The organism is Streptomyces alboniger (genome assembly GCF_008704395.1).
Lineage (GTDB): Bacteria > Actinomycetota > Actinomycetes > Streptomycetales > Streptomycetaceae > Streptomyces > Streptomyces alboniger.
The window spans coordinates 687336-745006 of sequence record NZ_CP023695.1; the positions used below are offsets into that span (position 1 = coordinate 687336).

18 protein-coding genes (2 of these 18 cut by a window edge) are annotated in these 57671 nt (G+C 73.9%); 5 read left to right on the top strand and 13 right to left on the bottom strand.

All coding sequences use genetic code 11. The features are described 5' to 3' along the window. The 12 genes from CP975_RS02970 to CP975_RS03025 form a co-directional block, all read right to left on the bottom strand. Nucleotides 1-323, bottom strand: partial view of a MarR family winged helix-turn-helix transcriptional regulator gene (locus tag CP975_RS02970; protein WP_055530420.1) — the 5' portion only. 139 nt of this gene lie to the left of the window's left edge; 323 of the gene's 462 nt are visible here — the first part of the coding sequence; the start codon lies at nt 321-323; the stop codon falls past the left edge of the window. 192 nt (nt 324-515) lie between these two features. Then, the gene (locus CP975_RS02975) at nt 516-938 is read right to left on the bottom strand and encodes a hypothetical protein (RefSeq protein ID WP_070321195.1); all 423 of its coding nucleotides are present in this window, start codon (nt 936-938) and stop codon (nt 516-518) included. An 86-nt stretch (nt 939-1024) separates the two neighbouring features. After that, nucleotides 1025-3175 (bottom strand): hypothetical protein, encoded by a 2151-nt coding sequence (locus CP975_RS02980; protein ID WP_150476547.1) that lies wholly within the window; start codon nt 3173-3175, stop codon nt 1025-1027. A gap of 159 nt (nt 3176-3334) precedes the next feature. Beyond that, nucleotides 3335-4582, bottom strand: coding sequence for an MFS transporter (locus CP975_RS02985; RefSeq protein WP_070321196.1), 1248 nt, complete (start codon nt 4580-4582; stop codon nt 3335-3337). Beyond that, on the bottom strand, nt 4579-5166 hold the full coding sequence (locus tag CP975_RS02990) for a GNAT family N-acetyltransferase (protein WP_150476548.1): 588 nt from the start codon (nt 5164-5166) through the stop codon (nt 4579-4581). Before CP975_RS02990 ends, CP975_RS02985 begins: the two co-directional genes overlap by 4 nt. Before the next feature lie 131 nt (nt 5167-5297). Next, nucleotides 5298-5504, bottom strand: a complete 207-nt coding sequence (locus CP975_RS02995; protein ID WP_055530426.1) for an MbtH family protein — start codon at nt 5502-5504, stop codon at nt 5298-5300. 140 nt (nt 5505-5644) lie between these two features. After that, nucleotides 5645-25666 (bottom strand): non-ribosomal peptide synthase/polyketide synthase, encoded by a 20022-nt coding sequence (locus CP975_RS03000; protein WP_150476549.1) that lies wholly within the window; start codon nt 25664-25666, stop codon nt 5645-5647. 13 nt (nt 25667-25679) lie between these two features. Then, nucleotides 25680-44537, bottom strand: coding sequence for a non-ribosomal peptide synthetase (locus CP975_RS03005; RefSeq protein ID WP_150476550.1), 18858 nt, complete (start codon nt 44535-44537; stop codon nt 25680-25682). Nucleotides 44538-45510: 973 nt separating this feature from the next. After that, nucleotides 45511-46863, bottom strand: a complete 1353-nt coding sequence (locus tag CP975_RS03010) for a serine hydrolase domain-containing protein (protein ID WP_055528952.1) — start codon at nt 46861-46863, stop codon at nt 45511-45513. A 101-nt stretch (nt 46864-46964) separates the two neighbouring features. After that, nucleotides 46965-48173 (bottom strand): cytochrome P450, encoded by a 1209-nt coding sequence (locus CP975_RS03015; protein WP_055528954.1) that lies wholly within the window; start codon nt 48171-48173, stop codon nt 46965-46967. 1006 nt (nt 48174-49179) lie between these two features. Next, nucleotides 49180-49524: a GNAT family N-acetyltransferase gene (locus CP975_RS03020; protein WP_055528956.1), complete on the bottom strand. Its 345-nt coding sequence runs from the start codon at nt 49522-49524 to the stop codon at nt 49180-49182. Nucleotides 49525-49691: 167 nt separating this feature from the next. Further along, the gene (locus CP975_RS03025; RefSeq protein ID WP_055528958.1) at nt 49692-50975 is read right to left on the bottom strand and encodes a cation:proton antiporter; all 1284 of its coding nucleotides are present in this window, start codon (nt 50973-50975) and stop codon (nt 49692-49694) included. 150 nt (nt 50976-51125) lie between these two features. Between CP975_RS03025 and CP975_RS03030 the strand changes: the two genes are divergently transcribed. From CP975_RS03030 to CP975_RS03050, 5 genes are all read left to right on the top strand, one after another. Then, a complete protein-coding gene (locus tag CP975_RS03030; protein WP_055528960.1) occupies nt 51126-51563 on the top strand; it encodes an NfeD family protein in 438 nt (145 codons plus the stop codon). Between the two features lie 29 nt (nt 51564-51592). Next, on the top strand, nt 51593-52648 hold the full coding sequence (locus CP975_RS03035; protein ID WP_055528962.1) for an SPFH domain-containing protein: 1056 nt from the start codon (nt 51593-51595) through the stop codon (nt 52646-52648). Between the two features lie 105 nt (nt 52649-52753). Further along, nucleotides 52754-53596: an SAM-dependent methyltransferase gene (locus CP975_RS03040; RefSeq protein ID WP_055528963.1), complete on the top strand. Its 843-nt coding sequence runs from the start codon at nt 52754-52756 to the stop codon at nt 53594-53596. A 144-nt stretch (nt 53597-53740) separates the two neighbouring features. After that, entirely contained in the window at nt 53741-54478 is a 738-nt protein-coding gene (locus CP975_RS03045) for a formylglycine-generating enzyme family protein (protein WP_055528965.1), read from the top strand. A gap of 323 nt (nt 54479-54801) precedes the next feature. Further along, nucleotides 54802-56880 carry a SpoIIE family protein phosphatase gene (locus tag CP975_RS03050; protein WP_055528967.1) on the top strand — a complete coding sequence of 693 codons (2079 nt, stop codon included), beginning with the start codon at nt 54802-54804 and terminating at the stop codon, nt 56878-56880. 66 nt (nt 56881-56946) lie between these two features. Here the strand turns inward: CP975_RS03050 and htpG are convergent, their stop codons facing one another. Then, nucleotides 56947-57671, bottom strand: the end of a protein-coding gene (gene htpG, locus CP975_RS03055) for a molecular chaperone HtpG (RefSeq protein ID WP_055528969.1). The gene runs 1105 nt beyond the window's last position; 725 of the gene's 1830 nt are visible here — the last part of the coding sequence; its start codon lies beyond the right edge, outside the window; it ends in the stop codon at nt 56947-56949.

Genomic DNA, 57671 nt, shown 5'->3' on the forward strand with positions numbered 1-57671 from the left:
CCGACCTGCCGCCCGGCGTCGGTGATGTGGACCAGGACGGCGCGCCCGTCCGTCGGGTCGGGGCGGCGTTCCACGAGGCCGTCGTGCTCCAGGCGCGTAATGAGCTGGGTGACTCCTGGCTGGCTGATCTGCTCGGTCTCGGCGAGCTTCGTGAGCCGGGTGGGCCCCCGGGAGGTCAGGGTGTCCAGCACGGACAGAGTGGTGAACGACAGTGTCTGCAAGGCGGGCAGGCGAATGTAGAAGCGGTTGAAGTTCTCGATCGCCGAGATCAGGGAGCTCACGTCCAGGTGGTCCCGTGGACTGTTGGTCTGCGAAGTGGTCACCCCAGAAAAATAGCGCACACACTTATATAGTCTCGTGATGCATTGATGGGGCACCTCGCCGGGGGCGTGCGCGGTCTGCGTCAGCTTTCCATGGCCCCATGGCGGTTCGGTCAGCGGGCGGGAAGCGAAGCTCGCCATCGATGGACACCCGCATCCAACCCACCTCCTCGCACCGCCGGTTCAACTCCGCCCTCAGCCATTCACCAGGTCGTGGTATCCAGCCGCCAGTCCGCCGCCCGCCGCCTCGGCCAGCTGGGCCACGACCGGGTGGACCAGCAGTGCGGCCACGCTGCCTGCCAGCGCCGGGAGGTTGGTGGCGAACCAGCGCCGGACATAGGCCATCGTCGTCAGGTCCGTCTGGGGGGTGGTGACGGCCTCCTCCAACTCGTCCAGAAGCTCCGCCGCGCGGTCGGTGGCCGGGTCCTCCGGGGGAATCTCCGCTCGCACGGAGGTGAAGGCGTCGTGCAGAGCGGCCAGTTGGGCCTCGGTCACGGTGGCCGTCGCCTTGGCGGCGCCGTCTCCGGCGCCGACGACGTGGTTGCCGTCCCCGACCACTGCTTGACCGGAGATGTCGCGGGCTCGAAGGGAGCGGGCCTCTGTTGGCTTGTCGGACATGGTGTCTCCTTGGTGTCGTGCGGAAGCCGGTCAGGCGGTCAGCCGGTCCGGGGGGCAAGCTGGTCCGGGGGCAGAGCGGCAGGGAGTCAGGCGGTGGGATTCACTGTTGTTTCCGACGGTGACTCTTGCGTGTAGGCGTGAATGTCCATGCCGATCGAGTCGCCATCATGGGTCACGTCCAGTTGAGCCGTGTAGGAGCCTGGGGCCTGCGGGCGGAACGTGACGATCATGGTGCAGCGGAACTGTCGGTCGCCGGTGGGTGAACACCCTCGGTGCTCCAAGGTGAAGGAGGCCGGCTGGGTTTCCGGTGTGACGGAGAAGGTGACGCTTTCGTCGCTGTCGCAGTCGTAGCCGTCGTACAAGAGTGTGCGACTGTCCTCGCTCCCCACGGGCATGGGTTGGAAGTTCGTCGAGCTGACTCCCACCAGAACGCAATTGGGCGGCTGTCGGCTCTCGGGTTTCGAGGGGGCGGGGCGGGACGGCTTGTCCGGCTGGTCGTCGCCGGGCGGCCGGGGATCGTCGCGCCGCTCGTCCTCCCGCTGGGTCGGCTTCCCGGAAGTCCTGCCCGCTCCCGGGCGCGAGGGTTCGAACGTACCGGGACGCTCCGGTGTGACGGTGGCGCCGGGAGCGGAATGAGGCGTGGCTGCGGGGCGCGCGGCGGGCGTGCTGTCGCCGCCCGACATGAGCAATCCCGCCAGCAGGCCCCCGGCTCCCAGAACCAGTACCCCGATCCCGGCCGCCAGCGGACCGCTCAGCCCTCCGTCGGAGCCGACAAACGGGCCTGTCCCGTCCTGCTGGGCGCCCTCTGCCGACGATCGGTCCGTACCGCTGATGCCCTGACCGGCTCCCACTCCGACAGCCGCCGAAGCCACCGACGCGGCCGCACTCACCAGGCCGAGCGCCTTGCGCCGTACGTCCTCCTCCCGCGCGAAGTACGTGACGTCCTCGGTGGCATCGAGCCTGACAGCGGCCGCTCCGCCGAGCGCCAGCACCTCTTTCCACGCACCCCAGCACAGGCTGCGGGCCAGTACAGGAGCGGCAGCCCGCGCCAAGTCCCGTACGGCCGTGTCATCGCCCTGTCGTGCGGCCTCCACGAGAGCGCGCCGGAGCAGTCCCGATCCGGCGGCGACCTCGCCCCGGCCGGGGCGTTGACCGATCCAGGTGGCGAGGTCGGGGGTGGCGTCGGCCGCCGCCCGCAGGGTGCCGGCCCTTTCGGTGGTCAGGACGGCGAGTCGTCCCCGGGCTCGGTAGCCGCCGCTCTCATGGGTGACCAGGCGCAAGTGTTGAAGTTCCGCTAACGCCCCCGGCACCGGAGTACCCGCACCCACTGCTCCGAGAAGGGCCACGGGGACGGGAAGAGGCTGGAAGGCGCACAGAGCACCGAGCAGCTGGGCTGCTCCCTGCCCGAGCCGTCCGGCGAGCCCCGAGGCCACCGCGGTCTCGTCCGCGGTGAAGGCCTCAGCGGTGCTGCCTCCGGTCTCCAGCAGAGCCGCTGACGCGACCAGGGCGCGCGGATGACCGTGCACCTCGGCGGCGAAGCGGGCTGCCTCTCGTGACTCCGCGTCGCTGAGGGGCCGGCCCAGTTCCCGTTCGAGCAGGGCGAGCGACGCGCTCGCCGACAGTCCGCCGAGCTGACAGGTGCGGGTGGCGGAGCCCGTTTCCGTCGGGCCGTGCTCGGCGGAGGCGACCAGTACGTCGCAGCCGGGCAGTGTGTCCCGCAGCACGGCGAGCCCGTCGGAGGCGGGGTCCGCGAAGTCGTCGATGACCACCAGTGCCTCCATGGGGGCCATGAGCCGCTTCAGCCGTGCCGAGCCCGGTTTGTAGTCCTCGGTGTCGTAACAGGCCTGGAAGATCTGCTGGAGGATGTCCTCCGTGTCCAGGCCGCCGGCCTGGATGAAGATCACCGAGCCGTCCGGTCCGCGGTCCGCGGCGACGCGGCTCAGCAGGGCCGTCCTGCCGCTGCCCGGCGGGCCGTGCAGCCGGACGGCGTATCCCTCGGCGAGCCGGTCGTCGACGCGGGCGAGTTCCTCGTCGCGCCCGAGCAGCACGGGGGCCCGCGGGGGCCGGACCCAGTCCGCCGGCCGTGGGCGGCGCTGGACGCGTGGTGGCCCCTCGGCGCTCGGCGCCACGGATGAGCCGTGGTCGAACACCACGATGTGGTTCACGACGTTGACGTCGTTGTGGTCGCCGACGACCAACTGCCCGCTGATGTCCCGCGCTTGGACGCTCGTACCCAACTGCCGCCCCGTCCCCCCGAATCAGCCCCTGGGACAGCAGTACAACAGGCCGTGATGCCCGTAAACCCCGTGGCATGACTTGGAGGTCTATTGCTTGCTTTACTACTTCTTCTAGCTGAAGTTGACCGCTTTGTGCGGGCGGGATCGTGAGCGAAGCCCTTAGCCGGACATGCCGCGGATGCCCTTGCTGCGCGTGGCCGTCACCGCCGCGACGGTCACCAGGGCGGGGAAGACCAGCATGGCCGGTGTCGGGCTGAAACGGGCCAGGAGGGCGCCGGCCAGGGCGGGGGCGAGCGCGGCGGCGGACCCCGCCGCGAGCAGCACGCAACTCACCACGCGGCCTTGCAGGCGGTCCGGTGTGACTGCGGCCTGGTGGGCGAAGAGCGCCGCGTTCGCCGTGGGCCCGAGGAAGACTGCGGCGGCGAGCGGTATGGCGGCCAGCACACTGCCCGCCAGCAGCGTGCTCACCGCCATCAGTACGGCCGTCGTCCAGCACAGCAACCGCATCAGGAGGGGCAGCCGCAACCGCCGCTGGAGCGCGGGGGCCACGAGTGCGCCGAGGAAGCCGCCCAACGCGAAGATCGTGCCGGCGAGACCCACCAGGGCCGGGGGGACGCCCGCGTCGAGCAGGGCGAGCGTCATGGCGAAGATCATGCCGGTGAAGGCCATGTTCAAGGGTGCGGCGATCACCAGCAGGGCGCGCAGAAAGGGATGTCCCAGGAGGAAGCGCAGGCCCTGCGCCGCGGAGGCGGCGGCGGTCTTGGCCGCTTCCCGCCGGACCTCCTGGAGTGGCCGCCGGATACAGGCGACGGCCACGAGGGAGAGCAGGTGGCTCAGCGCGTTGCCGAGGAAGGGCAGGGCGCGACCGAGCCCGAACAGCAGGCCGCCCAACGGCGGACCGGTCAGCGAGACGGCGTACGCGCGGGCCTCGTTGCGGGCGACGGCCGCGGTGAGCTGGTCGGGGCGGACCAGGTTGCGCACCGAGGCGTGCTCGGCGGTGCTGAAGACGGCCGTGGCGGCGGCACCGGCGATCACCACCGCGACGATCACCGGCAGGCTCGCGACGCCCGCCGCCACCGCCCAGCCGAGCAGCGCGTACCCGGCGAGCCGCAGCACATCGCAGATGATCATCAGGCGGCGCCGGTCGAGGCGGTCGGCGAGGACACCGGCCGGCAGCCGGCACACCAGGGTGGTGACGAGTCCGGCGGTGCCGACGAGCCCGGCCTGTGCGGGGGACCCGGTCTGCTGGAGCACGAGCAGCGGCAGTGCCAGTTCCAGCATGGCGCCGCCGAGATCGGACAGGCACTGCCCGCTCCACAGCAGGTTGAAGTCGCGGTTGCGCCACAGCCCCGGCGACCGGTCGCCGTCCGTCTCGGCACTGCCCTCGCCGACGGACGGCCGGTTCACAGCGGGTCCCCTGCCGACCCGGTCCCGGCCCCGCCTTCCGCGCCGGCCATGTCCGCACCTGCCGCACTCTCAGGGCCCGGGTCGGTAACGGGGATGACCAGCATTTTCGTGACGGAGCCGTCGTCGGCGACGACATCGCGGACGTGGCGGAACCCCAGTCGGCGGCACAGGGCGAGACTGGCGGTGTTCTCCGCGCCGACCATGCCGTACGCCTCGCTGAGCCCGAGGTTGTCGGCGGCGTGCCGGAGCAGGCCCCGTACGGCCTCCCCGCCCAGTCCGTGCCCCCAGTACGCGGGGGCGAGCGCGGTGATGAGTTCATGGCCGTCGACGTTGCCGGTGGGCTTCACCTCGGCGTGCCCGACGTAGTCGCCGGCCAGCCACAGGCCCCACACGTCGAACCGGCACGTGGGGTAGACATCGGTGAGGATGGCGCGGAACACCTCACGCAGTTGCGGTTCGGGCACGAGGTCCTGGCCCATCCAGCGGCACACCTCCGCGTCCCGCAGCAGTGCGACGAAGTGGTCCTCGTGTTCGGGTCGGTACGGGAGGAAGTCCAGGCGTTCGGTGTGCAGTTCGGGGGTCATGGCGGGCTCCTCGGGATTGATGCCGTGCGGTTGGTGGGCCGAGGGCGGTGGGGCGCCGGTACGGCGACGCGTGGGGGTGCCGGGCCGGCGCGGATGCGGCCGGCCCGGCGTATGGGTGCGGACGGGGTCGGTCAGGCCCGGGGGGCGTTCTCCATGCGCTCGCGCAGGCTCTTGGGCCGCATGTCGGTCCAGACCTCGTCGACGTAGGCGGAGCACTCGGCCTCGGTGCCCTCCTTCCCGACGGGCTGCCAGCCCGCGGGCACCTCGATGTCGGCGGGCCAGAGGGAGTACTGCTCCTCGTCGTTGCGCAGCACCTGGTAGCGGGTGTTCTCGTCCATGTCGCCTTCTTTCGTCATTCGGTTCAAAGGGTCATCAGGTTCACGCGGTCGATGGGCTCGGGTAGTTGTCGGGGCGCGGGGCGCGCGAGGGCCGTGCCGGGCGCTCCGCCGGGACGGTGCCTCGCGGGGCCGGAGTGGTGTCATCGGCCTCCCCGGGCGTGCCGGGCGAGGTGGCGCAGGGCCTCGGCGAAGTCCTCGGCCGCCCGGCGCACGGTCGCCGTGTCGTGCAGGCCCGGCCGGTGGTGCCAGGTGAAGGCGAGGCGGCCGTGCTGCACCGCGCCCACCACCTCCACCGGGTGCGAGCCGGGGTCGCGCGGGTCGTGGTCCTGTCCGAAGGAGCCGTGTTCGGCGCGGACGAGGCCGCTGTCCGCCGTCTCGGGGCGTGCGTCCCACTGGCCGAGGTAGTTGAACACCACCTGGCTGTGGGCCTGGGCGCCGAGGCGTTCGCGGACCTCGGGCGGTCCGAAGGTGCGCAGGGCGCCGTAGCCGATGCCGTTGGCGGGCACGGCGCGCAGCTGGCGGCGGACCGACTTCACCAGGGAGCGCCAGTCGCGGTCCGGGCCGAGGTCGCCGGGGTCGGACACCTGGAGGGCGACGGGGTAGACGGTGGTGAACCACCCGACGGTGCGCGAGAGGTCGACGCCGTCCAGCAGGTCCTCCCGGCCGTGGCCCTCCAGGTCCAGACGGACGCGGTCGTGGCCGGTCCAGCGGGCCAGTGCCAGGGCGAGCGCGGTGAGCAGGACGTCGTTGACCCGGGTGCGGTAGGCGGTGGGCGCGGAGCGCAGCAGGGCCGTGGTGTCGTCCTCGTCGAGTTCCACGCTCACCGTGGCGGTCGGCCCCTCGTGGGTTGCCGTGGCCGGGCCCGCCGGGGCGGGTTCGGCGCCCACCGTCCGCTCCCAGTGCGGCAGTTCGTGGTCGAGGCCGCCCTCGGCGACGTGCGCGGCCAGACGCAGGGACCATGCGCGGAAGCTGGTGCCGCGCTCGCCCAGCCCGACCGGGTCACCCTGGAGGGCCTGCCGGTAGGCCGTCTCCAGGTCGTCGCGCAGGACGCGCCAGGAGACGGCGTCCACCACCAGGTGGTGGACGACGAGGAGGAGGTACGCGGGCCGGTCCGGGTCCCCCGTGAACAGGGCCGCCCGCAGGTGCGGGCCGCGGGCCAGGTCGAAGCTCGCGTGGAGTTCGTCGGCGGCTTTCGCCATCGCGGCGTCGGCCTCCTCGGCGGACAGACCCGTCAGGTCGTGGCGTACGAGGATGCCGTCGCCTGCGGCGGGCGGCGGGTTGAACTGCCGCCAGCCGTGCTCGTCCTGGGTGAAGCACATGCGCAGGGCGTCGTGGTGCTCCAGCAGGGCGTCGAGCGCGGTGCTCAGTGCCCGCGGGTCGGGGCGGCCGTCGAGTTCGAGGAGCGCCGACTGGTTGAAGTGGTGGTGGGCCGCGCGGGGCGTGGCCAGGAACCACTCCTGGATCGGGGTGAGCGGTACCTCGCCGGTCACCGGGCCTTCGGCGGAGCTCCGGGGCGCGGCGCGGACCGCGGTGGCGAGTTCGGCGACGGTCTGGTGGGTGAACAGGTCCCGGGTCGCCACGTGCAGTCCGTCGCGGCGCATCCGGGAGACGACCTGCATACTCAGGATGGAGTCGCCGCCGAGCGCGAAGAAGTTGTCGTCGGCGCCGACCTCCTTGATGCCGAGCACGTCGGCCCATATACGGGCGATACGGCGTTCGGTGTCGGTGCGCGGCGCGGTCCGCGGGCCGTCCGCGGCCTGGGCGGCCCCGGGCGCGGGCAGTGCGCGCCGGTCGGTCTTGCCGTTCGGGGTGAGCGGCAGCCGGTCGAGGGGGACGAAGACCGACGGCACCATGTGCGGGGGCAGCGACCCGGCCAGGTGCAGCCGCAGTTCCCCGACGGGCAGCGCGGTTCCGGACGCCTCCGTGCCCGGGGTGCCGGCTTTGGACGGCTTTACCGGTACGACGTACGCGACGAGCCTGGTCGGTGCGCCGGGCCCCTCCCCCGCGCGGACGACCACGGCCGCGTCCCGCACCAGCGGGCTGCGGCGCAGCGCGCTCTCGATCTCCCCGGGCTCGATCCGGAAGCCGCGCAGCTTGACCTGGTCGTCGGTGCGGCCGGCGAACCGCAGTTGGCCGTCGGCGGTCCAGCGGACCAGGTCTCCGGTGCGGTACATCCGCTCCCCCGGCGTGCCGAACGGGTCGGGCAGGAACCGTTGCGCGGTGAGTCGCGGCCTGCCCAGGTAGCCGCGGGCCAGGCCGGGCCCGGCGATGTACAGCTCGCCGGTCACGCCGGGCGGTACGGGGCGCAGGGCGGCGTCGAGCACGTACACGCGCGTGGCGCCGGACGGGCGGCCGATGGTCGGGGTGCCTGTGCCCGGGGTGAGCGGGCCGGTCCAGGTGGCGACCACGGTGGCCTCGGTGGGGCCGTAGGAGTTGACCATGCGGCGGCCGGGGGCCCAGGTGTCGGCCAGGTCCGCCGGACAGGCCTCGGCGCCGACGATCAGGGTGCGCAGGCCGGGCAGGGCGGCGGCGGTCTCCGGCGGGAGCGTGGCCAGCGCCGCCGGTGGAATCAGCGTGTGGCTGACCCGCCGCTCGGCGAGGACCTCGGCGAGCCGCTCGCCGACCAGCGGCCCTTCCTCGCCCGTCACCAGCGCGGCGCCGCTGAGCAGGGAGACGCACAGTTCGAGGACGGAGGCGTCGAAGCTCGGGGAGGCGAACTGGAGGACCCGGTCGCCAGGACCCGCCGCGTACTGCTCGGCGGCCGCCGCGGCGAAGGAGGCGAGGCCCCGGTGGGTGACCACGACGCCCTTGGGCGTGCCGGTGGAACCGGAGGTGTAGATGACGTAGGCGGGGTGGGCGGGAGTGAGCGCCGTGGTGCGGTCGGCGTCCGTGAGTGCCGTGTCCGGTCCCTCGGTGGACCACACCTCGGCCGGGTCGTCGAGGACCAGGTGGGCGCCCGCGTCCCGGATCATGAACTCCCTCCGCTGCGGCGGGTAGTCGGGGTCCACGGGCAGGAAGGCCCCGCCGGCCTTGGTGACGGCGAGCTGCGCCACCACGGCCGCCGCCGAGCGCGGCAGGGCGAGGGCCACCACACGCTCCGGTCCGACGCCGTCCCCGACGAGCCGGCGGGCCAGCCGGTTGGCGGCCCGGTCCACGTCCGCGTACGTCAGCTCCCGGTCGCCCTCGAACAGTGCCACGGCGTCCGGGGTGCGGGCCACCTGCCGTTCGAACAGGGCGGGCAGGGTGGATTCGGGAACCGGGCGGAAGGTGCCCCGGCCCTGCTCCAGCAGGTTCTCCCGCTCGTCGTCGGAGGCCAGCGGCAGCGCGCCGAGCGGGCGGGAGGGGTCCTCCGCGACGGCGTGCAGCAGGGTGCCGAACTGTCCCGCCATCCGTTCGGCCGTGGCCGCGTCGAACAGGTCGGTGTTGTAGGTGAGCAGGGCGTGCAGCTCACCGGAGCCGGTCTCGGCGAACTCCAGGGTGAGGTCGAACGCGGCCTGCTCCGACTCCGGTTCGACGTCGGCGGCGTCGAGGCCGGGCAGGTCGAGGGCGACGGCCGGGGTGTTCTGGAGGACGACCATGACCTGGAAGAGCGGGCTGCGGCTGGTGTCGCGGACGGGCTGCACCTCGTCCACGACCCGTTCGAACGGCACGTCCTGATGGGCGAAGGCGTCCTGCACGGTCTGCCGTACGTCGCCGAGGAACCCGGTGAACGGCCGGTCGGCCTCGGCGCGGGAGCGCAGCACCAGGGTGTTGACGAAGAAGCCGACGAGGGCCTGTGTCTCGGGCCGGTCGCGGCCCGCGGTGACGGTGCCGACGGCTATGTCCTCGGTGCCGGAGAGCCGGGCGAGGTAGCTCTGGGCGGCGGCCACGAGCGTGGTGAACAGGGTGGTGCCGTGGTCCCGGGCGAGCCGGGTGAGGCGGCGGGCGGTCGCGGCGGGCACCACGAGCCGGGCGGTCGCGCCGGCGCTGGTGCGCACCGCGGGCCGTGGCCGGTCGGTGGGCAGCTCCAGCGGTGCGGTGTCGGCCAGTTGCTCCTTCCAGTAGGCGAGGTGTTCGTCGGCCTCGGCGGCGCCGGCCGTGCGCTGCCAGTGGGCGTAGTCGGCGTACTGCACCGGCAACGGAGCCAACTCGACTGTCCGCACGCCGAGTTCGGAGCGGTAGAAATGCGCGAGGTCGCCGACCAGGACGGAGGTGGACCAGCCGTCGGTGACGATGTGGTGCAGGGCGAGGGTGAGTACGTGGTCGTGCTCGGCCAGCCGGATCAGGCCGGCGCGCAGCAGCGGGCCCTCGCGCAGGTCGAAGGGGCGGACGCGCTCCTCGGCGAGCAGGCGGCGCACGGCCGGTTCCTGCTCCGCCGCGCCGAGTCGGCACAGGTCGTGTACGGGCAGTGGCACGTCGCGGGGCGGGTGGACGCGCTGGATGCCGTGCCCGTCGACGCTGTCGAAGGTGGTGCGCAGCGACTCGTGCCGCGCTACCACGGCGCCGAGGGCGGCGCGCAGCGCGTCGGTGTCCAGGGTGCCGCGCAGCCGCAGGGCGAGCGCGGTGACGTACTCGGCGCCGCCGGGCTCGAACTCGTGCAGGAACCACAGGCGTTGCTGGGCGTGTGACATCGGAGCGACCGCGTCGCGGGTGACCGGGACGAGCGGCGCGCGGCCGGATCCCCGCCGTTCGCCGAGCAGGCGGGCCAGGGCGGCCGGTGTCGGGTGGGTGAAGACCGCGCGCGGTGTGAGGTCGGTGTCGAAGGTCTCGGCGAGGCGGGAGGCGAGCCGGATGCTGAGGATCGAGTCGCCGCCGAGCTGGAAGAAGTCGTCCTCCACGCCGGGCGGTTCGCTGGCGAGGACCTCGCCGAAGACGTCCGCCGTGCGGCGCTCGGCCTCGGTGCGGGGCTCGACCCGCTCGGGGCCCGGCAGGGCGTCCGGCGCGGGCAGGGCGGCCCGGTCGACCTTGCCGTTGCGGCTGAGCGGCAGCGCGGTGAGCGGGACCACGGTGGTGGGTACGAGGTAGTCGGGCAGGGTGCGGGCGGCGAAGGTCCGCAGCTCCTCGGCGTCCCGGCCGGCCGGTCCGACGACGTAGGCGACGAGCCGTTTGGCGCCGGGGCGGTCCTCGCGGGCCAGGACGGCCACGTCGACGACGTCCGGGTGGGCGGCGAGGGCGGCCTCGACCTCGCCCGGCTCCACCCGGAAGCCGCGGATCTTCACCTGGTCGTCGGCGCGGCCGAGGAAGTCGACGGTGCCGTCCGGGCGCCGCCGGGCCAGGTCGCCCGTGCGGTACATGCGGGCGCCGGGAGGGCCGAGCGGGTCGGCGAGGAAGCGGCCGGCCGTGTCGCCGGGACGGCCCAGGTAGCCCCGGGCGACGCCCTCGCCGGCCAGGTACAACTCGCCCGGGCAGCCCGGCGGAACGGGCCGCAGCCGGGGGTCGAGAACCAGTGCCCGCATGTCGTCCAGCGGGCGTCCGATGGGGATCGTGCCGGGTACCGCCGCCGGGTCGGTGAGGGCGAAGGCGGTCGCGAAGGTGGTGGTCTCGGTGGGGCCGTAGCCGTCCACGACGGTCAGGCCGGGGCAGGCGTCGAGGACCCGGCGCACGGCCTGCGCCGGTACGACGTCACCGCCGGTCCACACCTGCGCGAGGCCGCGGAAGCAGTCGGGCGCGTCCTGGGCGAGGAGCCGGAACAGTCCGGCGGTCAGCCACAGCGCGGTGAGTCCGCCGTCGGCGGCGAGTCGGCGCAGCGAGGCCGCGTCGACGCCGCCCGGGGCCACGACCACGCAGCCGCCGTTGAGGAGCGGTGCCCACACCTCGAAGGTGGCGGCGTCGAACGCCACCGGCGAGTGCAGCAGCACGCGGTCGCAGACCCCGTCGGCGAACCGGCTGTCGGTGGCGAGCGCCGCCACGTCCCGGTGCCGCACGGCGACCGCCTTGGGCAGCCCGGTGGAGCCGGAGGTGAACATCACGTACGCCAGTTGGTCGGGATCGACGGACGGGGCGGGCCGACCGCCTCGCCGCGGTGTCCCGGGCCGGGCCGCCGCCACCTCCGTGGCGGTCAGTTGAAGGGTCGCGCCCGCCTGGGCGAGCATGGTGCGGCGGCGCTCCTCGGGGGCGCGGGTATCGACGGGGACGTAGGCGCCGCCGGCCAGGAGCACCGCGAGCTGGGCGACGACCAGTTCGGCGGAGCGGTCGAGGAGCAGCGCCACCCGGTCCTCGGGTGCCAGTCCGTCGGTGCGGAGCCGGTCGGCCAGTGAGCGTGCCCAGTCATGGAGTTGACGGTACGTCACCTCGCGTTCGCCGTCGTGGATCGCGGGTGCGTCCGGGGTGCGGCGCACCTGTTCGGCGAACAGGTCGACGGGGCTGCGCGGCGCGGCCCGGCGGGCGGTGGTGTTCCAGGCGGCCAGCAGTTCGCGGTCGGCTGGAGCGAGCACGTCCAGGTCGGTCAGGTCGGTGTCGAAGCCGTCGGCGAGGGCGGTGAGCAGTCCGGCAAGGCGGGCCGCGGCGCGCTGGACGGTGGCAGGGTCGAACAGGTCGGGGTCGTAGGCCAGGTCGAAGCCGAGTCGTTCACCCAGGTGAGCGCGGAGGCACCAGGGGAAGGTGGTGGCGTCGTCGGCGCGCACCTCCTCGACCCGGACCCCGGTGCGGGCCGTCGCCGACTCGTCCACGGGGTAGTTCTCGAACACCACCATGCTGTCGAACAGGGCCTCGCCGGACGGGACCTCGCTCACGGCCTGGATGCGGGGCAGGGCGAGGAAGTCGAAGCGGCGGGCGTCACTCTGCCTTTCCTGGAGGTCGCGCAGCCACGGCAGCACCGGCCCCGCGGGTATGCGGACCCGGGTCGGCACCGTGTTGATGAACATGCCGATCATGCCTTCGACGCCGGGCAGTTCGGCCGGGCGGCCGGAGACGGTGGTGCCGAAGACCACGTCGTCCCGTCCGCCGGAGCGGGCCAGGAGCAGCGCCCAGGCGCCCTCCACCACCGTGTTCACGGTGACTCCGGCACGGGCGGCACTCTCCCGCAGGCGCCGCGAGGCCCCGGCGTCCAGCTCGTGGTGGACGGCCGCGGCGGAACGGGCGCGGTGGGCCTCGGCGGGTGTGCGGTCGTACGGCAGCGGGGTCCGGGCGGTGAAGTCGGCGAGGGTTTCGGCCCAGTGCCGCTCCGCCGCCGTCTCGTCCTGCTCCCGCAGCCAGTGCAGGAAGTCCGCGAAGGGCCGCCGTACGGGAGGCGCCTGGTCGGGGCCGCCGGTGAGCGCGGCGTAGCGCTCGCAGACCTCGGTGAGCAACTGCCCGGTGCTCCAGCCGTCGAGGACGATGTGGTGGGTGGACCACACGAGGAGCACCTCGTCGCCGGGCAGGGCGGCCAGGGTGAGCCGGGTGAGCGGGGCCGTGCCGAGGTCCATGCCGGCGGCGCGGTCCTCGGCGAGCAGCCGCTCGGTCGCGTCGGCGCGCTCGGCGGGTGTGAGCGTGCGCCAGTCGAGGTGGCTGACGGGCAGTTCCGCGTGGCGGTGGACGATCTGGACCGGGTGCGGCAGGCCGTGCCAGTGGACGCTGGTGCGCAGCGCCGGGGTGCGGTCGGTGACGTGCTGCCAGGCGGCGGCGAAGGCCCCCGGGTCGGCGACGCCGGACAGCCGTACGGCCGTGCGGTCGAAGTAGGCGTGCTCGGTGTCCACGAGGCCGTGGAAGAGCATGCCGGACTGGAGCGGGGTGAGCGGCAGGACGTCCTCGACGTGGCGGCCTGTTCCGAGGAGCCGGTCGATGTGCTCCTGGTCGAGGCCGGCGAGCGGGAAGTCGGAGGGGGTGCGGCCGCCCGCCTCGGGGTCGGCGCAGTGGGCCACGATCTCCCGCAGGGCCGCGAGCATGTCATCGGCGAGCCGGTGGACGGTGCTCTGGTCGTAGACGGCGGCGGGGTAGGTCCAGCCGAGTTCGAGCCTGCCCTCCTGGACCACGCCGGTGATGTCCAGGAGGTAGGGCCGGGGTTCGTCCGGGTCGGTGTCCCGGCCGGCCGGGGGCAGGGCGCCGCCCAGCAGGCCGTCGGAGCCGCCGTCCGTGTCCCATTGGCCGTGGTAGTTGAAGCCGACCTGCGGGGCGGGGGCCCCGGCGAGCGGGCTGCCGGGCACGAGGTGGCGCAGGGCGCCGTGGCTCAGGCCGTGCAGCGGCACCGCGCGCAGTTGCTCCTTCACCGAGCGGAGCGTGTCGTGCCAGTCGGCGTCCGGGGCGACGCGCAGGGCGAGCGGGAACTCGGCGGTGAACCAGCCGACGGTCCGCGACAGGTCGACGTCCGCGAACAGTTCCTCCCTGCCGTGGCCCTCGACGCCGAGCAGGACGGTGTCGCGTCCGCACCAGCGGGCCAGGGTGCGGCCGAGGGCGCTGAGCAGGACGTCGTTGACCTGGGTGCGGTAGGTCTGCGGAACCGCGCGCAGCAGGGCTTCGGTAGTCCGCTCGTCGAGGGTGACGGAGAGGGTGGTGGCGGTTCCGTGGGTGTTGGGGCCGGGTCGGCCCGCGGGCAGGGCGGCCGGTGCCGTGCCGGTGCGTGTCCAGTACGGCAGGTCGGCGTCGAGTGCGCCGGATCGGGTGTGCCGGTCGAGCCGGGCGGCCCAGTGGCCGTAGGACGTGCCGGTGGGGGGCAGTTCCACGGGCCGGCCGAGCGCCGCCGCCCGCTGGGCGGTCTCCAGGTCCGCGAGCAGGATGCGCCAGGAGACGCCGTCGATGACCAAGTGGTGTGCGGTGATGACGAGTTGTCCGGGCCGTCCCGGGCCGCGGTCGAAGAACAGTACGCGCACGACCCGCCCGGTGGTGGGGTCGAGGGCGGATTGCGCCTCGTCCGTCAGCCGCTGGACCTCGGCCTCCAGTGCCGTGTCGTCCAGGCCTGCCGCGTCGTGCCGGGTGAAGACGCCGTCCGGTGCCTCGGGCAGGACGTTCTGGCGCCAGCCGTCGGCGGTGTGGCGGAACCGGGTGCGCAGGGCGGCGTGGTGGCGTACGAGGGCGTCGGTGGCGGCCTGGAGCGCGGGCCCGGTGGTGTCCGGGGCGAGTTCGAGGCGCTGGGTCATGGTGAACCGGAGGCGCTGCCCGGGTGTGCGGCCGTCCAGATACCAGCGCTGGATCGGGGTGAGGGGCGCCTCGGCCGGTTCCTCGGCGGTGTCCTGCTTCGGCGCCGACTCCTGTACGCACAGGGCGAGTTCGGCGACGGTCTGGTGGCGGAAGACGTCCTTGGTGGCGAGGGCGAGTCCGGCCTGTCGGGCGCGGGAGACGATCTGGATGCTCAGGATGGAGTCGCCGCCGAGCGCGAAGAAGTTGTCGCGGGCGCCGACGCGTTCGACACCGAGCACCTCCGCCCAGATCGCGGCCAGGCGTTCCTCTGTGCCGGCCCGGGGGGCGACGTAGGGCGTGCCGCTGTCGGGCTGTGCGGGCGGGGCGGGCAGGGCGCGCCGGTCCGTCTTTCCGCTGGTGGTGCGGGGGATGCGGGTCAGCGGGACGAACGCGGCGGGCACCATGTGGTCGGGCAGGGTGCGGCGCAGCGCGAGGCGCAGGGCGTCCGCGGACGGGACGCGGTCGGTGGCGGGCACGACATAGCCGACGAGCATGAGGCGGCCCGCGTTGTCGCGGGCGGCGACGGCGGCATCGGTGATGTCCGGTTGGTCCAGGAGGGTGGCCTCCACCTCACCGGGCTCGATCCGGAACCCGCGGATCTTGATCTGCTCGTCCGCCCGCCCCAGGAATTCGAGGAGCCCTTCCCGGTCCCAGCGGGCCCGGTCGCCGGTGCGGTACATCCGCTCGCCGGGCGGGCCGAACGGGTCGGCGAGGAAGCGGGCGGCGGTGAGGCCGGGCCGGTTCAGATAGCCGCGGGCCACCTGCGCCCCGGCCAGGTACAGCTCGCCGGGCGTGCCGGGCGGCACCGGGCGCAGGGCGGCGTCGAGGACGTAGGCGCGCAGATTGCCGCCGGGGCGGCCGATGACCGGGCGGTGCGGCTGGGCGGCGCAGCGGGCGTAGACGGCGTCGACGGTGGTCTCGGTCGGCCCGTACATGTTGTACACGGCGACGCCCAGGTCCTGTTCGGCGCGCACGAGGTCGCGCCAGACGGCCGGGGTGACGGCCTCGCCGCCGACGAGCAGAAGGCGCGGGTGGTGGCGGCCGGTGGCGAGTAGTCCTGCGGCGGTGAGTTCGCGCAGGTAGGACGGCGTGACGTTGACCAGGTCGAGGCGGTGTGCGGCGATGTGGGCGCAGAACGCCTGCGGGTCGAGGCGTACGTCCTCGTCGATCAGGTGGACCTCGTGGCCGAGAGCGAGGAGCAGCGGTCCTTCCCAGGAGGTGTCGAAGGAGAAGGAGGCGCTGAGTGCGGCCCGCAGCCGCCGTCCGTCGGCGGTGTGCGGGGCGAGCAGGCCCGTGCGGTGGTCGTGGCAGAGGTTGACCAGGTGCCGGTGTTCGACGGCGACGCCCTTGGGGCGGCCGGTGGAGCCGGAGGTGTAGATGAGGTAGGCGGCGTTGGCGGGCAGCAGGGGCCGGACGCGGTCGGCGTCGGTCGGGTCGTGGGCGGGCAGCCGGTCCCAGGGCACCGCGTCGAGGCCGGTCAGCAGGGTGTGCGGGCGGGCGTCGGCGAGGAGGAAGTCCTGCCGTTCGGCGGGGAGCGCGGGGTCCAGGCAGAGCAGGGTGGCGCCCGCCTTGAGGACGGCGAGCAGCGCCACCATCGACTCGGAGGTGCGCGGCAGCCGGACGGCGACCACGTCTTCGGGGCCTGCGCCCTGGGCGATGAGGTGGTGGGCGAGCCGGTTGGCGCGCTGGTTCAGCGCGGCGAAGTCCAGCGTGGTGTCGCGGGCGGCCAGGGCGGTGTGCCGCGGGATGCGGGCTGCCTGGGCCTCGAACAGGGCGGGGAAGGTGGTGTCCGGCTCGGGCAGGCGGGTGCCCTCCCCGTGGCGCAGTACGCGCTGCCGCTCGTCGTCGGTCATCAGCGGCAGCCGGTCCACGTTCCGGCCCGGGTCCTCGGCGGCGGCCTCCAGCAGGACGCGCAGCCGGGCGGCCAGGCGTTCGGCGGTGTCGGCGTCGAACAGACCGGTGTTGTACTCCAGGTGCCCGGTGAGTCCGTCCTCGCCCTCCACGAAGTCGAAGGCGAGGTCGTAGGTGGCGACGCGCACCGGCGGGGTGACCGGCTCCGCCGTCAGGCCGGGCAGTCGGAGCGGCTCGGCGCCGAGGTTGTGCAGGGCGACCATGACCTGGAACAGGGGGGTGCGGCTGGTGTCCCGCTCGGGCTGGAGGGCGTCCACCACGCGCTCGAAGGGCACCTCTTGGTGGGCGAACGCCTCCAGGGCGGTGTCGCGCACCTCGGCGAGCAGGTCCCGGAAGGGCACACCGGGGCGGACCTTGGCGCGGAGCACCAGAGTGTTGACGAACATGCCGACCAGGTCGTGCAGTTCGGACCGCTCGCGTCCCGCGGTGACGGTGCCGACGGTGACGTCCTCCTGTCCCGCCCACCGGGCGAGCAGGATCTGGCAGGCGGTCACCAGCGTCATGTAGAGGGTGGCGTCGGCCTCCCGTGACCGTTCGCGCAGCCGCTCGGTGAGTGCGGCGGGCAGGGTGAAGGTCAGCAGGGCGCCGTCGCGGGTGCGGACGGCCGGGCGCGGCCGGTCGGTGGGCAGATCCAGCGGGATCACGCCGTCCAAAGCCCGGCGCCAGTAGGCGAGTTCGTTCTCCGCGCGGTCGGCGCGGGAACGCTGCCAGGCCGCGTAGTCGCTGTAGCGGACGGGCAGCGCGGGCAGCTCGGGGCGGCGGTCCGCTAGGGCGGCCGCGTACAGCTCGCCGAGGTCCCTGGCCAGTACGCCGACGGACCAGCCGTCGGTGACGATGTGGTGGACGGCCAGGACGAGGACGTGCTCGTCGGCGGCGAAGCGCGCCAGGTGGGCCCGCAGCAGGGGGCCGGCGGCCAGGTCGAAGGGAGCGGCGGCGATCCGGTCCACGAGTGCGTCCAGGGCGGCGTCGTCCGGGAGGTCGAGCACCGGCAGGTCCACGGGCCGGGGCGGGTGGACGATCTGACGTGCCTGGCCGTCGTGTTCGGCGAACGTGGTGCGCAGGGCCTCGTGCCGGGCGACCACACCGTCCAGGGCGGTACGCAGGGCCGCGCTGTCCAGCGGGCCGCGCAGCCGCAGCACGGACAGGGTGGTGAACTCCGTGCTGCCCGGCTCGAACCGGTCGAGGAACCACAGGCGTTGCTGGGCGTACGACAGGGGCGCCGGGGCGCCGGGGGCGGTGGCCGGGATGACGTCGGCGGTGTCCGCGCCGCCCGGCTCGCCCAGGGCGACGGCGAGGGCGAGGAGCGTGGGGTGGGTGAACAGCAGCCGGGGCGAGACGTCCGTGCCGAAGGCGGCGCGCAGTCGGGAGGTGACACGGACGGCGAGGATGGAGTCGCCGCCCAGGGCGAAGAAGTCGTCGTCGACGCCGATCTCGTCGGTGTCCAGTACGTCCGTCCAGGCGGCGGCGACGAGCCGCTCGGCGGGGGTGCGCGGCGCGGTCCGCGTGCCGTCGGCGGCGAAGCCGTCGGGGCCGGGCGCGGGCAGGGCGCGCCGGTCGAGCTTGCCGTTGGCGGTGAGCGGCAGCGCGGCCATCGGCACATAGGCGGCGGGCACCATGTGCGCGGGCAGCAGGCCTTCGAGGTGGGCGCGGAGTTCGGCGGCGGGCGGGGGCGTGGCGCACTCCCCGAGGCGGGCGCCGCCGGTGCCGGTGCCGGTGCTGGTGCTGGTGCCGCCCGTGCCGGTGCCGACGACGTGGGCGACGAGGCGGCGGGTCCCGGCGGTGTCCTCGTACACGCCGACGGCGGCCGCGCCGACGCCGGGGTGGGTGTGCAGGGCGGCCTCGATCTCGCCGGGCTCGATGCGGTAGCCGCGGATCTTGACCTGCTGGTCGGCGCGGCCCAGGTACTCCAGGGTGCCGTCGGCCCGCCAGCGCGCCCGGTCCCCGGTGCGGTACATACGGGTGCCCGGACGGCCGAAGGGGTCGGCGAGAAAGCGGGTCGCGGTCAGTCCGGGCCGGTTCAGGTAACCGCGCGCCACCCCCTCACCGGCCACGAACAGTTCGCCCACGGCGCCCGGCGGTACCGGCTGGAGCGTGTCGTCGAGGACGTAGAGCCGCAGGTCGGGGATGCCGGTGCCGATGGGGCTCAGGGCACCGGAGTGGGCGGCCCGCCGGTCGAGACCGGCGTACGTCACGTGCACGGTGGTCTCGGTGATGCCGTACATGTTCACCAGGCGGGGCGCGGTGTCCGCGTGGCGGGCGTACCAGTCGGCGAGTCTGCCCACGTCCAGGGCCTCGCCGCCGAAGACGACCGTGCGCAGCGCCAACCGGGCGCCGACATCCGGGTGTTCGGCGTCCGCTCGGATCAACGGGTAGAACGCGGACGGCGTCTGGTTGAGCACGGTGACCTGCTCGTCGGCGAGCAGGCGCAGGAAGTCCTCCGGGGAGCGGGCGGTGTCCTCGGGGACGACCACGAGCCGGCCGCCGTGCAGCAGCGGGCCCCACAGCTCCCACACCGAGAAGTCGAAGGCGTAGGAGTGGAAGAGCGTCCACACGTCGTCGGCTCCGAAGCCGAACCAGTGCCGGGTGCGGGTGAAGAGCCTGACCACGTTGGCGTGCGGGACGATCACGCCCTTGGGCGTACCGGTGGAGCCGGAGGTGTAGATGGCGTAGGCGGGGCTCTCGGGCAGCGCGCGCCCCGTCGGTCCCGCGGCCGGGCGGCGGGCGAGGTCGGCGCGCACCCGCGGGTCGTCGAGCAGCAGGCGGGGCACGTCCGGGCCGGCCGTCGCGGTCTGCTCGGTGGTGACCGGGGCGACGGTCTGCCGCGTGGTGACCAGGGCGACGGGACCGGCGTCGGCGAGCATCCGCCGGACGCGCTCCCCGGGCAGCCGGGGGTCGAGGGGCAGGTAGGCGGCGCCGGTCTTGAGGACGGCGAGGACCGCGACGACGAGGTCGGCGGAGCGGGGCAGCGCGAGGGCGACGAACGTCTCGGGCCCGGCGCCGAGTTCGGCGAGCCGGTGGGCGAGACGGCTTGCCCGTGCGTCCAGGGTGGCGTAGTCGAGGCGTTCGTCGCCGCAGGTGACGGCCTCGGCGTCGGGGGTGCGGGCGGCCTGGGCGGCGAACAGCGCGTCCAGCGTGTCGGTGGGCCGGCCCTCCTCGGTGCCGTTCCAGTCGGTGAGCATCCGCCGCCGTTCCTCGGCGGTGGTCCAGGCCAGGGAGCGCACGGGCCGCTCGGGGTCGTCGGCCAGTTCCGTGAGCAGCAGGCAGAGCCGGTCGCCGAGGGCGCGTACGGTCCTCGCGTCGAACAGTTCGGGGTCGTAGGCGAGGTCGAAGCCGAACCGCTCGCCCTGGTAGGCCCGCAGCACCAGCGGGAAGTTGGTGGCGTCCCGGGAGGAGACATCGGTGAGACGTATCCCGGTCGTGGCCGAACGCGCCTCGTCGAAGGGGTAGTTCTCGAAGGCCACCATGCTGTCGAAGAGGGGGCTCCCGGCCGGCACGTCGCTCAGCGAGGTCAGTTCGGCGAGGGACACCGCCGCGAAGCGCCGTGCCTGCGCCTGTTCCTCCTGGAGGTCCCTGAGCCAGGCGGCGGCGGTGCGGCTGCCGTCCACATGGACGCGGGTGGGCAGGGTGTTGATGAACATGCCCACCATCGACTCGGCGCCGGGCAGGTCGTCGGGCCGTCCGGAGACGGTGGTCCCGAACAGCACGTCCCGTTCGGCGCTGTAGCGCGACAGGAGCAGTGCCCAGGCGCCCTGCACCACGGTGCCGAGGGTGAGTCCGGCCGACCGGGCGGACTGCGCCAGTTGGGCGGAGACCTCGTCGGACAGCGCGCTCGTGTGCACGTCGGCGGAGCGGGTCTCGTGGCCGGGGCGCCGGACGCGGTCGGCCGGCAGCGGGGTCGGGGTGGCGAACCCGTCGAGGGCGGTCCGCCAGTGCGCGTGGGCTGCCTCGGTGTCCTGGCCGGCCAGCCAGCGCACGTAGTCGCCGAACGGCCGTCGGGCCGGTGGCCGGGGTTCGGCGCCGGTGGTGAGCGCCGCGTACTCCTCGGACACCTCGGTGAGCACCTGGGCGAGGCTCCAGCCGTCCAGGATCAGGTGGTGGGAGGTCCACAGCAGGTGCAGCCGGGCGTCGGGGATCCGGACGAAAGTGAGCCGCATCAGGGGCGCCGTGCCCAGGTCGAGGCCGCAGGCGAGGTCGTCGGCGCGCAGCCGGTCGAGGCGCTCGGCCCGCTCCGCCGCGTCCACTTCGCGCCAGTCCAGCTGTGTGAGGGGGACTTCGACCCGGCGGTGTACGACCTGGAGCGGCACCGGGACGCCCTCCCACACCACCGAGGTGCGCAGGGCGGGGGTGCGGTCGGTCACCCGCTGCCAGGCCAGGGCGAGGGCGTCCGGGTCGCTCACGCCCTGGAGGAGCAGCGCGGCCTGGTCCACGTACACGTCGTCGTCTCCGCCGACAAGACGGTGGAAGAGCATGCCCTCCTGGAGCGGGGTGAGCGGCAGCAGGTCCTCGACGTCCCGGCCGTCACCGACGAGCCGGTCCACACCGGCCTGGTCCAGGCGGGCCAGCGGGAAGTCGGAGGGTGTACGCCCGCCCGCGCCGGGGCGGGCGCAGTGCTCGGCAATGGCGGCGAGCGCCCGCGCCATGCCCGCGGCCAGGCCCCGGACGGTGTCCTCGCGGTGCACCTGGTCGCTGTAGTGCCAGGTGATCTCCAGTTCGCCGTCGGTCACGAGGGCGGACACGTCGAGGAGGTGGTCCAGTGGCGCGTCGGGGTCCATGTCCCGGCCGGGGACGTCGGCGACGGGCGCGAAGTCTCCTGCGGCGGGCGCTTCCCACTGCCCGTGATAGGTGAAGCAGACGTCGGGCAGCGGCAGTCGGCCGAGCGCCCGGGCCTCGGGCCGGGGTGAGCCGAGGTGGCCGAGCGCCTGGTAGCCCAGGCCGCGGCGGGGCACGGCGCGCAGCTGTTCCTTGACGGACTTGAGGGTGGTCCCCCAGTCGTCCGGTCCGGCCGGGATCAGGGTGACCGGGTACTGGGTGGTGAACCAGCCGACCGTGCGGGACAGGTCGGCGCCCTCGTCCAGTTCCTCCTCGCGGCCGTGGCCCTCCAGGGCGACGGTCACCCGGTCGGTGCCGGACCAGTCGGCGAGCACCCGGCCCAGCGCGCTCAGCAGCACGTCGTTGACCTGGGTGCGGTACGCGCCCGGTACCCGCCGCAGGAGTGCCTCGGTGGTGTCCCGGTCCACGCGTGTGCGGACGGTGCGCACGGACCCGGCGAGCGGGGTGCCGGGCAGGTCGACGGGGAGCGGGGTGCGCGGCGTCGCCGTCTCGCGCGTCCAGTGGGGCAGGCCGTCGTCGAGGTCGCCTGCGCGGACGCGTTCGGTGAGGGTCCGCGCCCAGTCGGCGAACGGGGTGTGCTCCGGTTCCGGTCGGGGTTCCTCGCCGGCCGCCGCCTGTCGGTAGGCCTGCTCCAGGTCGGCGAGGAGCACCCGCCAGGAGACGCTGTCGACCGCCAGGTGGTGGGCAGTGAGGAACAGTTGCGGGCGTTCCCCGCCGGGCAGGAGGGCCGCGCGCAGCAGGGCGCCGGTCGCCGGGTCCAGGGCCGCGCGGGCCGCTTCCGCGGCCTCGGCGGGCGGGGTTCCGGCGTCGTGGCGGGTGAGCAGTCCGGTCGCCGGGCCGGTGCCGGGGTGCTGCCGCCAGGCGCCGTCGGTGGAGGTGAAGCGGGTGCACAGGGCCGGGTGGCGTGCCACCACGGCGTGCAGTGCCCGGTCCAGGGCCCCCTCGTCGAGGTTGTGAGGCAGGTCGAGCAGCATCGACATGGCGAAGTGCCGCAGCGGCCCGTGCGTGGCGAAGAACCACTCCTGTACGGGGGTGAGCGGCGCGGGTCCGGCATCGTGCGGGCGGCGGGGCGCGGGCACGGCGGTGGTGCGGCGGGACGCGGCGGCGGCCAGGTCGGCGACGGTCTGGTGGCGGAAGACGTCCTGCGAACCGATGTGCAGGCCCGCGGCGCGGGCCCGGGAGACGGCCTGGATGCTCAGGATCGAGTCGCCGCCCAGCTCGAAGAAGTTGTCCGTGACACCCACCCGGGCCACTCCGAGCACCTCGGCCCAGATACCGGCCAGGGTCTCCTCGCCGGGGGTGCGCGGGGCGACGAACTCCCGCTCCTGCGCGGTGTTTTCCGGCATGGGCAGGGCTCGGCGGTCCAGCTTGCCGCTGGTGGTCAGCGGCAGCGCGTCCAGCGAGGTGAAGGAGGACGGCACCAGGGCGTCGGGCAGCACCTCACGCAGGGCCGCGCGCAGGTCGGCGGGGGCGGGCCGGGGCGCGTCGGGTGCGGGGACGACGTAGGCGGCGAGGCGCGTGTGGCCGTGCGGGTCGGGCAGGGCGGCGACCGCGGCGGCGGCGACGGCGGGCAGCGCGAGCAGGGCGGCCTCGATCTCGCCGGGCTCGATTCGGTGGCCGCGCACCTTGACCTGGTCGTCGGCGCGCCCGAGGTAGTCGAGTCGGCCGTCGGTGGTCCAGCGGGCCAGGTCGCCGGTGCGGTACATCCGCTCCCCGGGTCCGCCGAACGGGTCGGGCAGGAAGCGGGCCGCGGTCAGGCCCGGCCGTCCGGCGTAACCCCGGGCGAGCTGGCCGCCCGCCAGGTACAGCTCGCCGCCGACGCCGGGCGGCACCGGCTGGAGCCGGTCGTCCAGCACATAGGCCCGTACGCCGGGCAGGGGGCGGCCCACCAGCGGGCGGTCCCCGCCGTCGATACGGCAGGACAGGGCGTCGACCGTGCACTCGGTGGGGCCGTAGAAGTTGTGGGCGGTCACGTCCGGGTGGGCGGCCAGCTCGCGCCAGAGCGCGGGGCCGACCGCCTCACCGCCGAGCATGAGGACCCGGGGGTGGTGCCGGGGGTCGGTGAGCAGTCCGGCGGGCAGCAGTTGCCGCAGGTAGGACGGGGTGACGTCGAGGAAGTCGACGCGGTGCTCGACGACGTACTCGACCAGCGCGGCCGGGTCCATCCGGGTGGTCTCGTCGACCAGGTGCAGCGGATGGCCGTCGGCCATCAGCAGCACGCCTTCGAGGGAGGTGTCGAAGGAGAAGGACGCGGTGAGCGCGACCCGCAGGGGGCCGCCGCCCGCCTCGGCGACGAAGCCGGCCCGGTGGGCGGCGAGCAGGTGCGCCGCCGCGCGGTGGGTGACGGTGACGCCCTTCGGCCGGCCGGTGGAGCCGGAGGTGTAGATGACGTACGCGGTGTGATCCGCCGCCAGTGGGGCGCGCCGGTCGGCGTCCGTGGGGTCGGTGTCCGGGGAGTCCGCGGGCACGGCGCGCAGGACCGTCTCGTCGAGGACCAGGGCCGGGCGGGCGTCGTCCAGCAGGAACCGGACCCTCTCCTCGGGCAGGGCCGGATCCAGCGGGAGATATCCCGCGCCGGACTTCCAGACGGCGAGGATCGCGACGATCATGTCGGCGGTGCGCGGGAGCCGCAGTGCGACCAGCCGTTCGGGACCTGCGCCGCGGGCGATGAGATGGTGGGCGAGCCGGTTGGCGCGGGCGTTGAGCGTGGCGTAGTCCAGCCGTTCGCCGCCCGCGACGAGCGCGAGGGCGTCGGAGGTCCGGGCCGCGCGGCGCTCGAACAGTTCGGGGTGGACGGTGTCCGTGACGGGGAGCGGGGCGGGGTTCCAGTCGTGGACGACCCGTCGGGTCTCCGCCTCGGAGAGCAGGGGCAGGCTGCCCAGCGCTCGGTCCGGCGCGGCGCAGGCGCCTTCGAGCAGACGTGTCAGCTGTCCGGCCATCCGCTCGGCGGTGGCCGCGTCGAACAGGTCGGTGCGGTACTCAAGGAGGCCGGTCAGGCCCTCACCGTCCGGCACGAACTCGACGCTCAGGTCGAAGGTGGCCGCCTGCCGGGGCACGGCGACCGGAGTGATGGTGAGCCCGCGCGGGGCGGTCGCGGCGGGCGGGTCGGGGTGCAGCAGGACCATCACGTCGAACAGCGGGTTGCGGCCGGCCTCGCGGGGCGCGCCCACCGCCTCCACGACCCGCTCGAACGGGGTGTCGCCGTGGGCGAAGGCGTCGCCCACCGTCTCGGCCGCCAGGGCGAGGAGTTCACGGAAGGACCCGGAGGCCTCCACCGGGGTGCGCAGCACGACGGTGTTCACGAAGAACCCGACGCTGCGTTCCAGGTCGGTGCGGGAGCGGCCGGGCGTGAGGGAGCCGACGGTGATGTCGTCCTGGCCCGACCAGCGGGCCAGCAGCGCCTGTGCGGTAGCGACCAGGGCGGTGTGCAGGGTGGTGTGCTGCTGCCTGGCGAGGTCGCGCAGGCGCGCGGTCAGACGGGCCGGGACGGCGAAGGAGTGGACGGCGCCCTCGCCCGCCTCCTCGCCGCGCCGCGGCCGGTCCAGGGGCAGCTCGGGCGCCACAGCCCCGGCCAGACGCTGTCTCCAGTGGGCGAGTTCGCCGTCGAGGCGGGCGCCCGAGAGCCGGGCGCGCTGCCACGCCGCGAAGTCCGGGTACTGCGTGGCCACCGGCGGCAGGGCGGGCGCGGCGCCCTGCGCGAAGGCGTCGTAGGCGGTGCACAGCTCGTCCAGGACGATGCCCGTCGACCAGCCGTCCGTGATGATGTGATGGGCCGTCAGCAGCAGGACGTGGGAGGTGGCGGACTCGCGCAGCAGCAGGGCGCGCAGCAGCGGCCCACTGCTCAGGTCGAAGGGGCGGGAGTACTCGGCCAGGAGGTCCTTGTGCAGGTCGCCCGCGTCCCGGACCGGCAGCGGCACCGGGCCCGCCGGGTGGACGCGCTGCACCGGGCGCCCTTCGGTCTCCTCGAAGGTGGTGCGCAGCGCCTCGTGCCGGGCCACGACGGCGGTCAGGGCCGCGCGCAGCGCCTCCTGGTCCGGCGCGCCGGTGAGGCGCAGGGCGACCGCGCTGTTGTAGCGGGCGTCGCCGGGCCGCAGCCGGTCCAGGAACCACAGCCGCTGCTGTGCGAAGGACAGCGGCAGGGGGCGCTCCCGGTCGGCGCGCGGGATGCCCTGCCGGGCGGCCGGGGCGGCGCCGCCGGTCCGGCCGGCGAGCCGGCGTCGCAGCGCCTCCCGCATGTCCTCGGGCAGGGCCTCGGCACGGGCCTGCCGGGAGGGGCGGGACGGCTGACGTGTGGAGTCAGCGGGATCCGAAGCAGAGTTCGAAGCGGAGTTCGAAGGGGTCGAAGACGTCATGGTCGTCGGATCCTCACCGTTCGTTGTCGTGGTCGTGGCCGCCGGACGCGGCGTCTTCGTCGTACGCGCTCTGTTCGAGTTCGCTCAGCACCTGCTCCTCCACCAGCTCCGCCAGGGCGGCCACCGTGCGGGAGAGCAGGACGTCGCGGGGGGTGAGCGTGACCGCGAACGCGTCGTTGGCGCGGGAGGCGATGAGCAGGGCGCGCAGGGAGTCGCCGCCGAGCAGGAAGTAGTCGTCCTCGGCGCCCACGGCCGTCGTCTGGAGTGCCTCCTCCCAGATGGCCGCCACCGCCTCCTCGGTGGGGGTGCGGGGTGCCACGTACTCGGGCCGTTCCCGCTCCTGCGCCGGTGCCGGGGCGGGCAGGGCGGCCCGGTCGGTCTTGCCGTTCTCGGTGAGCGGGAAGCGGTCGAGCGCCACGAACGCGGACGGCACCATGTACCCGGGCAGCGAGCGGGCGGCCAGTTCCCGCAGTTCCGCCGGGGCCGGCGGCTGTGTGTCGGGGGCCGTGAGCAGGTGGGCGACCAGGCGCGGCAGGCCCGGTTCGTCCTCGCGTACGGTCACCACCGCGTCCAGTACGCCCGGGTGGCGAACCAGCGTCGCCTCGACCTCGCCCGCTTCGATGCGGTGGCCGCGCAGCTTGAGCTGGTGGTCCGTGCGGCCCAGGTAGTGCAGTTCGCCGGCGCTGTCGCGGCGCACCAGGTCGCCGGTGCGGTACATGCGGGTGCCGGGCGGCCCGAACGGGTCGGCGGTGAAGCGGGCCGCGGTCAGACCGGGCCGGCCGAGGTAACCGCGCGCCAGTGCCGGTCCGCTCAGCCACAGTTCGCCGATGACGCCGTCGGGGACCGGCCGCAGCCGGGCGTCGAGGACGTAGGCGCCGGTGGCGGGCAGCGGGCGGCCGATGGGCGGCGCGCTGCCGTCCGCCGCCAGCGGCGCGGACCAGGTGGCGACGACGGTGGCCTCGGTGGGGCCGTAGGAGTTGACCATGCGGTGGTGCGGCGCCCAGCGGGCGACGAGTTCGGGGCCGCACGCGTCGGCGCCGACGATGAGGGTTTTCAGGTCCGGCAGCGTGCCGGGGGTGTCGGGCGGCAGCGTGGCGAGCGCGGCCGGCGGGAGCAGGGTGTGGGTGATGTGCCCGGCTCGCAGGACGCCGGCGAGTTCGGCGCCGAGGAGCGGTCCCGGCCGGGGCACGACGAGCCGGGCACCGTGCGGCAGGGAGGCGCACAGCTCCAGCACGGAGGCGTCGAAGCTGGGGGTGGCGAAGGCCAGCACCCGGTCCCCCGGGGCGACCTGGTAGTGGGCCGCCTCGGCGGCGCTGAACGCGGCGAGCCCGCGGTGGGTGACGACGACCCCCTTGGGCGTACCGGTGGAGCCGGAGGTGTAGATGACGTAGGCCGGGTCGTCCAGGTCGAGCGGGCGGGTCCGGTCTGCGTCGGTGGGCCGGTGTCCGGGGACACCGTCCGGCGCGGCGGCGAGCAGGTCGGCGACCTCCAGGGCGTCGAGGGTCAGGGCGGGGGCGGCGTCGCTCAGCATCAGGGCGATCCGCTCCTTCGGGTAGGCCGGGTCGACGGGCAGGAACGCGGCGCCGGCCTTCGTCACCGCCAGTTGGGCGAGGACCATGTCCGCCGAGCGGGGCAGCAGCAGCGCCACGAGGTCGCCGGGTCCGGTACCCCGGGCGATGAGCCGGTGCGCGAGGCGGTTGGCCCGGTCGTCCGTCTCCGCGAAGCTCAGGGGCGCGCCGGACGCTTCGAGTCCTTCGAGGGCGGGTGCGGTCGGCCACCGGTCGACGGCGGCCTCGACGAGGGCGGGCAAAGTGGCCGCGGGCACCGGTCCGGTCGCGGGGCGTGCCGGGCCGCGCAGCAGCCGCTCGCGCTGCGCGGGCGGCAGGACGTCGAGGTCGTCCAGGCGGGCCGTGCCGTCCGAGGCGGCCAGGGCGTCCAGGGTGTGCAGCAGCTGCCCGGCCAGCGATTCGGCGCTGGACTCCTCGAAGTACCGCGGGTCGTAGCCGAGTTCGACGGTCAGCAGGTCGCCGGGCGAGACGACCACGGTGAGCGGGTAGTTGGTGGCCTCCCGGGCGTCCAGGTCCCGCAGGGCGAGTCCGTGCGCACCCGCGGTCGCGTCGCCGACGGGGTAGTTCTCGAAGACCACCAGGCTGTCGAACAGGCCGGTGCCCGAAGGCAGTTCGCCGAGGGCGTGCAGTGTGCTGAGGGGCAGGTGGTCGTGGCGGCGGTCCTCGGCGCGCGCCTCCTGGAAGGCGCGCAGCCAGGTGGAGCAGTCGGCGTCGCCGTCGACCTCGGCGCGGGCGGGCAGGGTGGTGATGAACAGGCCGGTGATGGTGTCGGCGCCGGGCAGATCGGCGGGGCGTCCGGAGACGGTGGTGCCGAAGCAGACCTCCCGCTCCCCGCTCCACCGTGCGAGGAGCAGCGCCCAGGCGCCCTGCACGAGGGAGTTGAGGGTGAGGCGGTTGCGGCGGGCGAACTCCTGGAGCCGACTGGTCCCTTCGGCGTCGAGCCGCCGGGACAGCCAGGTGCCGGAGCGGGCCGTGGCGTCCGGCGCGGGCCGCCGGTCGTACGGCAGCGGGGTCGGGCCGGTCAGGCCGGCCAGGGCCGCACGCCAGTGCTCCCGCGCCTGGTGGGTCTCGCGGGCGGCGAGCCAGGCGGCGTAGTCCGCGAACGGCCTGCGTTCGGGCAGGTGGGGCCGCTCGCCGCGGGTGAGGGCGGCGTGCGCGGCCGTGACGTCGGACAGGACGTGGAAGACGCTCCAGCCGTCCAGCAGGACGTGGTGGAAGGTCCACACCACGCGGACCGCGTCCGGGCCGAGCCTGACCAGGGCGAGCCGCAGCAGCGGGGCGCTCTCCAGGGCGATGCCCCGGGCCCGCTCGTCGGCGAGCAGCCCTTCCAGCTCCGCGGCCTGCCGGTCCGCCGGGATGGCGCTCCAGTCGTGCTCGGTGATCGGCAGCGTCACGTCCCGGTGGACCACCTGGAGCGGTACGGGTACGCCGCGCAGTGCTACGGAGGTGCGCAGCACGGGGGTGCGGTCGAGGACGTGCTGCCAGGCGGCGGCCAGGGTCCGCGGGTCGCGGGCGCCGTCCGCCACGAACGTGATCTGCTCGACGTACAGGCCGTGTTCCGCCTCGTCCAGTCCGTGCATCACCATGCCGGTCTGGGTGGGCGTGAGCGGGTAGATGTCCACTACGTCCGCCACATCCGCTCCCGTACCGACGAGCCGGTCGACGCCCGCCTGGTCCAGCGGGGCGAGCGGGAAGTCGGCGGGGGTGCGGCCGCCGGCCCCGGGCTCGCCGCAGTGCCGGACGATGGCGCGCAGTTCGTCGGTCAGCTCGCCCGCCAGCCGGGTGACGGTCTCCCGGTCGTGCACCTCGCGGGAGTACGACCAGGTGAACTCCAGCCGTTCCGCGCCGACTTGGCCGAGGACGTCGAGGAGGTGGGGCCGCTGCGCCGAGCGGTCCATGCCACCGGACAGACCGCCGTAGGGCGTGTGCAGCAGGCCGCCCGGCGTGCCGGTGCGGTCCTGCCGGCCCAGGTAGTTGAAGCAGACCGGCGGCAGGGCGGGCAGGTCGCGGCCGGCTGTGGGGTGCAGGAAGCGCAGCGCGCCGTAGCCGAGTCCGCCGTGCGGCACGGCCCGCAGGTTCTCCTTGACGGCCTTCAGCACGTTGCCGGTGTCCGCGTCCCGGGGCACGTCCAGGGCGACGGGGTACATGGCGGTGAACCAGCCGGTGGTCCGGGCGAGGTCGGTGTCCTCGAACAGTTCCTCGCGGCCGTGTCCCTCCAGGGTCACCGCCACCCGGTCCTGTCCGGTCCAGCGGGCCAGGACCCGGCCCAGCGCGCACAGCAGGACGTCGTTGACGCGGGTGCGGTACACGTCCGGCACGTCCTGGAGCAGCCGTCGGGTCTCCTCGGCGTCGAGGCCCGCGGTCACGCTCTCCTCGTCGGCGACGGTGTTCGCGCCGCCGGGGCGGTCGGCGGGCAGCGCGGGGGCGCCGTCGAGGCCGCGCCAGTGGGCGAGTTCGCCGTCGAAGCCGCCCGCCTCGGTGTGCTCGGCGAGCCGCCGCGCCCATGCCCGGAACGACGTGCTCTTCGGGGCGAGAGCGGGCCGTGCGCCGTCCCGCAGCGCGTCGTAGGCGGCGTCCAGGTCCTCCAGGACCAGGCGCCAGGACACGGCGTCCACGACGAGGTGGTGGGCGGCGAGCAGCAGCACGGGCCGCCTGCCGTCCCCCGGTCGGCACAGCGCGGCCCGCAGCAGCGGCCCGCCGGCCAGATCGAAGCCGGCGCCGAGGGCGTCGGCCACCTCGTCGGGCGCCGTCCGGTCGTGCACCTCCAGGTGGACGTCACGGTCGTCGGGCGGGGTGCCGTACTGCCGCCACCGGCCGTCACTCGTCAGCTCGAAGCGCATCCGCAGGGCGTCGTGGTGTTCGAGTACGGCGTACAGGGCGGCGCGCAGCAGCCTCTCATCGGTATCTGCGGCCAGCTCGAAGGAGACCGTCTGGCTGAAGTGGGCGGGGTCGCCCGTGAGGGTGTCCAGGAGCCAGTGCTGTACGGGAGTGAGCGGGGCGTCGCCGGTCACCGGACCCTGCTCGGCGGTGGCTGTGGCGGTGTCGGGCATTCGCTCGGCCGCGACGGCGAGTTCGGCGAGCGTCTGGTGGGTGAACAGGTGCCGGGGGGTCAGGGCGAGTCCGGCCCTGCGGGCGGCGGAGACGATCTGGATGCCGAGGACGGAGTCGCCGCCGAGCGTGAAGTAGTTGTCGTCCGCGCCGACTTCGGGCACGCCGAGCACCTCGCACCAGATGGCGGCGAGGGTCTGCTCGGCCTCCGTACGCGGCGGCCTGCCACCCGCGCCGGTGGTCGGCGCGGCCCACTCGGGCACGGGCAGCGCCCGGCGGTCGAGCTTGCCGGTGGCACCGAGCGGGAGCCGCTCCAGCGGAACGAAGAGGGCGGGCAGCAGGTGCTCGGGAAGACTCCGGGCGAGGAAGGCGCGGAGTTCGCCGGTGTCGGGCACAGCGGCGGGGCGGTGTTGCGGGTGAGCGGCGGGGGTCGGCCGGTCCGTGTCCCCGACCGGTCCGGAGGTTCCCGCCTCGTCGGCGGACGCGGGCACGGGAGTTGAACCCCCGGCCACACCCACTCCCTCGGCCCGTGCGGGAACGGGGGCCGTGCGGGCCACCACGTAACCAATCAGGCGGCGGTGCCCTGCGTGTTCGACGACGCGGGCCGCTGCCGCCGCCACCGCCGGGTGGCGGGCCAGCGCCGCCTCCACCTCGCCGAGTTCGATGCGGAAGCCACGCACCTTGACCTGGTCGTCCCCCCGGCCGAGATAGACGAGGTCGCCGTCGGCCGTCCAGCGGACCAGGTCGCCGGTGCGGTACATGCGGCTGCCGGGCGGGCCGAACGGGTCGGGCAGGAACCGGGTGGCGGTCAGGCCGGGGCGGCGCAGGTAGCCGCGGGCGACGCCGGTTCCGGCGAGGAACAGTTCGCCGGGCGCGCCGGCGGGTACCGGGCGCAACCACTCGTCCAGGACGTAGGCGCGGGCCCCGCCGAGCGGCCGCCCGATCGGCGGATCGCGGTCGGGGTCGGCCGGGTCGCAGGTGAAGGCGGTGGCGTAGACGGTGGCCTCGGTGGGGCCGTAGATGTTGCGCACCTGGCTGCCGGGTACGGCCGCGCGGACCCGGCCGACGGTCCGGGCGGGCAGCCCCTCCCCCGCGAGGACGACGGTGTCCGCGGTGACGTCGACGGCGTCCTCGGCGAGCAGCCGGTCCAGGGCCGAGGGCACCGCGCTGAGCAGTCCGGCCCGCCAGGGCCCGGGGCGTTCGGCGAGGGCCAGCAGGTCGCGGACGACCTCCACGCAGCCGCCGGACAGGAGCGGCGAGAAGATCTCGAACACCGACACGTCGAAGTTGAGCGAGGTGGACGCGACCACGTGCTCGAGGCCGCGCCCGGTGAACTCGGCGGCCGCCCAGTCGGTCAGGGCGCGCACGGACGCGTGGCTGACGACCACTCCCTTGGGGCGTCCGGTGGAACCGGAGGTGTGGATGACGTAGGCCGGGTGGGCGGGCAGCAGCGTGGCGCGGCGCTCGGCGTCGCCGACGGGGGTGTCCGGCAGGTCGGTGCCGGGCTCCTCGTCGAGCATGATCCGGGCGTACGGCCCCTCGGGCAGCCGGCCCGCGGTCTCGGTGGCCGTGATCACGGCGTCCGGCCGTACGTCCTCGAAGAGGAACGCGACGCGCTCGGCGGGGTACTGCGGGTCGACCGGCAGGTAACCGGCGCCGCTCTTCAGCACCGCGAGGAGCGCTACGACCAGGTCGGCGGTGCGGGGCAGGCAGAGCGCGACGAAGCGTTCGGGTCCGGCGCCGGCGGCGATGAGCAGCCGGGCCAGCCTGTTGGAGCGGGCGTCGAGTTCGCGGTAGCTGAGGCAGCTGTCGGCGTGGCGGACGGCCGGGGCGTCGGGTGTGCGCTCGGCCTGCCGCCGGAACGCCTCGGGCAGGGTGTCGTGCGGGGCCTCGGCCACCCGTCCGCCGAAGCGGGCCACCAGGTCGCGTCCCTCAGCCGGGTCCAGCAGGGGCAGGTCGGCCAGGCGGCGGTCCGGCGCGTCGGCCATGGCGGCCAGCAGGGCGCACAGGCTCCCGCCGAGCGCCTCGACCGTGCCGGTGTCGAAGGCGGCCGGGTCGTAGTCCAGGTTCACGGCCAGGCTGTCGCCGGGCGCGACGACCACGCTGAGCGGGTAGTTCGTCGGTTCCAGGTCCCGCTCCTGCTCCATGGCCAGGCCGTGCCGGGCCAGGGCGCCCTCGTCGAAGGGGTAGTTCTCGAAGACCACGATGGAGTCGAACAGGGCGGTGCCGCCGGGTACGTCGCTCCACGACTGGACCTGCGCCAGCGAGACGAAGTCGTGGCGCCGGGCCTCCGCCTGGGCGTCCTGGAGTTCGCGCAGCCAGTCGAGGAGCCCGCGTCGCCCGTCGATACGGGCCCGGGTGGGCAGGGTGTTGATGAACAGGCCGACCATCGAGGTGACGCCGGGCAGGTCGGCGGGCCTGCCGGAGACGGTCGTGCCGAACACCACGTCCTCGCCACCGCCGTAACGGGACAGCAGCAGCGCCCACGCGCCCTGGACGACCGTGTTGAGGGTCAGTCCGGCCTGTTGGGCGGTCTCCCGCAGCCGTGCCGAGACGTCCGCGCCGAGGGCCGTCCGCACGGACCCGGAGGAAGAGGCGCGGTACGCCTCGGCGGGCCGCCGGTCGCGGGGCAGTTCGGTGGGCGCCTGGAAGCCGGCGAGGGTGGTGCGCCAGTACCGCTCGGCGCGGGCGGTGTCCCGCCCGGACAGCCAGCGCAGGTAGTCGGAGAAGGGCCGGCGCCCTGGCAGCTGTGGGCGGCGCCCGGCCGTCAGGGCGGCGTACCGCTCGCACACCTCGTCGAAGACCTGGGCCGCGCTCCAGCCGTCGAGCAGGACGTGGTGGAAGGTCCACACCAGCCGGACCCGGTCCGCCGTCAGCCGGATCAGCGTCAGCCGCATCAGGGGCGCGGCGCCCAGGTCGACGCCGTCCTCCCGGTCCTCGGCGAGCAGCCGGTCCAGCTCCCGCGTGCCGCGCTCGGCGGACCATCCGGTCCAGTCGTGGTGGGTGACGGGCACGGTGGCCCGGCGCCGGACGACCTGGAGGGGTTCCGCGGTCTCCTGCCACACGAGGTGGGTACGCAGCACGGGGTTGGCGTCGGCGGTGTGCTGCCACGCCTCTGCGAGCGCGTGCGGGTCGGTGACGCCGGACAGGACGAGCTGCACCTGGTTGACGTAGGTGCGGCTGTCGGCGTCGAGCAGGCTGTGGAAGAGCATGCCGGCCTGCATCGGCGTCAGCGGGTAGATGTCGTCGATGTCGCGGCCGTCGCCGACGATCCGGTCCACGGCGGTCTGGTCGAGGCGGGCCAGCGGGAAGTCCGACGGCGTACGGCCGCCCGCGTCGGGCAGGGCGCAGTGGGCGACGATGCCGCCGAGTGCCCGGAGCATGGCGTCGGCCAGCGCGGTGACGGTCTTCTCGTCGTGCCGTCCGGCGCTGTAGTACCAGGTGATCTCCAGCTGGTCGTCCTCGACCCGGGCCACGACGTCGATCAGGTGCGGGCGTTCGGTGTCCGGTGCCTCGGCGCCGCCCAGGCCGCCGGGCACGGCCGCAACCAGGGTGCCGGCGTCGGCGGACCAGTCGAAGCGGCCCAGGTAGTTGAAGCTGATGCCGGGCTCGGGAGCGCCGGTGAGCCGTTCCTCGCGGGCGAGGTGGCGCAGCACACCGTAGCCCAGTCCGCGCTCGGGCACGGCCCGCAGCTGCTCCTTCACCGATTTCAGCGCGGTGCCCCATGAGCCGCTCGGGACCGAGAGCGCGAGGGGGAAGAGCGAGGTGAACCAGCCGACCGTGCGGGACAGGTCGATGTCCTCGAACAGCTGGTCCTCGCGGCCGTGCCCCTCCAGGCCGACGGCGACGGTCTCGCGTCCGGTCCAGTCGCCGAGGACCCGGCCCAGCGCGGTGAGCAGGACGTCGTCGACGCGGGTGCGGTAGACGCCGGGGACGCGGCGCAGGAGGCCGTCGGTGTGTTCGCGGCCGAGGCGGACGGTGACCTCGCGGACGTCGGCCGTGGTGTTGCCGCCCTCGCGGTCCACGGGCAGCGGGTCGGCGCAGGCCCGGGCGGTGTGCTCCCAGTGGCCGAGCTGCGCGGCGAAGCGGTCGTCGTCGCGCAGCCGGGCGGCCCATTCCCGTACGGAGGTGGTGCGGGCGGGCAGCCGTACGGGTCCACCGCCGGCGGCCTGACGGTAGGCGGTCTCCAGGTCTTCCAGGAGGATGCGCCAGGAGACGCCGTCGACCACCAGGTGGTGGGCGACGAGCAGCAGCCGGGCGGGCCGGGGGCCGTCGGCGGTGAACAGCCGGGCGGTGAGCAACGGCCCTGTGTCGAGTCGGAGTTGACTGTGTGCCGCCGTGGTGGCGCTCTCCTCGTCCGCCGGGTCGTGGACCTGGAGCAGGTCGGGTATCTGGGCGTCGGCGGCGCCGATGTCCTGCCGCCAGGCGCCCTCGTCGTCGCGGAGGAACCGGGCGCGCAGGGCGTCGTGGTGCGTCCACAGGGCGGTGAGGGCGGCGCGCAGGGCGTCCTCGTCGACGGCGTCGGCCGTCTCGATGACGACGGACTGGTTGAAGAAAGCGGGGTGCGCCGGCCGCGGGTCGAGGAACCAGCGCTGGATCGGCAGGAGGTCCGCCGCTCCGGTGACGGGTGCGGTGCCCGCGACGGCGGGCGCGGCGCCGCCGGTGGCCGCGGCCAGTTCGGCCACGGTGGGGTGCCGGAAGAGGTCGCGGGGGCTGAGGGCGAGCCCTGCGGCGCGGGCCCGGGAGACCACCTGGATGCTGAGGATGGAGTCGCCGCCCAGCATGAAGAAGTTGTCGTCCACGCCGATCAGGGTCACGCCGAGCAGCTCGGCCCAGATCCCGGCGAGGACGCGCTCCGTCTCGGTGCGCGGGGCGCGGTGGGCCCGGTCGACGCCCGCCGACCAGTCGGGTACGGGCAGTTGCCGCCGGTCGACCTTGCCGTTGGCCGTCAAAGGCAGCTCGGGCACGGTGACGAACGCGGCGGGCAGCATGTAGTCGGGCAGCCCGGCGGCCAGGTGGGCGCGCAACTCGGCGGCGGTGGGCGGCTCGGCGGCCAGGTCAGCGCGCAACTCGGCGGCGGCCGGGACGAGGTGGGCGGCCAGCCGCTTGCGTCCGCCGTCGTCGTACAGGGAGACGACGGCCTCGGCGACGGCCGGGTGGGCGGTGAGCCTGGCCTCGATCTCGGCGGGTTCGACGCGGAAGCCGCGGATCTTGATCTGGTCGTCCGCGCGGCCGACGAAGTGCAGTTCGCCGTCGGCGCTCCAGCGGACGATGTCGCCGGTGCGGTACATGCGGGTGCCAGGCGGGCCGTAGGGGTCGGCGAGGTAGCGGGCGGCGGTCGCGCCGGGCCGCCCCGCGTAGCCCCGGGCCAGGCCGGCGCCCGCGATGTACAGCTCGCCGGGGATGCCCGGCGGTTGCGGCTGGAGGGCGTTGTCCAGGACGTACACGCGGGTGTTGTCGAGCGGGCGTCCGATGGGCAGCACCGCGGGCAGCGGGCCGCCGGAGCGGAAGACGCGGCGGGTGGCGAAGGTGGTGGTCTCGGTGGGGCCGTAGCCGTCGACGACGGTCAGGCCGGGGCAGGCGTCGAGGACCCGGCGCACCACCGCGCCCGGCACGGCCTCGCCGCCCGTCCACACCTCGCGGGCACCGCGCAGGCAGCCGGGGTCCTCCTGGGCGAGCAGGCGGAACAGGCCCGCGGTCAGCCACAGGCAGCTCACCCGTTGTTCCGTGACGGCTTGCCGGACGTGGGCGGCGTCCAGGTCGGCGGGCGGGGCGAGGACTGCCGTACCGCCGCGCAGCAGCGGCACCCACACCTCGTAGGTGGCGGCGTCGAAGGCGTGCGGCGAGTGGACGAGGACCCGGTCGTGCCCGGCGAAGGCCCGGTCGAGGGCGAGCGCGGCGACGTCCCGCTGGCGTACCGCGACGCCCTTGGGCGTGCCGGTGGAACCCGAAGTGAACATCAGGTACTGGACGTTGTCGGGGTGCACGGCCCGGTCGGGCGCGGGGCCGGTGGGCCCAAAGGTGCCGTCGGCGCGCAGGACGCGGTCGCCGGACAGCACGTCGTGGGCCGTCGCCTCCCAGGCGGCGTCGGTGAGCAGCAGGCCGGCCCCGGCCTCGGCCAGGGTCCCGCGCAGCCGCTCGGCCGGCGCCCTGCCGTCCAGGGGCACGTACACGCCGCCGGTGCGCACGAGCGCAAGCTGGGTGACGATCAGGTCGACGGAGCGGTCCATGAGGACACCGACCGGGTGCTCCGGGCACACCCCGGCCCCGGCCAGCCGGGCAGCCAACCCGGCGGCGCGGGTGTCGAGTTCGCGGTAGGTGAGGTGCTCGTCCCCGGATTCCAGGGCCACGGCGTCGGGGGTGCGGCGCGCCTGGGCGGCGAAGAGGCCGGCGACGGTGCTGTCGGGCAGGTCGGTGGCGGTGTCGTTCCAGGCGTGCAGGACCTGTTCGCGGCGGTCGGGGCCGAGCAGCGGCAGCCGGGCGGGCGGGCGCCGTGAGCCGGTGGTCATGCCGGTGAGCAGGACGGTGAGGTATTCCGCCATGCGCCCGGCCGTGTCGGCGTCGAACAGCTCGGGGTCGTAGCCGAGGCGCAGGCCCAGCTCCGTACCCGGGTAAGCGGTCAGGCTCAGTGGGTAGTTGGTGGTCTCGACGCCTTCCAGGCCGCTCAGGCGCAGTCCGTGGGTGGCGGCGAGGTCGTCGTCCACCGGGTAGTTCTCGAAGACGACGATGCTGTCGAAGAGGCCGACGCGCTCGGGGAGTTCGGTGAACGTCTTCATCCGGGTGAGCGGCAGGTGGTCGAAGCGCCGGTCCTCGCTCTGGTCGTGCTGGAGCGCGCGGAGCCAGTCGAGCAGGGTGCCGTGGCCGGGGACGGTGACCCGGGTGGGCAGGGTGGTGATGAACAGACCGGTCATGGCCTCGGCGCCGGGCAGCTCGGGTGGCCGGCCGGACACGGTGGTGCCGAACACCACGTCGTCGCGGCCCGCCTGCCGGGCGAGGAGCAGTGCCCAGGCGCCCTGCACCAGGGTGTTCAGGGTGAGTCCTGAGGTGCGGGCCAGCTCTTCCAGCGCCCGCGTGCCGGCCGCGGGCAGGGTGCCGTGGACCGCGTGCGTGGACTCGGCGCGGTGGGCCTCGCGCGGCTCGCGGTCGTAGGGCAGCGGCGTGGCCTCGCTCAGGCCGGACAGGCGGCGCCGCCAGTGCCGTTCGGCCGCTTCCCGGTCGCGCCCCCGCAGCCAGGAGACGTACTCCCGGTAGGACGGGCGGTGCGGGAGGGCGGCGTCGGGTCCCGCGTGGCGGGCGAAGACGTCCGAGAGCACCTGGAACATGCTCCAGCCGTCGAGCAGCAGGTGGTGGAAGGACCACACCACGCGCACGGCGGTGTCGGAGACGCGGGCGAGCAGCAGGCGCTGGAGCGGGGCCCGCCCGAGGTCGATGCCGTCGGCGCGGTCCCGGACGAGCAGGTCGTCGAGGCGGGCCCGGCACTCGTCCTCCGCCAGGTCGCGCCAGTCCACGTGGTCGACCGGCACGGCCACGTGGCGCTCCACCACCATCAGCGGTTCGGGTACGTCCTGCCAGACGACCCGGCCACGCAGCACCTCGGTGCGGTCGGTGACGTGCTGCCAGGCCGCGGCGAGGGCCGCCGGGTCGGGCACGCCGTCCAGGACGAACGTCAGCTGCTGGACGTAGACGCCGCGGTCGTCCTGGGACAGGCCGTGGAAGAGCATGCCCGCCTGGGTGGGCGTGAGCGGCAGGACGTCGGCCACCGCGGCCGGGTCCGCGCCGGCGATGCGGTCCACGGCGGCCTGGTCGAGCCGGACGAGCGGGAAGTCGGACGGGGTGCGCCCTGCGGCGCCCGGCCGGTTGGCGTGCCGGGCCAGGTCGGTGAGCGCGTCGCTGAAGCGCCCGGCGAGGTCCGCGACCACGTCCTCGCGGCCCGGCAGGTCGGCGTAGAACCAGGTGAACTCCAGGGCGTCGCCCACGAGTTGGCCGACGACCTCGACGGCATGCGGGCGCTCGGCCGCCGGGTCGGCGTCCAGCTCCAACGGGCGTACGGTGCCTTGGTAGAGGCTGTCGGGATCCTCCGGTGTGTCCATGCGGCCCAGGTAGTTGAAGCTGATCTGCGCGGCCTCGGTGCGCGGCGGCGCCCCGTCACCGGCCAGCCGGAGAAGCACGTCGTGGCCGAGGCCGTTGCGGGGTACGGCGCGCAGCTGCTCCTTGACCTGCTTCAGTACGGTGTCCCAGCCGGCGTCCTCGGGGACGGCGAGCGCGACGGGGTGGCGGGTCGTGAACCAGCCGACCGTGCGGCTGATGTCCAGCCCGGCGAACAGCTCCTCGCGGCCGTGTCCCTCGACGTCGACCACCACCCGCTCCCGGCCGCTCCAGCCGCACAGGGCCCGGCCGAGCGCGCCGAGCAGGACGTCGTTGGCCTGGGTGCGGTAGGTGTCGGGCAGGGTGCGCAGCAGGGCCGAGGTCGCCTCGGCGCCGAGGCGCACGGTGAGCGAACGCTGCTCGGCGTAGGTGCCGGGGCCGCCCGTCGGACCGGCGGGCAGGGCGGGCCCGGTGTCGGGTACCGCCTCGGCCCAGTACGCGCGCTCGTCGTCGAAGCCGCCGTCCGCCGCGTGGGCGCTCAGTCTGCGGGCCCACTGCCGCAGCGGCGAGGACTTCGCGGGCAGCGCCGCCACGCCGTCCCCGCCCGCGCATCGGGCCCGGTAGGCGCGGTCCAGGTCTTCGAGGAGCAGGCGCCAGGAGACTCCGTCGACCACCAGGTGGTGCACGGTGAGGTGCAGTACGGGGGGCAGGTCCGTGCCGGTGTCGTGCAACACGGCCCGCAGCAGCGGTCCTTGGGCGAGGTCGAACGGGCCGAAGTGCGGGGTGTCCGTCTCCGGGCCGGTGTGGCGGGCCAGGAGCAGGCGGGGGGTCTGCTCGTCGATGTGCCATCCGACCTGCTCGCCGGTGGTGAAGCGGGAGCGCAGGGCGTCGTGGTGGGCGACCAGGTCGTTCAGCGCGTCCTCCAGCGCCGCCGGGTCCAGGTCGGCGGGCATCCGCAGGGACAGCGCCTGGGAGAAGTGGCCTGCGCCCTCGCCGACGGCGTCGAACAGCCAGTCCTGGATGGGCGTCAGGGGGGCCGGGCCGGTGGGCGCCTCGGGCGCGGGCGCGGCTTCGCGCGGGCCGGCCGCCGCGTCCGCGCAGTGCGCGAGGGCGGCCACGGTCTGGTGCTGGTAGAGGTCCCGGGAGGTGAGCGGCAGGCCCTCCTGCCGGGCACGGGCCACCACCTGGATGCTGAGGATCGAGTCGCCGCCGAGTTCGAAGAAGTTGTCGTCGACGCCGATGCGTCGCTCCCGCAGCACCTCCGCCCAGATCGCGGCGAGGGTGCGCTCGGTGGGCGTGCGGGGCGTGACGTGGCGTACCGCGCGCACGGCGGGGCCGGGGTCGGGGAGCCGCCCCCGGTCGAGCTTGCCGTTGGGGTTGAGCGGCAGGGCGTCCAGCACGACGACGGTCGCGGGGACCATGTAGTCGGGCAGCGTACGGCCGAGGTCGCGGCGCACCGCGTCGGGCTCGGTGTGCTGCCCGGGGGCCGGGACGACGTAGCCGGCCAGACGCCGGTGACCCTCGCCGTCGGTGGCGACGACGGCCGCCGCCTCGGCCACGCCCGCGCAGCCGCGCAGCGCCTCCTCCACCTCGCCCAGCTCTATGCGGAAACCGCGCACCTTGACCTGCTGGTCCATACGGCCCACGTATTCGAGTGCGCCGTCGGACCGCCTGCGCACCAGGTCACCGGTGCGGTACATGCGCTCCCCCGGCGCGCCGAACGGGTCGGCGAGGAACCGGGCGGCGGTGAGTCCGTGCCGGTTCAGGTAGCCGCGGGCCAGGCCGCCGCCCCCGAGGTACAACTCGCCGGTGACACCGACGGGCTGCGGTCGCAGGGCGGCGTCCAGGACGTAGGTGCGGGTGAGTGCCACCGGGTCGCCGATGGGCGGGGCCTGCTCCGGCGGCCCGTCGTCGGCGAACCAGGCGGTGGCGTACACGGTGGCCTCGGTGGGGCCGTAGATGTTGGCGATCCGGCAGCCGGGCATGGCGACCCTCAGGTCCTGCACGGTCTGGGCGGGCAGGGCCTCGCCGGCGAGGACGACGGTGTCGGCGGTCAGGGGTGCCGAGCCGCCCGCGACGAGCCGGGAGACGACGGACGGCACGCCGCTGAGGAGCGTGGCGCGCCGGGGCCCCGTGCCGTCGGCGAGGGCCGGCAGGTCGGCGACCACCTCGACGGTGCCGCCGGCCACCAGGGGGCAGAACAGTTCGAACACCGAGACGTCGAAGTTGAGGGAGGTGGAGGCGATCACGTGGGACAGGCCCTCGGGCCCGAACCGCTCCCCCGCCCACGCGGCCAGCGCGGCGGCACTGCGGTGGCTGACCATGACGCCCTTGGGTCGGCCTGTGGAACCCGAGGTGTAGATGACGTACGCGGGATGGTCGGGCAGCAGCGGGCGGAGCCGGTCGGCGTCGGTCAGTGCGGTGTCGGGCACGGCGGTGTCGGGCACGTCCGGCGCGGCGCACTCCTCAAGGAGCAGCGGCGCGCACTCCGGGGGCAGCGCGGAGGCGGTCTCCCGGGTGGCGAGTACGAGGGTGGGCCGGGCGTCGTCGAGCATGAAGCGGACCCGCTCGGCGGGGTAGTCCGGGCCGACCGGGAGGTAGCCGGCACCGGAGGCGAGCACCGCCCAGAGCACGGGCACGAGGTCGGCGGAGCGCGGCAGGCAGAGCGCGACCAGGGTCTCGGGCCCGGCGCCGCGCGCGACGAGCAGCCGGGCGAGCCGGGCGGCGCGCCGGCTGACCTCGGCGTACTCCAGCCTGACCGGACCGCAGATGACGGCGGTACGGTCCGGGGTCCGGGCAGCCTGGGCGTGGAGCAGGTCGGGCAGCGTGTTGGCGCCGGTGTCCCGCGCTGTACGAGCGGGCGGGTTCCATCTGTCCACCAGCGTGCGCTGTTCCTCGGCGGAGAGCATGGGCAGTTCGGTCAGCCTGCGGCCCGGGCCGTCGGCCATGCCTTGAAGGAGCCGATGCAGATGGGCGGTCATCCGGGCCACGGTCGCCGGGTCGAACAGGTCCGTGTTGAACTCGACGGTCAGCTCGCAGCCGCCGTCCGCGTCCGGGGTGAACTCCAGGACCAGGTCGAAGCGGGCGGCCGGGCGGGGCAGCGGATGTCCGGTGACGCGCAGACCACCGGCGAGCGGCGGTGCGCAAGGTGCGGTCTGCTGTACGACGAGCACCTGCACCAGCGGGGTGCGGCTCGGGTCCCGGGGCGGGGCCAGCTCCTCCACCACCCTGTCGAACGGGGCCCCGTCGTGGGCGAAGGCGTCAAGCACCGTCGTCCGCATCGTCTCCACGAACCGGTCCACGGTGGTGCGCTCGTCCACTTCGCCGCGCAGGACCACGGTGTTGGCGAAGAAGCCCGGCACGTCCTCCAGGTCCCGGCGTCCCCGCCCGTTGGTGATGGTGCCGAAGGCGACGTCCCGCTGGCCCGAGTAGCGGGAGAACAGCAGCGCGGCGGCGCCCGCGAACAGGGTGAACACCGTGGTGCCGCGGCCCGTCGCCAGTTGCCGCAGCCGGGCCGTCAACTCGGCCGACAGCATGTGCCGGTGGGCCGCTCCGGACGTGGTGCGTACGGCGGGGCGCGGCCGGTCCGTGGGCAGCTCCAGGTGCTGGAGGTCCGCCAAGTGCCGCTTCCAGTAGGCCAGGTCGGCGGCGTCCGTGTCACCAGTCCGCTGCCGCCGCTCCCAGACCGCGAAGTCCGGGTACTGAACGGCGGGTCGCGCCAGCCCGTCCGGTTCGCCGGTGGTCTGTGCGTGGTAGAGGGCGGCGAGTTCGCGGGTCAGGATACCGACGGACCAGCCGTCGGTGACGATGTGGTGCTGGGCCAGGAGCAGCAGGTGGTCATCGGCGGCGAGACGGACGAGCAGCGCCCGGGTGAGCGGTCCGGTAGCCAGGTCGAACGGGCGGCCCAGCTCCTCGGTGAGCAGTTCTTCGGCGGCCTCGGTGCGGCGTGCGTCGGGTACGCCGGTGAGATCGGCCGTCCGCAGGGGCACGTCCGGCTCCGCCGCGACACGCTGGACGCCCTGGCCGTCGACCGTGGGGAACGTGGTGCGCAAGGAATCGTGCCGGGCCGCGAGACGGTGCAGGGAGCGGTGCAGCGCGTCCGGGTCGAGGGCGCCGCGCAGCCTGAGGGACGCGCCGGTGTTGTACTCGGCGCCGCCCGCGGTGAGGTCGTCGAGGTACCACAGGCGCCGCTGCGCGCTGGACAGCGGCAGTCCGCCCTCGCGGGGGGCCGGCGGGATCGGATCCGGGGGCGCGGCGGCCGACGGGTCGGCGAGCAGGGGTGCGAGCGCGGCGATCGTCCGCGCGGTGAACACGTCCCGCACGGTGAGCCGGACGCCCAGGTCGTCCCGGACGCGGGCGAGGATGCGGGCGGCGAGGAGCGACTCACCGCCCAGGTCGAAGAAGTCGTCGGTGACGCCGACGGTGTCGACGCCCAGGACTTCCGCCCAGATCCCGGCGAGGGCACGCTCCTGATCCGAACGCGGCGGCACATGGCCGGCCGATGCCTCCCGCTCCGGGGCGGGCAGGGCCCGCCGGTCGATCTTGTGCTGCGGGGTGAGCGGCATCCGGTCGAGCACCACCACGGCGGACGGCACCATGTGCCCGGGCAGCACGGCCGCGACGGCGGCGCGCAGGGCGGCGGGGTCGAGGGCGTGCGGGGCGGGCTTGGGGGCGGGGTCGGTGCCGGTGTCGATGTCGGTGTCGGTGGAGCGGGCGGGGTCGGCAGTGCCGGTGGAGGGAGCCCGGGTGGCGGCGGTGACGTAGGCGACGAGGCGGTGGTGGCCCGGTACGTCCTCGCGTACCACGACCACGGCCTCGCCGACGGCTCCCGCTCCGATCCGGCGCAACGCCGCCTCGATCTCGCCCGGCTCGATCCGGAAGCCACGGATCTTCACCTGCCGGTCCAGTCGGCCCAGGAACTCCAGCTCTCTCCCGGTAGTCCACCGCACCCGGTCACCGGTGCGGTACAGGCGCGCTCCGGGCGGACCGAAGGGGTCGGCGACGAAGCGTGCCGCCGTCAGTCCCGGGCGGCGCAGGTAGCCGCGGGCCACCGCGTCGCCACCCACGAACAACTCGCCGTCGGCCCCGGGTGGCACGGGCCGCATCGCGGCGTCCAGGACGTACACGCGGGTGTGCGGCAGGGCGCCGCCGATCGTCGGCGTACCGCTGCCCGCGGTGAGCGGCCCGGTCCAGGTGGCGACGATGGTGGCCTCGGTCGGGCCGTAGGAGTTGATCATCCGGCGGCCGGGTGCCCAGCGGTCCACGAGCCCGGCCGGGCAGGCCTCGGCGCCCACGATCAGCGTGCGCAGATGGCGGGCGGTGCCCCGTGCGGGGTCGGGCAGAGAGGCCAGTGCGGCGGGCGGGATGAGCGCGTGGGTGATGCGGTGCTCGTCCAGGACCTCGGCGAGTTCGTCGCCCAGCCAGGGTCCGTCGGGCGGTACGACGAGCGTCGCACCGGCCAGGACGGAGACGCACAGCTCCAGGACGGAGGCGTCGAAGCTCGGCGACGAGAACTGGAGCACTCGGTCACCGGGGCCCACCGCGTACCGCTCGGCGGCGGCCGAGGTGAAGCCGCCGATGCCGCAGTGGGTCACCGTCACACCCTTGGGAGTGCCGGTGGAACCGGAGGTGTAGATGACGTAGGCCGCGTGGTCGGCGTCGACGCCGGTGTCGGTGCTGACCGTGTGCCCCGCGGCGCGTTCGGTGTCTTCGGTGGCCTCTGCGGCTTCGGTGGCCAGGAGTTCACCCACCCGGCGCGGATCGTCCAGGGTGAGAGCGGGCGCGGCGTCGGCGAGCATCAGCGCACGGCGCTCGGCGGGGTAGGCGGGGTCCACGGGCAGGAAGGCGGCGCCCGCCCGGGTGACGGCCAGCTCCGCCGCGATCAGCTCCATGGAACGGGGCAGCACCAGGGCCACCACCCGGTCCGGTCCCGCTCCCCGGGCTATCAGGTGCGCGGCCAACCGGTCGGTACGGTCGGCCAGTTCGCGGTAGGTCCAGGTCCGTCGGCCGTCGGTGAGGGCCGGCGCGTCCGGGGTCCGGGCCACCCAGGCGGTGAACAACTCGCCGAGCGTCGGATACGCCGCAGCCGCCCCGTTCTCCTGAGCGTCGGCGGCGGGGCCGCCCTGCGGCAGGGAGGACGCCGGTGCGGGCTTGTCGTGCAGGTCCGTCATGGGTGAAGTCCTTCTGGAGAGCGGGGCGATGCGGCGCGGGCCACGCGGACGGTCCCGGCCTCGCCTGGTGGGCGGTGCGCTGGACCGGACGTGACACACGGGGTGTGCGCGGCGGTGCGGACGTGCGGGAGGTGCGGCGGAACGGGGTGGTCACCTGGTGCGGAGCGGACGGGATACGGCGGGGTGGTGCGGTGGCCGACAGGCGTGGGCCGGTGACGGAACCGTGGCTGCGACGAACGACTCGCCGGTTCCGGTGGTGGGCCACCCTGGGGAGCGGTCCACCACCGGAACCGCCGGGAGGGCCGGGGCATCCGGTGACCGCGGCCACCGGCGGCGTCCGTGTCCGCCGGGCCTGACGACCGGACCACCGAGCCCAGCGGCCGAACGGTCGAGCCCGGTGGCCGAACCACCAGCCGATCACCCGAATCACCGGGCCCGGTAGCCGGACCACAGAGCCGGTCGGGACCACGCAGCCCGGTGGCCGAACGCCGGCCGGTTGCCCGCACCACCAGGCCCGCTTCCCGAACCCTCGGCCCGAACCCGGAACGGCACAGCACGGCACGGCACGGCCCGAGTACGGGAACGCCACGACCCGAGGATCGGAACCGCCCGGCCCACGAACCGACCGGCCCACGAACCGCCCGACCCCACGCACCGACCCGCCGCCCAGGCAACCGGCCCCTGGACTCGTCCCCGACCACCTGCGGGCCCGGCCGGCGGACCGGTGTGCCGCCAACGTGGCCCGGCGGTGGCCCCGCCCGCTGCCGCCTCGCCGTGTGGCAGCGGTCCCGGCGACACGCACTGATCCCCAGGCAGCCAGGGGCACCGAGCCCGCGCACCGACCCCACGAGGAAAGCGGAACCCACGCACCCGCCAGCGCTCGGCGGAGCCGGACCCGTACCGGCCCTCGGCCGAGCCGGACCGGACGCGACCATGGCGGAAACCGTGCGCCCATGTCGGCGATGATCGTGACTCAGCCGTCGTCTGCGCGGCGCGCGGTGCGTCCGGATATCTGGACCCGGTCGATCGTGCCGGTGGCCGGATCGCGGTGGAACCGGCCACCGGGTTCGACATGCCCGGTGGCCGGATCGCGCAGATCGCAGGAGAGGTCGGCGTAGCAGACCAGGGGAAGGGGCAGGTCCCCGTCGACGGACAGGGCAGGTGCCCCGTCCGGTCCGGGCGCGACGCGGTAGGTCATGGTGCCGTTGCGGTAGGTGCCCGCGCAGTCGGGCAGGCCGACGGGGCGGCCCCGGTCCGCGGTGAGCACCTCGGCGGGTACCCGGATGCCGGTGAGCCGGGCCAGGTCCTCGGCGAGGTCGCGCCAGAGCGCGGTGGCGCCCCCGGCGTTGCCCGTGAAGGCCACCACGACCCCGCTTTCGGGGTCCGCCCGCAGGTGGCAGGAGGTGCCCTGGGCGTTGCCGTCGTGGCCGCACCACACCCGGCCGTCCCGCTGGTACAGGGCGAGTCCGGCGCCCCAGCCGTCGGCGAGCGTCCCCGGATCGGCGGCGGTGTCGGCCCGGCGCATCTCCTTGGCGACGGCGGGCGGCAGCAGGTCCGAGCGGCCGGCCAGCGCGCTGCCGAACGCGACCAGGTCCAGGGCGCTCGCGAGCAGCGCGCCGGCCGGTGCCTCCAGCGGTGCCAGGTTCTGCCGGGCGGCGACGGCCTGCCCGGTGGCGGTGTTGAGGGCGTGCCCCGCGGCCACTGGACGTACGGGCGCGGTGTCGCCGACGAACGCGGGCAGGATGCCGAGGGGTTCGAGAAGCAGCGCCCGGACCGCCTCGGGCCACGGCATGCCGGTGACGGTCTCCACGAGCCGTCCGGCGGCGACGTAACCGGCGTTGGAGTAGGAGAAGTCGCTCCCGGGCGTGAACAGCAGGTCGCGGGCGGTGCAGACGGCCGTCAGGTAGCGCGCGGGGGTGGTCGCGGCGGCGGTGTCGGAGTCGGGCCCCGTGGGCAGTCCACCGGTGTGGTTGAGGAGTTGACGGATCGTCACCTCGGGGGTGCCGGTCAGTTCGGCCAGGTGCTCGGCGGCCGGCTCGTCCAGGTCGAGGTCGCCGTCGTCGGCCAGGAGCATGACGAGCGCGGCGGTGAAGGGCTTGGTGAGCGATCCCAGCGGCACCGCGGTGTCCGCTGTGAAGGGGCTGCCGGTGGTGACGTCGGCGGTACCGGTGTGCACGGCGACGATGTCGCCGCCGGTGTCCAGGGCCAGTTGGGCGCCGGGCACCCGGTGGGTCCGGGCCAGGTCATCGAGGCGGTCTTGCAGCTCACGGCGCAAGAGAGCCGGGGCCTGTAAGGCGACCGGGGCGGTGGGGATGGCGTACGGCATGAGAAGGGGACTCCCGTTGAGTGGGTCTCATGTGCGGGTGTGCCGATCGAGCCCGGGAATGAGCGGTCCGGGCCGGCCGGGGGGCGCTGCGTGCGCCGGGACTACGGTCTGCCGACCTCTACGGGCAGATGTCTGACGCCGATGATGACGGCCGGGTTCTGGTAGACGATGTCCTCGTAGGAGGGGATCACCAGTTTGCGGAACCGTTCATGCAACATGTGAAGAGCGATCCGCGCTTCGAGCCGGGCCAGCGGCGCGCCGAAACAGAAGTGGATGCCGTGCCCGAAGGTCAAGTGGGGATTGGGGCTTCGGGTCACGTCGAGGGCATCGGGGGCGGTGAAGCGGGCCGGATCCCGGTTGGCGGCGCCGAGGTGGGCCATCAGCATCGTGTCGGCCGGGATCTCGTGACCGCCGAGGACCACGGGGCGGGTGACCCTGCGGCCCAGTTCGGGGAAGGGCGGCAGCCAGCGCAGGATTTCCTCGACGGCGGCCGGGACGCGCGTGGGGTCGGCGCGCAGGGCGGCATCCGTGTCGGGGTGACCGTCGAAGGTGACGATCGCGTTGCCCAACAGCGCGGTCGTGGTGATGTGCCCGGCGACCAGGAGCAGGGCCACGAAGCCGACCATCTCCTGGTCGCCGAGGCGGACACCGTCCACCTCGGCGGCTATGAGTCTGCTGGTGAGGTCGTCGCCGGGGTCGGCGCGGCGGGCGCGGATGTGCTCCAGCATGTAGCCGTTCATCTCGCGCACGGTGGGGGCGATGGCTTCCAGCGCCCGCTCCAGGTCGGCCATGTCGGGCGCCTCGCCGAGCTGGTCGCCGCCGAACAGGACGCTCGCCCACTCCTGGAAGAGCCGGTGCTCTTCCGCGGGGATGCCGAGGAGTTCGGCGATCACGATGATCGGCAGCGGGTAGGCCAGCGCGTCGACCAGGTCGAATCGGTCGCGGTCGGCCACGGCGTCGAGGAGCCGGGCGCAGACGGCCTCGATACGGGGTTCGAGTCCTTGGACGACGCGCGGAGTGAAGGCCTGGCTCACCAGGGCACGGAGCTTGCGGTGTTCCGGCGGGTCCATGCCGACGAAGTTGCCCTGGGTGAAGGTCTCGAAGTCGGACTGGGTGGGTGCGAGGGTGGAGAGTTCCGAGGAGTACGTCGCCGGGTCGGCGAGCACGGCGGAGACGGTCTCGTGGTCAAGCACCTGCCAGACGCGCTGGGTCTCGTCGTACCGCACCGGCCCGGTCTCGTGTAAGCCCCGCCAGCGGTCGGGTAACTCCTCCAAGAGGGGTCGCTCGCCGGTCGGTTGCTTGCTGATCACCTTGTCTCCCTTGCTAGCGGCTGGCGCGTGCGGGCACGGTGGGGTCACGCGCACAGAGGTGTGGTGGAGCGGGCCGGCCAGGGCGGGGCGGCCCCGGGCATGGCTGTGTCACTGTCGCCCGGATCCGAACGGGAACGGCACGCGCCCCGCGGGACCCTCGTACGGCGGGACAGTCGACCGGCGTCAGTCCGACACCGGGGTGGGCTCCCGGCCCTCAGTACATGCGGTGCAGGATGCCGCGGGGCCGCACGGCCGGCCACGGCCCCGCAGTCGGCCCAGTCGTGCGGCGCGCCAATCCGACATAACCCATCCCCCTCGGTGATACCTCCCGCGCACCGGATGCGCGGGACCCTCCCGGCTCCTGGACGGACGGCGGACCCCCCAGTCCCGGCCGTTCTAAACGGGTGTTCGAGTATGCGATCGCGGCGCGTGCCCTGCCATGACTGGCATGACGCACCCCCTCCGAACACCTTCGTTTCGATGGAACTCGGCCACAGTCTTCACGGCGAGTGACGCTCAAGCAACCCCCTGAGGTTGAACGGAGAGTGCTCCATCGGTGCTTTTGCGTCACCACTCGGCCACTTCGTCCAGCCAACCTCGCATCGAGGCCGGCCACCGAATGCCGCACCGCCGCGTGTGCCCCGGCACCTCATCCGCAAACCGGACTGTGCGGAAAAGAACGCGGCCAGTGCGCGGACAGACACGCCGGACGCGGCCGGACCGGACCGGACGCACTCCTCGCCGCGCCATCTGCTTTTCGGCCGGGACCTCTCCTGATCTGGAGTGATGATTTGGCCAGCGGAGGCTCAGGGTCCCGCCGACGGGGCGGTGGCGCAACACGCCGTGAGCACATCCGGCCCACGACCGAAGCACCCGGCTCGGCTACGCGCCACTCCCGCACCGCTCGCCCACCCCGCGGCCGGACGGAACCCCACCTCGCGTTCAACGCTCAGATTCGGCCAATTGGCGGTTGGTGGCCCTGGTGATGCGACCCGCGCACCGCTGGTCATGGCGTCATGTGCGAGCACCGCACACCACGGGCGGGGAAAGCGACCTCCATCTCCTCCTCCATCGCGCCGAAGAAGCGTCGCCCGTCGGACGACTGCCGTGATGTCGACCAGGTGTAGTCCCTGCACGGCTCCATGGCGGTGTGCAGGGCGTGGCGGCCGAGCCCCTGTCCCTGCCAGTGACTGGCGATGGCGATATTGACCACGTACCCGATGTGGCACGCGTGGCAGACCTGGTACTCGAGGCAGCCCACCAGGCGGCGGCCCGCGTCCAGGACGGACACGGTCTGCCGGCCCGCGGGCAGCGCGGCGAACACGCGCTCGAAGCTGACCTGGCCACTCACCGAAATCACCCCGCCTACGACACCCCGCGTGGTCCGGGCGGATGCCCTTGGCCATGCAAGTCGAAAAGCCTGGTGCGTGACCAAGAAGCCGCACAAGAGCACCCGAACGGTGCAACGACGCCGGGCCGACGGGCCGATGGACCGCGGTCAGTTCCGGTCAGTTCCAGTCACGTTCTTTGCACCGCGTCCGGCCGGGCGCCCGGCTCCGTGGCCCGCCGCCGGTCCAGGCGGGCCACCACCGGGCCGGCCGTGACACCGTGCAGCACGACCGAGACCAGCACCGTGAAGGTCACCACCGCCCACAACTCCCGTTCCGGGACCAGGAAGTCCTGCTGGCCCAGCGCGTAGGCGAGGTAGTACAGCGAACCGATGCCACGGATCCCGTAGCACGCCACCACCCAGCGCTCCTGGCCCCGCAGGCGGCCTCCCAGCAGCCCGGCCCACCCTGCCAGCGGCCGGACCACCAGCAGGAGCAGCACGGCGGTCGCAGCGCCCTGCCAGGTCAGCGGCGCCAGGCCGCCCAGCGCGATGAAGGCGCCCAGCAGGAACAGCAGCGTCGCGGTCAGCAGCCGCTCGACCTGTTCGACGAAATCGTGCAGCACGTTGTGGAAGCCGTGGGCGCGCTCGGCCGCTCTGACGGCGCAGGCGGTGGTGAACACGGCGAGGAAGCCGTAGCCTCCCGCGAGTTCGGTCGCCCCGTACGCCAGGAAGGTGGCGGCCAGCGCGACGAACCCTTCCCGGTACTCGGACAGCCGCAGCACGGAGGAGCGGGTACGGAAGAACAGCCAGGCCAGCAGCTTGCCGATCAGCAACCCGCACAGCACGCCGATGCCGCACTTGAGGACGACGTCCTGTGCCGCCCATGGGCCGGTCCACTCCGTCGACCAGCCACTGCCCGCGGCGGCGGCCAGCGCGACGGCCGCGTACGTGAGGGGGAAGGCGAGGCCGTCGTTGAGACCCGCTTCGCTGGTGAGGGCGAACCGCACCTCGTCCTCGTCGTGCTTGTCCTCGGTGGGCTCCCCCACCCGTATCTCCGAGGCGAGCACCGGGTCCGTGGGGGCGAGGACCGCCGCGAGCAGCAACGCGGCGGCCGGCGGCCAGTCCAGCAGCCACCACGCGAGCAGGGCCGTCGCCAGGACGGTCAGCGGCATCGTGACGCCGAGAAGACGCCAGGTCGAGGCCCACAGGCGTCGGCCCACGGGCCGGTTGAGCGCCAGTCCGGCGCCCATCAGGGCGATGATGACGCAGACCTCGGTGGCGTGCTCCGTCACGAGCCGCTGCTCCACCGGGTCCACCCTCGGCAACGGCAGGGGCAGCGCGTACACGATGATGCCGCTCACCATGAACACCACGGGCAAGGAGAGGGGCCGCCCGGCCACCACCCGCGGCAGCACCGCCGCGAGCAGCGCTCCCACCCCCAGCCACGCGAAGACCGCATCGGCAATGGTCACTGCGCTGAGTCCGTTCTGTTGGCGCTCCCCGGTCCCGGGGCGCTGACGTACGTCTGCCGGCCCCCGGGACGCCCGGCGGGACGAACCTGTTCCGCCGGGCGTTCCGGCAGGTAGCTTGGATAAGGAGTCCCCTCTGAGGGAGGCCGTCCCATGCCGTGGTTCGTCTGGCTGCTCACCGCCGCGGCGCTCGGTGCCGTGGAGTTCTTCACCCTGACACTCGTCTTCGGTCTGCTGGCGGGTGCCGCGCTGGTGGCCGCCGTGGTCGCCGGTGCGGGCGTCGGCATCCTCGGCCAGCTCGTGGCTCTCGCGGCGACCGGGGTAGCGGGCCTGGTGATCATCCGCCCGATCGCTCTGCGGCACATGGCGCAGCCACCCCTCACCCGCGAGGGGAGCGACGCGCTGATCGGCAAGCGGGCCGAGGTCCTACAGGAGGTCACCGCCACCCGCGGCCTGATCAAACTGTCCGGCGAGGAGTGGTCCGCCCGAGCCCTCGACGAAAGCCATGTGATCCCGGTGGGCGGGCTGGTGGACGTGATGGAGATCGAAGGCGCCACGGCCGTCGTCTACCCCCGTGATCTCCTTCCATGAACGGCTGAACTCCTAGCCCAGGAGGAAACGTGGAACCGGTACTCATCCTGATTCTCATGGCGGCGATCGTCGTCGTCTTCCTCGTAGCCTCCACCGTGCGAATCGTCCCGCAAGCGCGCCGCTACAACGTCGAGCGGTTCGGCCGGTTCCGCCGGACGTTGCAGCCCGGACTGAACTTCGTCCTGCCGGTGGCGGACCGCATCAACACCAAACTCGATGTGCGCGAGCAGGTGTACTCGTCCGAACCCAAGCCGGTGATCACCGAGGACAACCTGGTGGTGAACATCGACACCGTGCTCTATTACCAGGTCACCGACCCGCGGGCGGCGGCCTACGAGGTCGCCGACTACCTCCAGGCGATCGATCAACTGACCGTAACCACGCTGCGGAACGTCATCGGCAGCATGGACCTGGAGGGGACGCTCACCTCTCGGGAGGTGATCAACGCCCAGCTCCGTGCGGTCCTCGACGACGCCACCGGCAAGTGGGGCATCCGGGTCAACCGCGTCGAGATCAAGGCCATCGATCCGCCCCACACCATCAAAGAGGCCATGGAGAAGCAGATGCGGGCCGAGCGCGACAAGCGCGCGGCCATCCTGCACGCCGAAGGGGAGCGGCAGGCCAAGATCCTCACCGCCGAGGGCACGAAGCAGAAGGACATCCTCGAAGCGCAGGGCGCACAACAAGCCATGATCTTGCGGGCGGACGGTGAGGCGAAGGCGGTGGAGCGCGTCTTCCAGGCCGTCCACCGCAACAACGCCGACCCGAAGATCCTGGCGTACAAGTATCTCGAGACGCTCCCGCACCTGGCGAAGAGCGACAACAACACGTTCTGGGTGATCCCGGGAGAGCTGACCGAGGCGGTGCGCACCGTCACCGGCGCGTTCGGCGACCGCTCGGCGATGGGGCTGACCGACCACGCGCGGGCTGAGGCCACCACGGCCGGCACCGACTCGCTCGACGCCGCCGCGGCTGTCGACGAGGCCACGAAGCAGGCCGCCGCCGCGGTGAACGACGCCAAGGCCGAGGCCGAGGCGGCGAGTACGCCGACCGTGCCGAGTCGAGGGCTTACCTCCGGCGACTGAGAAGTTCCTGTCGTGGCTGATTCGGTCCCTATGCAGGCGGACGGCACGATCACGAGACTGATCCTCAGGAACCGGCCTGCATCAGCGGACAACGGAGGCAGATCCATGCCGTACCACGGTGGTTCGCGTGGCGAGGACGCGGCTCGTGACTACTACGAGACCAGCGACGTCGACACGTTCTACGCCTATGTCTGGGGCGGCGAGGACATCCACACCGGAATCTACGCACACGCCGGGGAGGCGGTCGCGGATGCCTCCCGCCGCACGGTGGAGCGCGTGGCCGACAAGGTGGCCGACCTCCTCACCCCCGAAGCCAGGGTGCTGGACATGGGATCCGGTTACGGCGGTCCGGCCCGCTACCTGGCCGCCACCTTCGGCTGCCCGGTCACCGCACTGAACATCAGCGAGACGCAGAACCGACACCACCGCACCGTCAACACCGAGCGGGGGCTGGACGGCCTCATCGACGTGGTCACGGAGTCGTTCCAGGACGTCCCCTTCGAGGACGGCCGCTTCGACGTCGTCTGGTCCCAGGAGGCCTTCTGTCACAGCCCGGACCGTGCGCGCACCCTGGCCGAGGCCGTGCGCGCCCTCAAGCCCGGGGGCGCCCTGGCCTTCACCGACCTGATGGCCGACGAGAGCGCCTCCGCCCAGGCGCTGCGCCCCGTCGTGTCCCGGCTGAGGGTGGACGGGCTGGCCACGCCGGACTTCTACCGCCGTTCGCTCCCCGGGCTCGGCATGTCACCTGTCGAATTCGACGATCTCAGCGACCAGGTGGGCAACCACTATGTGCGACTCATGGAGGAGACCCACCAGCGCGAACAGGAGTTGCGCACCGTCATCAGCTCCGACTACGTCGACACGCTCTTGAACAGTCTGTCCCTGTGGGTCGACGCCGCGCACCGGGGACAGCTGCGCTGGGGCATCTTTCACTGTCGTCGCCTCTGAGTCGTCGCTGACGCTGATTCGTCCCTGAGCCGTCTCTGCCCAGGACGGGTTCCAAAGTCTCTGTCCACATAGGTCCATCGGCCGATGACCGCCCCGGACACTGAAGTGATCATGAGGGCTGTCCGCTCGAACCGAGGAGGAGCCATGTGGGTGGAGCAGGTGGACTGGGTCGAGGTCCCAGCCGGATCTCTGCGTCGGGGAACGCCGGCCGACGAGGTGGCGGCAGTGGCCCGCCGCTATGCGGACACCGGGGTGCCGGTCGAGTGGTACCTGAAGGAAGCCCCGCGCGCGGAGGTCCACGTCCCGGCGTTCCGGATCGCCCGTACACCGGTCACGGTCGGCCAGTGGACGAGCTTCGCGACGGCCACCGGCCGGCCCGTCCCGCAGGCGCCGGCGGACCACCCGGTCATCGGGGTCTCCTGGGACGCGGCGACGGCCTACTGCCGGTGGCTGGGGGAACAGCTCGGCGGCCTTGCGGTACGGCTGCCCTCGGAGGACGAGTGGGAGCGCGCCGCGCGGGGCGACGACGGCCGGGAGTTCCCCTGGGGTGAGGAGTACCGCACCGGCCTGGCCAATCTGGTGGACCTCGGTATCGGCACCACGACGCCGGTCGGTTCGTTCCCCGAGGGCGCCAGCCCTTTCGGGGTGCTGGACATGGCGGGCAACGCCGACGAGTGGACCTCGACGCTCTACGCGCCCTACCCCGACGCGCCCGCCGGTGTGCCGGACGTCGAGGACTGGGCCTTCGACCGGCACGTCACCCGAGGCGGCGCGTTCCGCCACGACCGGGACCTGGCCCGGTGCGCCCGCCGGCACGGCGCCTACGAGCCGGATCTCGCGGCGATCGGCGTGGGTTTCCGCGTGGCGGCACCGGCCGCGTAGACCGGGCACCGTGGCGTCGACCGGCTCGTCCTGCGCGCGTTCACCGCCGCCGACACCGGCCACCTGCTCGCCCTGGACAACGACTCCGAGGTCATGCGCTTCATCAACGGTGGCCGCCCCGCCGACCGCGAGGCGATCGAGGGCTCCGAGCACGGTGAGGTGGAGTACGAACTCACCCGGGCCGAGTGGGAACGGATGACCCGATAGCGGCACCCGAGTAACCATTAACCCGCGTAGTTACCCCTTACGCAGCGGCTGCGGGAGCGGTGGCCCGGGGAGACGATGGTGGTCACGGTGCCGACGGTCGGGAGGAGCGGCTGGCCATGGACAAGGACCGGCGTCAGGCCGATATCGGTCCCGCGGAGGGTGCGGAGCTGAGTCGCTCACCACGGGGCGGGCTCCTGGACGTCCTGGGCGTGGCGGCCATCGTGCTGGACGCGGACGGGCGGATCGTGTTCTGGAATCCGCAGGCCGAGGCACTGACGGGCTACAGCGCCGGGGAGGCACTCGGCCGGTACGCCGCCCAGCTTCTGGTGGCGGACGAGCACGTGGACCTCGTGCTCCGGTTGTTCGCCGAGGTGATGGGCGGCGAGGGGAGCTGGGCGGGCACCTTTCCCGTGCGGCACAAGGACGGCCGGACGCGGCTGCTGGAGTTCCGCAACATGCGGCTGGAGGACGATCTCGGCGATCTGTACGCGCTGGGGCTCGCCACCGACCAGGCGGTCCTGCGGCGCGTGGAACGGGACCTGGCGTTGTCGGTGCGGCTCGTGGACCAGTCGCCGATCGGGCTGGCCGTCATGGACACCGAGCTGCGGTACGTGATGGTCAACCCGGCGCTCGAACGGATCAACGGCCTGCCCGCCGACGAGCACCTCGGCCGGCGCGTGGGCCAGGTGCTGCCGTTCCTGGACGCCGACAGCATCGAGTCCGCGATGCGCCAGGTCATGGTCACCGGGACGCCGCTGCTCGATCAGGAGACCGTCGCATGCGGCCCCGCCGACCCGGACACCGAGCATGCCTGGTCGGTGTCCTTCTACCGGCTGGAGGACCCCGGCGGGAAGGTGCTGGGGGTGGCGACCTCGGTGGTGGACGTCACCGACCGTTACCGGGCGGGCAAGGACGCGGACCGGGCCCGGCACCGGCTCGCCGTCGTCGCCGACGCCTCCGTGCGCATCGGGACGACCCTGGACCTGGAGCAGACCGCCCGGGAGCTGGCCGATGTCGCGGTACCCGAACTCGCCGACCTGGCCGCCGTGGACATCCTCGACTCCGCTCTGGCCGGCCACCGCACCCCCGTATCCGCGAGCGGACCGGCGGTGTTCAAGGCCCTGGCGGTCGCCGCCGCCTACCCCACCGACGCCGCCGCGGCGGCCGACCCTCCGGGCGAGGTGGCCCGCTACGACGCCGACCGTCTGGTGACCCGGTGTGTGAACACCAGCCGGCTGGTCATGGTGCCGCACGTCGACGAGGACGACCTGTCCCACATCGCCCGCGACCCCAGGGCCGCCGCTCTGCTGGCCCAGGCAGGGGTCCACTCCTATCTGGCCGTCCCCCTGATCGCCCGCGGCGAAGTCCTCGGCGCCCTGGATCTCGTGCGGGCCCGCAACCCCCTGGCCTTCACCGACGACGACGCCACCCTGGCCGGTGAACTGGCCGCCCGCGCCGCCGTGTGCATCGACAACGCCCGCTGGTACCAGCAGCAGCGCGATACCGCGCTCACCCTCCAGCGCAGCCTCCTGCCCCAGCCGCCGCCGCACCTGTTCGGCCTGGAGGTCGCCTCCCGCTACCAGCCCGCCAGCGCGGCCGTCGAAGTGGGCGGCGACTGGTACGACATCCTCCCCCTCAGCGGGGACCGCACCGCGCTCGTCGTCGGCGACGTCATGGGCAGCGGTATCAACGCCGCCACCACCATGGGACGGCTGCGCACCGCCACCCAGACACTCGCCGGGCTGGACCTGGCGCCCGCGGAGGTCCTGCGCAACCTGGACCGGATCACCGCTTCCCTGGCCCCCTACATCGCCACCTGCACCTACGCGCTCTACGACCCCCATCACGCGCAGTGCCACATCTCCACCGCCGGACACCTGCCCCCTGTCCGCATGCGGCCGGGGCACCCGCCCGAACTCCTCGACCTGCCGACCGGCGCCCCGCTGGGTGTCGGCGGAGTGCCCTTCCGGACGACCGCCGTCGACCTCGACCCCGGCGACCAGATCCTGCTGTACACCGACGGTCTGGTCGAGACCCGTGACGAGGACATCGACGCCCGCCTGAACGTCCTCCTCGCCCTCCTCGACGGCCCTCACCGCAGCCTCGAGTACACCTGCGACCACCTGCTGGCCGCGCTGCGGCATCCCGGCGGCCACGACGACGTGGCCCTCCTCATCGCCCGGGTCCGCCGATGAACGCACGATGGCCGCGCGTACATCCGTACGCGCGGCCATCGCCCTCGTAAAGGTGCCGGGCGTCGCTCAGACCGTCTTGCTGAGGCGGTCGGCGAGCAGGGCGGCGAAGCGTGCCGGGTCGGCCAGCTCGCCGCCTTCGGCGAGCAGGGCGGTGCCGTACAGCAGCTCGGCCGTCCCGCTCAGCTCCGGATCGTCGGGCCGCTTCTCATGAGCCGCCCTGACCGCGCTGACCAGCGGATGCTTCGGGTTCAGTTCGAGGATGCGCTTGACCGACGGAAGATCCTGGCCCATCGCCTTGTACATCTTCTCCAGGGCCGGCGTGAGGCCGTCGGTGTCGCTGACCAGGCACGCCGGTGAGCTGGTGAGCCGGGTCGTCAGACGCACCTCCTTGACGTCGTCGAGCGTGTCGTTGAGCCAGGTCAGCACGGCCGCGTAGGCCTCGGCCTGCTCCGGCGAGGGCTCCTCCTCCGAGGGCAGGTCCACCGCGCCGCGGGTGATGGACTGGAACTCCGTGCCCGCGTAGTCGTGGACCGCCTCGACCCAGATCTCGTCGACCCGGTCGGTGAGCAGCAGGACCTCGTACCCCTTGGCCCGGAACGCCTCCATGTGCGGGGAGTTCTCGATCTGTGCGCGGCTGTCGCCGGTCATGAAGTAGATCTTGTCCTGGCCCTCCGGCATCCGGGCGAGGTAGTCGGCCAGGGTGGTGGGCTCGTCGCCCGCGGTGGAGGCGAAGGAGGCGATGTCGAGGATCGCCTTGTGGTCCTCCGTCCCGTCGAGGAGCCCCTCCTTGA

Coding starts and splice junctions, on each gene's coding strand:
- CP975_RS02975 (WP_070321195.1), bottom strand. CDS start 938: ATGTCCGACAAGCCAACAGAGGCCCGCTCCCTTCGAGCCCGCGACATC.
- CP975_RS02990 (WP_150476548.1), bottom strand. CDS start 5,166: ATGACCCCCGAACTGCACACCGAACGCCTGGACTTCCTCCCGTACCGA.
- CP975_RS02995 (WP_055530426.1), bottom strand. CDS start 5,504: ATGGACGAGAACACCCGCTACCAGGTGCTGCGCAACGACGAGGAGCAG.
- CP975_RS03000 (WP_150476549.1), bottom strand. CDS start 25,666: ATGACGTCTTCGACCCCTTCGAACTCCGCTTCGAACTCTGCTTCGGAT.
- CP975_RS03005 (WP_150476550.1), bottom strand. CDS start 44,537: ATGACGGACCTGCACGACAAGCCCGCACCGGCGTCCTCCCTGCCGCAG.
- CP975_RS03010 (WP_055528952.1), bottom strand. CDS start 46,863: ATGCCGTACGCCATCCCCACCGCCCCGGTCGCCTTACAGGCCCCGGCT.
- CP975_RS03030 (WP_055528960.1), top strand. CDS start 51,126: ATGCCGTGGTTCGTCTGGCTGCTCACCGCCGCGGCGCTCGGTGCCGTG.
- CP975_RS03040 (WP_055528963.1), top strand. CDS start 52,754: ATGCCGTACCACGGTGGTTCGCGTGGCGAGGACGCGGCTCGTGACTAC.
- CP975_RS03045 (WP_055528965.1), top strand. CDS start 53,741: ATGTGGGTGGAGCAGGTGGACTGGGTCGAGGTCCCAGCCGGATCTCTG.
- CP975_RS03050 (WP_055528967.1), top strand. CDS start 54,802: ATGGACAAGGACCGGCGTCAGGCCGATATCGGTCCCGCGGAGGGTGCG.